Genomic DNA, 57,671 nt, shown 5'->3' on the forward strand with positions numbered 1-57,671 from the left:
TGTTCACCTCTTCCCATCCCGAACAGAGAAGTTAAGCCCGGAACCGCCGATGATACTTGGGTCAAACCTGGTAAAGTAGGTAGCCGCCACAATACTATTAATTTCAATCCCATCTTCTTAAAAGATGGGATTTTTTTGGTTCGTGGGCACCGCTTCCGAGACGCTTAGCCCCAGTAGTACCCCACCTCGGCACGAACAGAGAAGTTAATTCGGGCAGCGTAGGTATCCGCCACAATATTATTATAAATTAAAGGACCATCCCGAAAGGAGGGTCTTTTTTTGATCATGATCATCTCTTTCCTAGCTACAATCATGATTACCGCCTAGTCGTCTTAGGTCTGCGCACGGCGGTCAAATCCGGGCAGTCTGCCCGCTAAATAAGACTGGTGAACAAAAACCTGTGGAGAAGCGGAAAAAATGCCGGGATCAAAATTAAGTGTTGTGTACTAACCTGGAATAAGCATAAAAATGAGCTAGACAAAAGATGAATTCAACATTACAAAACCCTGTAAACTGACTTCTAAATGCTTTGATCTTCGCATTGAAAGATTCTGCCGAAGTATTGGTATTTCCGTTATACAAATAATTAACTACCTTTTAAAACAGTCTCGATGCACCTGAGAACGGTATAGAATGGCTCAAAACCATTTTGCAAGCCCTGTTAGTCCATAAATCTTGTCAGTCGCATTAGTAAAGATATTACTAAGTTTTTGTGCCAGATCATATGCTTTTTTTGGTCAGGGAACCGCTCAGAAATCAATTGTGCTCTTTTTTTGATTATCCGTTTAATATCTGGCTTTTGTAACGTACATATCTGCTCTGTGCCAAGAATTGTTTAAAGCTGTCTCTGTTTGGCAATCTCTCTACTAAATATTCAGTCTCCGCGGATTTAGCCTAATCAATAGTATAATTTTCTTGAGCGAGTGCTTCCCGACAAAGTTTATTCGCATTTGTGATAAGACATCGATTGCTAATTGCTGTATATGGAAACCGTCGGTTAGCACGTATCACCCATAAGAAAATAACGGTGATCATTTTCGCGGGGCCCACGCCACACTACCAGCAATATCCAGGGTGATTTCAGTCAATTTTTGCTTTGGGGTTTGGGAATTTTATGGATAATGCAATAACCGTTTTGGCTTTGGTGCATGCTACGATTGGTACTATATTTCCAATTGCCCTTTGCAGTATTAATGGTAAGAATTGTATAGAGCTCACCTCGAATAGGCTAGTTTTATAAATTGGTAAACAGGGCCCAAATTCTTGCGATAAAAAAAGCCATTATTTTGCATGTCTCGTTGATTCCAGACTTTAAATCAGCTCTGAAGATTACAGTAATGGCGTAGCAAATTCTTACCATCAACGCCATAAATGCCGCCGATACTCAAAAAATCATTAGCCCTGATATCCACCAATCGCTTCTAAAAAGCGGAAAACTCACTCGTCGTCTGCGTTCCTTTAGCTAATTAATGCCAATCTCTGTATTCTACTTTACTGCCTTGGCTTTCAGTCACCTACGGCATTTGATTTGAAGGAATACTTTGTATACTCGAAGCGGGAAGTCTTGCAGTCTAATGGTTGGAGAATATTCTCTTGAGCGTAAGCCTGCTTTTCTTGGACCGTCTTCTGAGTAATTTTTCTCTTCCAGATAGATGTGATATCGTCCCACTGACTTCCACGTCAGTCAACAAGTAATTCTCAATTATGAACTTAGATAAGATTAAATCAATAAGCGGTAAGAAACGCTCAAAAACATTTAGGTTTGATTAAAAATACAAATCTAAATAATACAACAGGATCCAGAAATTTTTATTTGATCGAAAGAAGATGCTTAGATTAATATGTGTTTGATTATTTTGAAGAACTATTCTAAATAAAAAAAACCTGTTTAATTTAATTAAACAGGTTTTTAATAATGTAATCTGCGGTCTGGACGGGACTCGAACCCGCGACCCCATGCGTGACAGGCATGTATTCTAACCAACTGAACTACCAAACCAATAGCTTCAATCTTTCAATAAACTTGGCGGTCTGGACGGGACTCGAACCCGCGACCCCATGCGTGACAGGCATGTATTCTAACCAACTGAACTACCAAACCAAGTTATTTTCCCCCGTCGTTCCGGGTTATTGTGGTGCAAAACTAGTATTATTATTCTTGAATACAATACTTGATGCAAATAAAATGTTAGTTAATTTGCAAATAAATTTTCAAAAAACCAAATTCATTCTGGCTATCAAATAGTTGTAAATAAAAAAAAATGACAAAAATAAAGCAGATCACACAACAACTTGAAAAACTAGCGCCCATTTCTTACCAGGAAAGTTATGATAATGCCGGATTAATCGTGGGAAATTCTGAAACAGAGGTTACGGGAGTCCTTTTTTCGCTCGACGTAACCGAAGCTGTAGTTGCCGAAGCCATTGAAAGAAACTGTAATCTCATTGTTGCACATCACCCAATTGTTTTTAAAGGGTTGAAAAAACTGAACGGAAGCAATTATGTAGAACGGACTGTGATCAAAGCCATAAAGAGTGATATTGCGATCTATGCAATTCACACGAACCTCGATCATGTTGTGCAGGGGGTTAACTGGAAAATTGCGGAAAAATTGGAACTGAAGAATGTTAAGATATTAGCTCCTAAAAAACAACTACTTGCTAAACTGACGTTTTTTGTCCCCGTTGCAAATTCTCAGGAAGTACTGAACGCACTTTTTGATGCAGGAGCGGGAGAGATCGGAAATTATAAAAATTGCAGTTTCAGGACGGAAGGAACGGGAACATTCCTGCCAGGTGAAACTGCAAATCCTGTGACCGGATCTCGAGGAATAAAGGAGGAAGTTTTTGAACACCGCCTTGAAGTTATGTTTCCTTCCTACCTAGAAACGCCTATCCTGGCTGCTTTAAAAGCAAATCATCCTTATGAAGAAGTAGCTTATTATCTTCAGTCACTAGAAAATGAAAATCAGGAGATTGGAGCCGGCGCTGTCGGGGAATTGCAGGAGCCAATGGAACCACAAGATTTTTTAGGTTTTGTGAAAGAGCGTATGCAAGCTTCTTTGATCAAACATACGATACCTTTAAGTAAAAAAATTCAGCGTGTAGCAGTCTGCGGAGGCGCAGGAAGTTTTCTGTTATCAGACGCAATTCGCGCCAAAGCAGACGTTTTTATAACGGCAGATTATAAATATCATGAATTTTTTGACGCCGATAATCGCATAATGATCTGTGATATCGGGCATTTTGAGAGCGAAGTATTTACGAAAGATTTATTATACAACTATTTATCAGGAATTTTTAGTAATTTCGCACTCTGTTTGTCAGAAGTCAATACGAATCCGGTGCGATATTTTGTTTAAAAACTGTTTTTTAGACAATCAAGTACAGGACAAGTAGAATGAAGAGATTCAGTTTAAGTCCCACTCATATAATACGCATTGAAACAAGTCCATTAAAGACATACATGGAAAACACAATCGCACAAAAATTAGACGCTCTCCTGAAACTTCAGGAAATTGATTCAAGCCTGGACGAAATCAGAAAAACCCGTGGCGATCTTCCTGAGGAAGTGAGAGATCTGGAAGACGAAATCATCGGTTTTGAAACGAGAATAGGAAAATTCAAAAGCGAAATCGCTGCTTTAAATAGCGAAATTGACAACTTCAAAGGCGCTCAAAAAGATGGTGAAAAACTGATCAAAAAATACAAAGATCAGCAAATGAACGTTCGCAACAACCGCGAATACGATGCCATCACAAAAGAAATCGAATTGCAGGAACTTGATATGCAATTGGCTGACAAGAAAATCAACGAAGCCAAAGCGCGTATCAGATTGATTGAAGATGATGCAAATCGTGCAGAATCTACTTTGAATGAAAGAAACGAAGATTTGAAAGCCAAAAAAGGCGAACTTTCTTTGATCACAAGCGAAAGCGAAGCTGAAGAAAAAGCACTTTTAGGCGAACGTGAAAAGCATATTAAAAAAATCGAAGAGCGTTTGTTGAAATCTTATCAGAAAATTCGTGATAACTCAATGAACGGCTTGGCAGTAGTGCATGTGTCCCGCGGTGCTTGCGGAGGATGTTTTAGCATCGTTCCACCACAAAGGCAGGCGGATATTCGTGAACGTAAAAAACTGATCGTTTGCGAACATTGCGGAAGAATTTTAGCTGACGTAGAAAGCGTTGAACCAGTTCACCAACGTCGTTAAGCTTTAAAAATATTTTTGATAAAAGGGTTGTCTTGGGTAAGGCAACCTTTTTATTTTTATTCGGATGTAGGCCTTTATTTTGTTTGAGGCAAGCTTTTAACATTTGCCCGACTCGAATTTATTTAAGCCTTCTAACCTAACCCGGAATTGAATTCCTAAAAATTCTGTGCTTAAATTTGTGGTCGCTATCCTGGACCTTCCGGTATCTGCGGTGCAATAGTATTAACCATCGGCAACTCCCATTGAAAATTTCACGCTTTTTAATAGCCATCTTACTTCTGATTACACTGCAAACCAAGGCAGATGACGCAATCAATGACGTAATTTTTACACAAAAACTACAACGTGCCTATTTTGATATTCAGAAATTAAAACTTGAATCTGCGCGTGCATTAATTGAGGAGGAAAGAAAAATAAATCCTGCCAACGGACTTATTCAGTACCTTGACAACTATGCTGATCTTCATTACCTGTTGATCAGCGAGGATAAAAAAGCATTTAAGGCCTGGAGCGAGCGGGAAGATTTAAGGCTCGCCGCACTGGCAAAACTCCCAAATACATCACCTTACAAACGTTTTTTTCAAGCTGAGATCCGGCTTCACTGGGCTTTTATCAAAATGAAGTTTGGTAATGAAGGTGGTGCATCCTGGGATGTTATAAAAGCTTATCGTATCGCTGAAGAAAACAAAAAACGTTTTCCAACTTTCAGACCGACTTTAAAAACGTTAGGTCTGCTGCATGTGCTTATTGGCTCGGTACCTGATAATTATACCTGGGTGACAAAAATTCTTGGATTAAAAGGAAATATAAAACAGGGAATCGAAGAGATTCAGCTGGTTCAGCGTGAGGAGCCATTCTTCCAGCAGGAAACCCAGCTTATTGATCTTTTGCTGCATGCCTATACTTTACAACTGAGTGATGAGCAGCGTGCTCTATTGAAACAATTACCTAAAAATCAACCGGACAATCTGTTGCTTCATTTCTTTGCGACTACGATTCTGATGAAAGAAGGCAGAAGTGAAGAAGCTCTCCATTTCCTGAATCACGGACCTAGTGGCGATGAATATATCGACTTCCCTTTTCTTGATTATTTAAGAGGAGAAATCGCACTTCAAAAAGGAAAATACGACATCGCATATTTCTTCTACAATAAGTTCCAGAAAAGATATAAGGGCTTTAATTATATCAAAGACAGTAATTTGAAACTTTTTATGAGCCGATGGCTGGCCAATCGTGATGCAGATGCGGCCCAATATATGAAGCTGGCCGCCACGACAGGTAGTACAATCATTGAAGGTGATAAATTTGCTTTAAGACTGGCGGATGAATATGAAGACGGCAGGCTTTTGCCTGAACAGAAAATTCTCTATAAAGCCCGTTATTCAACCGATGGAGGATATTTGCCGGAGGCTTGGGACTTTATTGATAACTATACGGAAAAGTCTTTCACTACCATAAGTGACAAAGCCGAACTGAACTACAGAAAAGGCAGAATTCTGCAAAAGATGGACCAAATTGAGAGATGTATACCGTATTATGACCGCGCGATCTTTTTGACGCAAAATACTTCATTTACTTTTGGGCCTTCTGCTGCGCTTCAAATGGGCTATATCATGCGTGACAAAAAACAGAATTCTGTTGCCGTAAATTATTTCAAAAAGGCGATGGCTTACAAAAAACATGAGTACAAAAATAGCATAGATAATAAAGCCAAGGCTGCATTGACTGAGTTGGGCCAGTAAAACTTCTCTCATTACTTATTTTCTTTTTAACGTCATAGGAATAAAAAGTCCTATGTCAGAAGACAATTCTTACAACCCAAGAAAAATATTAAGCTGGGCAGAGGAGGATCGCCCGCGCGAGAAACTTCTGCTGAAAGGCAGAGCTGCGTTGTCCGACGCTGAATTGATTGCTATTCTAATTGGCTCGGGCACAGTTTCACTTTCCGCTGTCGATGTTGCCAAAGGGATTATGAATTCTGTCAATAACAATATCAGCGAACTTGCGCGTCAGGGTGTTAAGGAGCTCATGAAAAATAAGGGTATCGGCGAAGCCAAGGCCATTACCATCATCGCGGCATTAGAACTCGGGCGTCGAAGAACAGATTTGATAGATAATCAAAAGAGGCATATTAAATCTTCACATGATATCTATGCCGAAATGAAGCAGCATTTAATGGACAAAGCCCATGAAGAATTTTGGATTGTACTTCTTAATCGGGCAAATGACGTAATTAAATCGATGGCGGTCAGTGTTGGTGGAATTTCAGGAACGGTTTGCGACCCTAAAATGGTTTTTAATTATGCGTTGGAATACAAAGCGAGCGGTATCGTGCTCGTTCACAATCACCCGTCAGGTCAGTTAAAAGCCAGTCTGGCCGATATCAGCCTGACCGCTCAACTGAAAGCAGCAGGGCAGGTACTGGATCTCCCTATTCTCGATCACGTTATTTTTACTGATAAAGGATTTTTAAGTTTTGTAGATGACGGTATTTTCTGATCTAAAAGATGAGCTCTTTTTTAACAATGCCTTCCAGCTCACTGTACGGAATTGTAAATGAAATATCTCCCCTTGCATAAGCAGCAATTTCGTAAGGATTGTAATAAAAAAAGATACCTTCCTTTGTAAAAGCATAGTTGGCTGGCAGGGAAAATTTATGGTTCGATAAAAAATATCCGGCACCTTCCAGATTGGTGGTGTCAGCAAGATTTTCCAGTTTTCTGAACGCTTTTTCAACCTTGTTCAGCAAGGCGACAGTATCAGACACAAATGCTTTACTATTTTTCTCCTGTCCTGTTTTCGCATCAAAAATATAGTAAGACCGGAAACTATTTGGATGCGCCCCACCCAGAAAGGCGTAGTGGTCGAACTGGTATTGGATAATTTTCGGGGAAGTCATGACTGTATCTCCCTTCAGTTCGATTTCCCAGCATCCGGGAGCCTCAGGAAAATCAGCTTTGAATTTTTTATAGTTGTTATTAAAAATTGCAAATGCAGATTCTACGGTTTTGTCCGATCCGGGTTTGGGAGGATTGCCACTTAAATCAGCATTATCGTTTATTCTGTCAATGATTTTTTTGTCAAGGAAAGAATGGATTTCAGAATAAAGCGAATCTGTGGCTACGGGCTCCCATACATTGACTTTTAAACTCACACCGCCACTTATTGTATCACATTTCCCTAAGTCAATATTGTTGAATTTTCCATCCCTTTTTATCGTAACTACCTCCTCTTTTTTCGAGGACGGTGTACAAGAAGTATAAAAAACAACGGCTAGTAATGAGAAAAAGTGAGAAACGCGCATGAGATTTGAGGTTGATGAAGTAAAAATTTAAAAAAGGCATAAGCATTAAGCCACGAATGCAGGCTTAAAACTTATGCCAATGTTATGTTAAAGACTCATTAATTCCTTGAAACGGATTGCCTGACGGCGGGAAATTTCAATTTTGTCTCCTCCCTGAAGCGTTACCAAAAGCCCTCCGCTAAACCAGGGCTCTATTTTTTCAATCCAGTGCAAATTTATGATATGCTTACGATTTGCCCTGAAATATGTTCCCGGGTCAAGTCTTTCTTCCAGATTGTTAAGCGATTTTAATACCAATGGTTTCTGATCATCGAAATGCAGACGCACATAATTTCCCATCGATTCAAACAAGCGGATTTTTCCAAGTTTCACAAACCAGCATTTTTCACCATCCTTAACAAAAACCTGATCGTTTTCGCCGAGAATTTTTTCAATACGTTCGTTATTTGCAGTCGATACTTCCGGCAGGGCCTGATTTTCCTCAATACGATGGATCGTCTCTTTCAGACGGTCGTTGTCAATTGGTTTCAATAAATAATCAAGCGCATTATATTCGAATGCTTTAATAGCATATTCATCATACGCCGTTGTAAAAATCACTTCCGGAGTTTTTCCTTCAATAGAAGATAAAAGTTCGAAACCATTTTTACCAGGCATTTGAATATCCAGAAATAGCAATTCGGGCTGCAGCTCGTCGATCATCACCAGCGCTTCCTCCGCGTTGGCAGCTTCTCCGATGATTTCAATTTTTGTATACGGTTCAAGTAATCTTTTCAGTTCATTTCTTGCTAGGCGTTCATCATCAACAATAAGCGTTCTCATGGCGGTTTTCGGGGATTATTTTATAAAATAAGATCTTGAATCGTTACTTGATTTTAACAATCGGTGACTTGCAAAGATAGTTTTCTTCTTACGTTAAAGCCAAATTAGTCGACCTGCAAAAGCTGCATTTGATCGGAAAGTGTGGGGATTCGTACTTCGGAACAAACGACACCTTCTGTCTCCTGAAATATTTTAAATGATGCGCCTTTTCCGTACAAAATTGAAAGTCGCTCAGCTGTATTTTTTAGTCCGACTCCACCAGAATCTGTTCCTTCCAGATTCCCCGTATTACGGATCTTTATAATCAAAATATCATCTTCGATATCAGATGTTACATCCAGAAATCCGCCGTGCATTTCTTTTGAGACACCATGTTTGATACCATTTTCAACAAGCGTTTGCAACATCATGGGTGGTACCTGCCAGTAAACAGCCTGCGGATTTGACTTGATCGTGTATTTTAGCCGATCTTCATACCGGACTTTTTCAAGTTCAAGATAATCTTCAACCGTTTTCAGCTCCTCCTGTAAGTCTACTGTTTTCCGGCGATCTGCCAGAAGCGAATTTCGTAAAATATTGGATAACTGCGTGATACTGATCTGAGCTTTTGAAGGGTCTTCATAAACCAGTGCCCGGATACTGTTTAAAGCATTGAATGTAAAATGCGGATTAAGCTGTGACCGCAACACCTTTGCTTCTGCCTCGCGCATCGAGGTTTTCAGCATTATTTTTTCAAAATCCGTCAAGCGGTTTTGTTCAACATAATGGTAAACGGTATAAGAAAGAATCCAGGCCGTCAAATTTTTACACCAGCCGGCATAGTAATTCCAAAAAACGAAAGGCTGGTTCATGAGATTTTCTTCCAGGATCTTTTTGTCGAGGGGAAGATTCACTACCGTCATGATAAGTCCTAAAAACAAAACGGAAAGACCAACCCGAAGCGCCAGACGAGGAAGTGGTAAAGTTGACCAGTTCCACCGACGAATAACTAATCTGTATAAATGCGTCAGCGTGATACCGAGAAGTATGTTGGCAAGGCTGCTATATAAATTGCTCAGATCAAATCCATATTCAAGCGTGTACAACACGAATTCATACATGATCAGTGTTGTCCAGCCTACAATTTGTAAGGTCCAGTAAATTTTCCTTTTGGACATGCGTTAAAGTTTACAGCAGATTGTTCACAACGATTCCACAAAAATATAGAACCGTTGCCAGCTTTCCGTTATAAATACATCAAAGGAATTGCGCCTATACAAGCGGTCTATTAAAAGGTCTGAGGTATTTCCAGCGAAAGTAAGTGGGTCGTGTCGTTTTTTACTTCGAGTTCAAAACGCTGCGTATCGTAAGAATAATTGATGCGGTACAAACAAAGATTGCTGTGTTCATAATCGTCCATATGGATCAACGGTTGTTTGAAAAGTGTTGTAAGCAAAACGCGCATCGCCCGCCCGTGCATGGCAATCAGGATATTTCTTTCGTGCGGACGAGATAGAATTGTTTCGATCACCGGGATCTGGCGATCGCGTACCTGGATCGGACTTTCTCCGCCATCGGCAGCACGATTAAAATCACCACCTTTCCAGGCCAGCACAAGGTCACGGTAATAGGAAGTATCGCCTGTGTTTGGCTCTTTGCCTTCACGCGTTCCCCAGGAAATTTCGTTCAGCCCTTCGTATTTCTCGAAAGGAATTCCCTGGTTAATAAAACCACGGACCGACTGTTGTGTCCGCTGCAAATTTGAAGTATATATTTTGTCAAACGGAACGTGTTGGTAAGCATTAAAAAAAGCAGCCGCTTGCGCTTCTCCCCATTCATTCAGCATAGAATCTACGCCGCTTCCCTGTACTACTCCCTGACGATTTAGATCAGTTTCACCGTGGCGAATGAGATATATAGACTTTCTTTTCAAAATAATTGTATTATTTAAATATTATTTTTGCAAATACCTTGTTTTTGACTAATATAGCAGGTACAAATTTATATAATTTTTAGATATGTTCACAACATCCATTTCACTTGATGCAGTTCAATCTTTTAGTAAAAATACCATTGCCAGTCATTTAGGAATTGAATTCACTGAAATTGGAACTGATTATATTGTTGCTAAAATGCCGGTGGACCATCGGACACATCAACCTTTCGGAATTTTGCATGGCGGAGCTTCTGTTGTTCTTGCAGAAACTTTGGGGAGCATTGCTTCGTTCTTATGTCTGAAAGATCCCGACAATCAGCATGCAGTCGGTTTGGAGATAAATGCAAACCATTTGAGGTCAGCCAAAGAAGGGTTTGTTTATGGAAAGGTAACGCCGATCCATGTCGGAAGAACGACACATATCTGGGATATTAAAATTACGAATGAAGAAAATAAACTGGTTTGCATCAGCCGGCTGACAGTCGCAATTGTGAGCGCAAATCGTTAATTTATTTTGTAAAATTGATATTACAAGCGGGTAGCAACCTGTAATAGATTTATTTTAATGATTTCAACACATATAAATGCTGCCCAGTCTATTTTAGAACAGTTTGAGGCAGAGGAACTTTGGTCGGCGGCAAAAGAGTTGGGGTTTCCCTGTGCGTTATGGAAACTTCCGCATACCGGTGAAATCAAATTGCTTATATCAATCCGGGATGGTATTCGGAATTGTCAGCCGGATTTGGAAAAACTTTCTTCCGGATTTATGATTAGTCCTTTTCATTGGAAGGAGCAGGACGATATTCTTTATATGGAAGGAGATATCATTGCGTTCTATTCAGAAAACGGACAACTGGATCATGTTGACAATAAGCTTGGCGAAGAGCATCCGGAAATTGTCAAGTTGATTGAAAAAGCGTCTGGTATAAAAAGAAATACCGTTGCAGAATCTTCTGTAAATGTAACAGGTTTACTCGCTTCATTACCTGATCAGGATACCAAAGCCCGGTTCGAAAGAACTGTGGAGTTGGCCGTCGCCGCTATAAAACAGAAACAATTTCATAAAGTTGTTTTATCAAGAACAAAAAAACTTGTTTATACAGACCAGTTTCAACCTGCAAAAGCGTTCCAAAAACTTGCCAAAGCTTATCCCCATGCTTTTGTCTCCCTGGTCATTTTGCCTGATCAAAAAGAATTATGGCTTGGAGCGAGTCCGGAAGTGCTGGTTCATCAAAAATCAGAAGGAATTTTCAAAACGATGTCATTGGCCGGAACTCAGAAAGCGAAAGACGATGAAGGAAATCTTATTCCCAAATTTGATATCCGCTGGGGCGAAAAAGAAATTGAAGAGCAGGCACTGGTAAGTCGTTATATCATTGAGTGTTTCAAAAAAATACGATTAAGAGAATATCTCGAGACAGGTCCGAAAACCGTGTTGGCTGGAAATCTTTATCATCTTAGGACTGATTTCGAAGTGGATACAAATGCACTGAATTTTCCTGAATTATCTTCGGTCATGCTTCGTCTGCTTCATCCTACTTCCGCGGTCTGCGGGGTTCCCAAAATTCCGAGTCTTCAATTTTTAACAGATATTGAAGGATACGACCGTTCTTTTTATAGCGGGTTCCTGGGTCCAGTTCAGGTCGAAGGCGACTCAAATCTTTTTGTAAATCTTCGTACAGTGCGCCTGAAAGATGGCATTGCTACGTTTTATGCGGGTGCAGGAATCACCGAGGACTCCATTCCTGAAAGAGAATGGGAAGAAACTGAGCTAAAATGTGAAACTCTTTTGAAAGTCATTGGAAAAGATTTTTAAAAAAATTACAATCCTCCATTAAACTTTTATAGTAGAAAACTATCTAAGGCGTATTACCTTTACATAGCATCCACCAAACGATCACGTTTTGTGGGTGTTAACTATTCCTAACGAAATAAAAATTCTAAAATACCCTGAAATAGTACTAATTTATGAATCGTAACCTTTCCAGACCAAATTTTTTTCGTAGGTCTTTTTTAGTTAATACCATTTTTTCTCCTCTCATTCTGACTTTTTTCTGCACATTTATTTTGTCGTGCGGAGAGAAAAAAGACAAGTTCAAACAAGATAAAGGTAAATCTGACGCGACCGTTGTTGATGTAATTATTGCAGCGCGTGAAAGCGTAAGTGACAAAGTTGAGGTGAACGGTACCGTCGTTGCTAATGAATTTGCGGAATTGAGACCGGAAGTCAGCGGCTTGTTAACCTATCTGAATGTGCCGGAAGGAAAAACAATTCAGAAGGGTACTGTCATTGCCCGTATCAATAATGCGGATCTGACAGCACAGCTTGAAAAATCGAAAGTGATGCTGGACATGGCCATCAAAACGGAAGAAAGGCTCGCCAAACTTATTGCTGTGAATGGAGTTAATCAGGCTGATTATGATTTGGCAATCAATACTTCCAATTCATATCGCGCTGACATTGTGTATCAGCAGGCTTTGATTGACAAAACAATTGTTCGTGCTCCGTTTACAGGAATTGTAGGATTAAGAAAAGTAAGTGAAGGCACGTATGTTTCGCCGACGACGGTTATTTCCAGCATGCAGCAGCTGAATAATCTGAGAATAGATTTTACGGTTCCCGAAGTATATCAGTCGTTTGTAACGAAAGGCGGAACGGTGGATGTTGTGATAGATCAAAAAGGAACGGTTCAAAAAGCGACGGTTATAGCAACCGAACCGCAAATAAATCAGAGTACGAGAAATATTACGGTGAGAGCAAGTTTGGGTGGGGCATCTTTCAACCCGGGTTCATTTGCAAAAGTTTACCTCAATGCGGGTGCTCAGAAAAGCAGTATTTTAATTCCGACCAACTGTATTATTCCTGAATCAAGAAATAAAAAGGCAGTTGTAGTAAAAGGAGGTAAAGCCTCTTTTGTTACGATAGAAACGGGGGTTCGCAAAGCGGACTTTGTTGAAGTTACAAAAGGTATAAATGTTGGAGATTCCGTAGTTGTTTCCGGGGTATTGTTCGCCCGTCCCGATGCGCCAGTGAAAGTGAGAGCAGTAAAAAACCTGAATACATCAGCCGAATAAAAGGCAAAAAGGTGCCCATTCTTTTGACATCAAACCTATGAATATTTCGGAATTATCGCTGAACCGGCCAGTACTTGCCGTGGTTATGAACCTCCTCATCATTCTTTTCGGTGTTGTCGGTTATAACTTTTTGTCATTACGGGATTATCCCGCCATTGACCCCCCGATCGTAAATGTACGCACGAGCTACACAGGTGCCAACGCAGATATTATTGAAAGCCAGATTACGGAACCGCTTGAAAAAAGTATCAACGGTATTCCGGGTATTAAAACGATCAGTTCTTCAAGCCAGATCGGCGCCAGTAACATTACAGTAGAATTTAACCTTGAAATCGATCTTGAAGCCGCAGCAAACGATGTGCGTGATAAAGTTAGCCAGGCGCAAAGAAATTTACCGCAGGATATTGACGCGCCGCCGGTTGTAAGCAAGGCTGATGCGAACAGTGATTTTATTCTTCTCCTGGCTGTACAAAGTCCATCAAAGGGACTTCTGGAGCTGAGTGAATATGCTGAAAACGTTTTGCAGCAAAGTCTTCAAACAATTGACGGAGTAAGTGCGATCAATATTTTTGGTCAGAAACGTTATGCAATGAGAATCTGGCTGGACCCGGATAAAATGAACGCATATAACGTTTCATTTAACGATATCAATACGACGCTGAACGCTGAAAATGTGGAATTGCCAGCCGGTAAAATCTACGGAAATCAGACCGAATTAACCATTCGTACAATGGGGCGTTTGACTTCGGAGAAAGAGTTCAGCGATCTGATCATTAAAAACGACAGTACCGGAATTGTTCGACTGAGCAATGTTGCAAAAGTTGAACTTGGGCCTGAAAATGAAGAACAAAGCTGGAAATATAACGGAGTTTATGCCGTTGGTTTAGCGGTAATTCCACAGCCGGGAGCTAACTATGTGAAAATTTCAGACACATTTAACAAACGTCTGGAAGAAATAGCAAAAACGAATAAATCGGACATTACTTTCAATGTACTGATTGACAATACTCGCTTGGTTCGGCAGTCGGTTGAAGAGGTTGAAGAAACGTTGATTATTTCCTTCGCACTGGTTGTTATTGTAATTTTATTCTTCTTCCGGAATTTCCTGGTTGCGGTTCGTCCGCTTATCGATATTCCGATTTCTCTTGTTGCAACATTTTTCGTCATGTATATGTTTGGTTTTTCAATCAACATTCTGACGCTTTTAGGAATTGTACTTGCAACCGGGCTTGTGGTGGATGATGGTATCGTAGTAACGGAAAATATTTTCCGAAAGCTTGAAGAAGGACTTCCGATCCGGGAGGCAGCACTGGAAGGTAGTAAGGAAATTTTCTTTGCCGTAATTTCTACGTCACTTACGCTTGCCGTAGTATTCCTGCCTGTAATTTTCCTTGAAGGATTCGTGGGTAGTCTTTTTCGGGAATTTGGAATCGTGGTAGCGTCTGCAGTATTGATTTCAGCATTTGTATCCTTAACGATCACACCGGTTCTGAACGTTTATCTGAACAGAAAAGATGCCGGACATGGTTGGTTTTACAACAAAACAGAACCATTTTTTACCGGAATGGAGGATGGCTATAACCGGATGCTGAAAGGTTTTATCAAAGTTCGCTGGATGGCCTGGGTTTTGGTTATTGCATGTGTGGGTTTGATCTATTTCACCTATACTCATTTACAAAGCGAATTGGCTCCAATGGAAGACCGGAACAGCGTTCGTCTGAACATGTCAGCGCCGGAAGGAACCAGCTTTGATCAGATGCAGAGTATTTCAGATGAAGTTGTTAATTATCTGAACGATTCGATTCCGGAACGTCAGTTTGTGTTCTCTTCAACACCGGGTTTTGGCGGCGGCGGTATGAACGCTTCCTCAGGACGTATCGGATTAGTTCCGGCTCAGGATCGGAAGAGAAGCCAGAATGATATTGCAATGGCAATCAACAAGAGACTTCCTAAATTTAATAATGCACGTATTTTCGCAGTTCAAGAACAAACGATTGCGGTAGGTATTGGATCTCGCGGAGCGCTGCCGGTTCAGTTTATCCTTCAAAATCTTGACTTTGCCAAGCTGACAGAAGTTATGCCGAAATTCCTGGAAGAAGCACGTAAAGATCCCGTTTTTCAAAATGTTGACGTAAATCTGAAATTCAACAAGCCAGAAGTCTCTCTGACCATTGACCGATTGAAAGCAAGAGATCTTGGACTTTCAACGACCGATGTTGCGGCAACGATTCAGGGAGCATTCAGCGGAAGACGTCTGGCTTATTTTATCAGAAATGGTCAGCAGTATCAGGTAATCGGTCAGGTGGAACGCGCTGAAAGGGATAAACCTGCCGATATTGAAAAATTATATGTGCGCAATAACCGTGGTCAGAATATTCCACTTAGTGCGGTTGTTAAAATGGAAGAACAGAGTGGTCCGCCAACTTTATATCACTACAACCGATATAAAAGTGCAACGATTTCTGCTTCACTGGTTGAAGGGAAAACGGTTGGGGACGGAGTGCTCGCGATGAGAAATATCGCGAACAGACTTCTAGACGAAACATTCCAGACTTCGTTGAGTGGCCCATCCCGAGATTATGAGGAAAGTTCTTCGAATACAAGTTTCGCCTTCGGTCTGGCTTTATTACTGGTTTATTTAGTTTTGGCAGGGCAGTTTGAAAGTTTTACAGATCCTTTTATTATCATGATCACGGTCCCTCTGGCACTGGCAGGTGCGCTTTTGAGCTTGTATATTTTCGGATTAACGATCAATATCTTCTCACAGATCGGTATGATTATGCTAATCGGACTTGTGACGAAAAATGGTATCCTGATCGTGGAATTTGCAAACCAGAAACGAGAGCATGGTATGCAAAGACTTCCGGCGGTAATAGAATCGGCCACACAACGCCTTCGTCCAATCCTGATGACCAGCCTTGCCACCGCATTTGGAGCTTTACCAATTGCATTAAGCCTTGGAGCTGCCGCAACGAGCCGGGTTCCTCTTGGAGTGGTTATCGTGGGCGGTTTAACTTTTTCATTGATTCTGACGCTATTTGTAATTCCTGCGATTTATACATTCATTTCGCCGAAAAGCAACAAGCACAGAGAGCAAACCGCAGCCGCCGAAGAGACAGCTGTTGTTGCCTAGATACTTAATCATTTAATCATCATAAGTCAATTGGTTTTGCATGAACCCGCTAACAAACCTGAACATCAGTATTAAAATAGCATTTTTTCTGTTGATGGCCGGAACGCCGGCCATCTGTCAGCAAAGTACAGATTCCCTTCATATTACCCTGGATGAAGCGATTTCCATAGCTTTAAAAAACAGTCTGGAAATTCAAATCGCAAAAAATGACGTTGAAGCAAATACGATATTGAATAACTATGGTGTTGCTGGCGGATTGCCGTTAATTGCTGCAACGGCTTCAAATACAGAACAAATTCAAAATATTAGGCAGGAACTTCAAACTGGTGGAGGAACTAGCAGAAGGGGAGCGGAAGGTAATAACACCCAGGCGGGCATAACAGCCGGAATACTTCTGTACAACGGAAGAAGGGTTGTAGCAACCAAAAAACGTTTAGCTGAATTACAATATCAAAGCAGTGAAGTCTTGAATTCGCAGATTCAAAATACTATCGCTGCGGTGATGACAAGTTATTATGATGTAGTTCGCCAGATTGGTTACATTAATACTGTGCAATTTTCAATTGATGCATCTAAGAAGAGGCTGGAAATTATTCAGGTTCGTCAGGCTGCCGGAATGGCAAATAATGCAGACTTATTTCAGGCACAAATTGATCTTAATACATTAACACAAACTTTGATAAATCAACAGCTTGCGGTTGATGTTGCCAAATCGGAATTTCTGAGATTGCTGACGCTGGATCCCAAATCACCGGTGTCAATTAAAGATACTATTCTTGTTGATCAAGGTTTACAGATTGACAATGTGCTGGATAAAATAACAGTTAACGCAGATATCAAAGCAGCCGATAACCAGATCCGTATTGCAGAGCTGATTGTGCGCGAAACAGCAGCTCTTCGTTATCCGACGGTCAGATTGAACCTTGGCTATAACTATATCAGAAATCAGAGTACAGCGGGTTTTACGCTTTTGAACAGAGTGACGGCTCCAAGTGCCGGTATCACTCTGGCTGTACCAATTTACAACGGAAGTGCTTTTAAACGTCAGCAACAAGTAGCTGAAATTAATACTTCAACTGCGAAAACGCAGAAACAAGTTTTGGTTCGCGACTATTCAGCACAGGCTGTAAAAATGTTTCAAACTTACCGCCGTTCACTTGAACAGCTTGAAAGTCAGAAGGCTAACTATAAGCTCAGCCAACAGTTACTGGATCTTACTTTGCAGCGCTTTCAATTAATACAAGCCACAATTATCGATGTAAGAGAGGCACAACGCAGTTTTGAAGAGGCGGGTTATCGGTTGATTAACCTGAATTATGCTGCAAAATCATCTGAAATCGAGCTAAAAAGATTGACAAATACTTTAATGTAGTTTCTGCTTTACAGTCAGAAAATATCCCAACCATCTAAGAAACCTAAGAGAACCTCAGAAAATGCGGGTTTTGTCAGATTTCTCAGGTGGTTGAATTGTTTTAAGCGGGACCAACTTATACGATGGTGATTCATTAAGGTGGTAAATACCGGTTTATAGACTTACCTTTGCAATAAACTTAGAGACAAAGAATGCTTTTTATAGGAAAATATAACAACCTCACAATCCTGCGTGATACCAGTGTAGGTTTCTTTTTAGGTGATGTAGAAGGGGAAGAAGTGCTGCTTCCAAACAAATATAAAACGGATGACATGCAAATTGATGATGTTATCAGGGTTTTTGTATACAACGATTCAGAGGACCGCCCGGTTGCTACAACGGAAACACCGAAAATCGTACGCAATGAGTTTGCCAATCTTGAAGTAAAGGATGTTTCCGAACACGGTGCATTTTTGAATTGGGGTTTGGAAAAAGATCTTTTTGTACCTTTCAGAGAGCAGTCCACACCAATGGAAATTGGTGAATGGTATGTAGTGTTTCTTTATCTGGATCAAAAAACTTCCCGCCTGATCGCCACTACAAAACTAGACCGATATCTTGAAAACGAGCGTTTGCTTGTCAAAGAGGGAGACGAAGTGGATTTAATTGTCTGGAAAAAAACGGATCTTGGGTACAATGTTGTCGTAAATCAATTCCATAAGGGACTTATTTATGCTAACGAAGTTTTCAAACCTATCGCTATCGGAGAATCTCTTAAAGGATACGTTAAGAAAATCCGGGACGAGAACAGACTTGATATAAGTCTTGAAAAACAAGGGTATGAAAATGTCGTGGAACCGACTGCTCAGCGTATTCTTGATGACTTAAAAAAGAACAATGGATATTTGAATTTGTCAGATAGCAGCGCTCCCGAAGATATTAACCGGCAATTGGGTATCAGTAAAAAGGTATTTAAAAAAGCAATTGGCGGACTATACAAACAGGGGCTGATTAGAATTGCAGAAGACGGAATTTATTCTCTTGGAGAAGATTGATTTTTTATGCTAAAGAGAGTTTAAAGAACTGCCGCAAGGAGCAAAAGACAGAGGGCCACAGAGATTCATTTTCTCTGCGGCCCTCTTATATACAGCACGGCGTCCGCTATGCGGGTACGCTGTGTAACTAATCCTACTTTTGACCGTATTTCTCTTTGTATTTTTCGTAAAGACGTTTTTGTTTATCGTCAAGATTAACTTTTCCTCCTTTGATGAAAGCCATCTGAACAGCATTTCCACGCATGTCGAGCATATCGCCAGTAGTTACTACAAATGAAGCTTGTTTGCCTTTTTCAAGTGTTCCTACATACTGATCGACACCCATTATCTCAGCTGGATTTTTTGTAATAAACTGTAAGGCTTCCTCAGGTGTCACATCACTGAATCCGGAAGATGTTCCTGCCAGAAATGCAATATTACGCGTTCTCCACCATTCTTCTGCATAAGTAATTGCGACCTTCACACCGGCTTTGTGTAATATACCAGGCATCTCATAAGGGAGATATACATCTTCATCCGTTCCGTTCGGAAGACGGTGAGCAGGATTTAAAACGACAGAGATATTATTGTCTTTAAGGAAACCTGTTACTTTGTTCGCCTGATCTCCGCCTACAATCACAATTTTTTTCAAGCCGAATTCCTGCGCGAATTTTACAGATTCAATAATATCCTTTGCATATTCTGCACGGATATAAAGATTTGCCGTTCCTTTAAACAGATCTTTCATCGCTTCCAAACGCACATTCACCGTTGCAGGTTTGGCGGTTTCGTAATAACCCTTTGCATCAGCAAATGTTGAACGGAAAAGATCGATGATTTCCTGGCGCTTTTCATTTCTTTTAACAGAAACCGAAAAATCTTCATAGTTGAAACTTGTTGCTAAAAACGGCGGCCAGCTTATCCAGATACCATCGTCTTTTTTCAGAACTGCATCTTCCCAGTTCCAGCCATCCGAATAAAATACAGAGGAGGAACCTGAAATAATTCCGCCTTGCGGCACAGCCTGAGATAACAAAATTCCTGTGTTACGTAATGTTGGAATTACCTCGGAATCTGTATTGTAAGCGACCAGCGCGCGAACATGTGGGTTGATATTACCAACTTCCGCATAATCAAGTGTCGCACGAACAGATGCGATTTCCTGTATACCGACTGTTGTATTCATTGAAATAATCCCGGGGAAAATATGTTTTCCTTTAAAGTCAATTATTTCTGCATTGGCACTTGAAGTGGACGAGCCAGCAGGTCCTATCTGAGTGATAATCCCTTTATCAAAAGAGATAACACCGTTTTCAATAACCTGCCCGTTTCCAATGTGAATTGTCCCGCCAGTCAATACCGTAGGTTTTGTCTGCGGTTTTGCCGGTGCCGGGTTTTGAGCCTGAACAGAAATATTAAGACAAAAAACAGCTGCCAGACTAAAAAAAGAGATGACGGGCTTTATATATTTTGTTGTTTTCATAAGACAATTTTGAATAAGTAAATGATGGAGGAGCCAAGACTTGATTGCTTATTTTCCCTCCTCATGTTCCGCATGAATGCCAATAACATCTTCGCAGTGCCACATTCTTGGCTGCGTTCCCTGTGGCTTTTGCGTAGGTTTTCCATCCGCTTTTTCGTTCAGCATTTTCTGAATCAAACGTTCACGTTCCAAAGTCATTTTTTCTTGTTTTGCAACATCTTCTTTGCGGTCAAAATAAACGGTTCCTTCAATCATCGTGAATTCCGGACGCGCATAAATGGATAATGGATGTGCATTCCAAAGAACCAGATCCGCGTCTTTTCCAGCTTTGATACTTCCCATTCGGTTATCTACGTGGAGAAGTTTTGCAGGATTCAATGTTACCATTTTCCAGGCTTCTTCTTCCGGAACACCTCCAAAAGTTACCGTTTTTGCAGCTTCCTGATTAAGTCTTCTCGCCATTTCAGCATCATCCGAATTGATTGCAACCGTAATTCCTTCGTGATACATCAAAGCCGCATTATATGGAATAGCTTCCTTTACCTCCATTTTGTAGGCCCACCAGTCTGCAAAAGTTGAGCCGCCGATATTGCGGTTCTTCATTTTGTCAGCCATTTTATAACCTTCCAAAATGTGTGTAAATGTATTGATCTTGAAATTCAAAGAATCCGCCACATGCATCAGCATGTTGATTTCGGACTGCACATAAGAGTGGCAGGTTATGAAGCGCTGGCTATCCAAAATCTCAGCCAGAGCTTCCAGTTCTAGATCTTTGCGAGGAACTTCCAAACCAGTTTTCTTACCAGCACTATTGTAGTCTTTCCAGCTTTTTGCATACGCTTTGGCTCTGATGAAATGGTCAAAATAAACCTGTTCCACACCCATTCTGGTTTGTGGGAATCTTACGCGGGCCACGTCACCCCAATTTGATTGTTTTACATTTTCTCCCAAAGCAAACTTGATCGTTTTTGCTTCTGGAATCAACATTTCCGATTGAGTTGTTCCCCATTTCAGCTTAATCAACGCACTTTGTCCGCCGATTGCATTGGCCGAGCCGTGAAGCAAGTGAGACGTGGTAACACCACCTGCCAGCTGGCGATAAATATTGACGTCATCCGGATTGATCACGTCGCTCATACGCACTTCTGCAGTGCTTGACTGCGAACCTTCATTGATTGCAAACAATGCAATGTGCGAATGTTCGTCAATAATCCCGTTTGTTAAATGTTTTCCTGTCCCATCCACCGTGCGAGCGCCCGACGGAGCTGATAATCCTTTTCCAACTTTTGCGATTTTCCCGTTTTGGATAATCACATCGGCATTTTGCAAAATCCCCTCCTTCTCATTAGTCCAGATCGTAGCATTTTTCACAAAAACAGTTTCTGATTTTGGAAGTTGCTCATTACCAAAACCAACAAAAGGGTACAAAATCGGTCCTGTTTCCTTAGTTTTTAGCGAAGCAGTATCTTTTTTAGCGATCGCTTTATAATTCTCCGTTAATGTGGCCGTCCAGATTGCTGCTTTTCCATTTGGCAGTATTCCTTCACCGGATAAATTTTTTCCGTTAATCCATCCCGTCAAGCGAACCGTTCCGGGATTTTTCTTTTCTGGCTGATAGGTAAGTGTGATCAGCTCATTGGAGAGAATTACTTTCGGTTTTATTTTAACGGTATCTTTTAAAATAATCTGATATTCCGGCTTGTCTGGTGTACCTGAAATTTCCAGTTTTCCGGTTGATTCTTTATTAATTGAAAAAGAATAATTTCCTCTGAAATCAGGAGCATTTACGGGAGCGACAATAAATTTCTTTCCCTGTATCCAGTTTTCGTAAATCACGTTTTCTTTGCTGAACAAGTCATCTGAGGTGATCAGGAAATTGGCGAGCATACCTGCCTTCAGACTTCCTACCTGTCCTTCGGCTTTTATTAATTTGGCAGGAGTTGTTGTTAAAGCTTCCAGCGCTTTATCCTTTGGTAAGCCGTATTCGATTGCCGTGCGGATTTTGTCCCAAAAGTCTGCTTTGTTTTTCAGATCAGAAGCGGTTAAAGTAAAATTCACCCCACCTTTCGCCATCGTTGAGGCATTTGACGGAGCCATTTCCCAGTGTTTCAATTGATTGATGGTGATCATTTCAGCATCCCAGGGGTCAGTCACATCATAAGCGGAAGGGAAGTTTAGCGGAAGGATCAAAGTGGCTTTTGTTCCTTTAATTTCATCAAGCCTCTGATATTCGTCCCCACCACCCTTGATAATATATTGAATACCGAATTCATCACCAATTTTGTCAGCACGAAGTGCGCTGTACTTATCGTTTGTTTCGAAAAAAGAAGGTAACGTTTTAATTTGATTGAAAGCTTCAAGTGAAAGATTGGTTTCCTTCGTTTTTCCACCTTTCGCATACCAGTCGGCGTCGTAATAATTCTGACGAAGAAGTGCAACGGAACCCATACCGGATGAAGGATATGTTTGCGTTGAAGTTCCTTTGCTGAATGAAAAATGTGCAGATGCTTTCCCGTTCAAAAGCGCTTTGTTTGCCGATTCGTCAGTCAAGGTTACGAGTACTCCATTGCCGCGAACGATACCGTCATGCTGATGCGTCAAAACAGTTCCAAAACCGATTTTTCGTAAATCCGCACCTTTTTTATTGTCGATGACGAAAGTGGCACTTGCATCATTTTCGGGCTGAATGGCCTGATTCCATCCAAAAGCACCTTTTTTATTTGATTCTAACTGAGGAGTTTGGCGTCCGGATGCGCGTGGCTCGCGTTTCACTTCCGGCATCCCATAATCAGAATCCAGATCGATCAATGAAGGATAAATGTATTTTCCTTTCAAATCAACAACAACTGCGCCGGCGGGAATTTTCACCTGTTTGCTCACTTCCCGAATTGTTCCGTTTTCGATAAGTAGTGTTCCGTTTGTAATTGTCGTTTTTGAATCGACCACGATGGTCGCGTTGGTAAAAGCATATTGGCCTTTTCTCTCATCATAGGCGCCGTTCCTCGGGAAAGTTTCCTGGGCATGACACAATGAAGTCAAGGTTAGTCCTAACACTAACGTTGATATTTGTTTCATCATAGAATAGGAGATTTATAAATATTGGACTTAGGGATTTTTGATTACTACTTGTTTGTTGAGACAATATACAATGAAAAGACCAAAATTGAGCCCAATCGCTTCCTATTGTGCTATGGTTACAATCCATACTTGGAATTTCCCTATTGGTTTGTTTTTTTGCATCCGAAATTATTTTAAAATCTACTATGACGTACGAGCAATTCACTTCAACACTTACACAGGCCGCACCTCCGCAGGATATTCCGGTACTTCTTAAAGCACTTTGGTATGACGCGAATAATGATTGGGAAGCGGCACATGATATTGCTCAGAGCAGCGAAGGCACGAAAGCTTATGACCGTCTGCATGCTTATTTGCATCGCGTTGAAGGGGATACCTGGAATGCGGGCTATTGGTACAGGCGCGCGGGAGCCGATGTTTTTAAAGGTTCGCTAAAAGAAGAATGGCAGTTTTTGGTTGAATCTCTTTTGTGAGCAAATACGGATTCGGCTACAACTCTTACCATTTCGGATACAATTGCACTCTGACAACCTTGCACCTTTGTGACAGGCTAATTCAATACAAATGAATTATCCCATTCACAATTTAAATAACGAAAGATGAAAACGATCTTGATTACGGGTGCGTCGGCCGGACTGGGAAAAGCTACGGCCAAATTGTTCAGGCAAAAGGATGGAGAGTACTTGCAACAATGCGAAATCCTGAAAAAGAAAAAGAGCTGAACCAGTTGGAAAATGTGGTTTTACTACCCCTGGATGTTACCAATATCCAGCAAATTGAAGCAACAGTAAAAGCTGCGATTGGTCTAGGAGAGATTGATGTGGTTTTTAACAATGCCGGTTACGGACTTATCGGACCCCTGGAAACATATTCAGAGGAAGATATCAGAGCGCAGTTTGAAACCAATTTCTTCGGAGTATTATGGGTGACAAAAGCTTTCATCCCTTATTTCAAAGAGAAAAGAAACGGATTGTTTATCACGACAACCTCTCTTTGCGGATTGACATCCTATCCGCTTTCGTCAATCTACAATGCCTCCAAGTGGGCTTTGCAGAGTTGGAGCGAAAGCATGTCTTATGATTTAGCGCAATTTAATATCGGCATAAAAAATGTTGCGCCGGGAGGAATCAAAAGTAATTACATGAATGTGATGAAAGTAGCCGAGGATAAAAGTTACGAGCCTTTGATGAAGCGACTTTCAGAGGGTTTTGCTGACGGCACGTTAATGGAATTTTCAGATTCTGAAATAATCGCAGAAGAAGTTTACATTGCGGCAACCGATGGAAAAGATCAACTGACGTATCCGGCCGGAAATGATGCCAACAGAATTTATGCGCAAAGACTTGCAGTCGGCCCCGAAACGCATCGAAGAACAGTAACAAAATACCTGAACCTTGTAAGCCCTTTCCAAAGCCCGGCTCTTTGAATCCATCAATTTGGTATGGGCGTTCCGTTAAGGGATACCTATACCATTATTTGAAAGTATATGAAACCTGACACAGTAAAGCCCGTCATCTTTAATTCCATTTCCGAGTTACACCGTGATCTGGGATTGCCCAAACCGTTGCATCCTTTGGTGAGCCTGGTGGATTATGGAGAAATTAAAGAGAACACGGATGAGCTTGTAAAAGGGATGATCCTTAATTTTTACAAGATATCGTATAAGAGAAATTTCCGGGGAAAGATCAGGTACGGACAGCATTATTACGACTTTGATGAAGGCGGGTTGTCTTTTATTTCACCGAATCAAGTCATAACGGGAAACGTTGCAGAGGCTGATTATGGTGGATATACTTTGCTTTTTCATCCCGATTTTATACGCAGTCATGCATTAGGTTCTGCAATTAGAAGATTTGGATTTTTCGCTTATTCGGCGTCGGAGGCATTATATCTTTCAGATAAGGAAAAGGAGATCATTATCGGGATTTTTAAAAATATCGAATATGAATTATCCCAGTCGATCGACAATTTCAGCCAGGATATCATAATTTCGCAAATCGAGCAGCTGCTGAATTATAGTAACCGGTTTTACAATCGCCAGTTTATTACCAGACAAGCAGCACATCATGATTTATTAAATCAACTGGAGAAATTATTGGATGACCATTTTAATCATGAAGATGGATTAACCAAAGGTCTGCCATCCGTTCAGGACATTTCCGGTCAGCTTAGTGTGTCGCAAAGGTATTTGAGTGATATGCTCAGGCAACTAACCGGACAGACTACGCAACAGCATATTCATGCTAGATTAATTGAAAAAGCAAAGGAAATTCTGATATCCAGTAACCTGACCATTGCAGAGATTGCTTATAAACTCGGTTTCGAACATCCGCAGTCGTTCAATAAATTATTTAAAAGTAAAACCAGCTCTTCACCCCTTGAATTCCGGCAATCTTTTAATTAATTCTGAAACGGAAAGAAATTATTATAAAGTTTAATTTTCCTGCGTCAGTTTCTTAATAATCTGTTCCCGATCTTGATCACTGATTTGTAACTGGTTTTTAATAAACAAATCAATCCCACCATATTGCGTGTCAATAACATCGAATGTGGCTGCGAGATAACGCTCATCAACGCTCATAAAATTCTCAATTACCTTTAAATTGATTTTGGGCTTGATGATTTTTCCAAGTTTAGCCTTCCGGAATATTTTCTTCAGCTTGTCGCGCCTGTAATAATTTGACATCAGATATTCGTCAAAAATCGTTTTTCTATCCACATCTAAAATTGAAAGAATCACTGCGGTCACAACACCTGTTCGGTCTTTTCCGGCAGAACAATGGTACAGAACAGGTTCGTCGGAGGCCAGTATATTTCGCAGAAGTTCCCTGAGGGATACCAGATCGCTGGTTACTATATTTTGATACAGCTCGGTAATCATCTGAAAGGACTGATCTTCTGAAATTTCTCCCTGAAGCAATTTGCCACGCAACTGCGTCAGCATGTCTCCGTTATCCTTCACAGTCGGAGCCTGGATATACCGAACATTTTTTGGCAACTGGTCTTCCTTTCCTTTTATTTCGCTTTCCGTCCGCAGATCAAAAACGGTTTGAATCTTCAGGTTATTAAATTTTTCGAAATCAGTCGGTTTTAAATCAGCCAGATTGTCGGAACGGAATATTTTACCCCATCTAACCTGGCGTCCATCCTGCGTTTTTAGACCGCCGATATCTCTGAAATTAATAACATCTTCAAAATCAACCCTGCGGTTGTATAATGTCACAGTGTCCTGGCCCGATATTGTTTTGAAATACGGTCTTTTATTGGGATCTGATAGTTTTACAGGATTTTTGTCTGCATCTAAAATAGTCTGTTTGGAACCGTCAATCACCAGTACTTTTGAAATGGAGCCTTCGTTGTAGTGAAGTACATAATCATCCTTGCTATTTTCAACATAGTTTTCTTCCGAGAGAGTTTTCTCGTAATAATGAGCCGGAAGTTTCGCACAGGATAAGACTAATGCCGGGAAAATTAAAGTTAGCAGTCTGATTTTCATTTATTAAATATATGCCCCGGAATATTCAACAAACCAACCATCCTATGAGTTCTTTTCCCTTTCAAATTGATAAAATCGTATCAATTTGAAACAGTTAAGCGTGTGCTGTTTAGATTTTTTATTTTCTAATGTCCTTATTTTGAGACTCTTATAAGGGTTATGTTTTTCCGGCGCATAATTTATGGAGCCGAAATTAGGTCTAACTATAAATCAAAAAATCATGTTATATATTCCGGATGAGGAAGAACAAGAAGATGAATCGGAGCCCGATCATTCTAAGCCAGACTGATACAAGAGTATCAATGTGAAGAAGAACACTATAATCCTTGAATTTGGATTATAGTGTTCCGTTTCAATCAGACTCTTGGTCGAGAAAGTTCAACCTTTCCAACCAGGTCAACGACGTTGTTGACCTTCATTTTTTTGTAAATATTATTTTTAATTGTGCTGATTGTTGAAACAGCAAGTTTCAACTCTTTCGCGATATCCACCGTACGGCGGCCTTTGATCAGAAATTGCATGATTTCAGATTCCCGGACCGTCAGCGAACCCACCAGATTTGGCTTCGTTATATCACTTAAAAGATATTCTGTGAGCACATCGTCCATGTACTTTTTACCACGCATGATCGAACCGTATGCTAGTAAAAATTCTTCCTGGCTGATCGATTTCATGCAAACCCCATCGACCCCTTTTCGCAAATAGGGCAGGGACCAGGCTTTCTCAGATTCTTCTCCGATCACAATAATCTTGATGTCAGGTTGTTTGCGGCGTATTCTCTCCAATGCAACCAGATTGGTGTAATTGGATAAATTGGTGTCAATAATGAGCAAGTCAAAATCTGAATTTGCCAGGGTTACCTGCATGTTCTCCCAATTGGTCTCTCTCGAAAATTGCATGTTTCCGACATTTTCGCGGATACAGGAGGTAATACCTAAGCTCAAAAGCTCGTTTTTGATCAATAGCAGTATTCTTGTCATTTTTTATTATGTTCTGGGTGGGTAAGATAATTTTCATAAAATTAAATCTGTTTCGTTGAAAAAACAGACGAAACAGAAAATAATACGGGCCTTAATAATTCATAGTGTGTGTACACGTCAGAGAAGGATATGTTTACGATATGCCAGTTGTTTATGCGTGTATAGTGTTTTTTATTTATCCAAATCTAGAATAAAGCTCTGAATAAATTTGTCGAGTATCGGCGTCTTATTTATAGAATTTATCGATCCTTTAATTAGTGATCTGTCTGCCATATGTGTCGGCCTTGTTGGCGTAACCAGCATACGAAGCTCAGAACAAAAGCAAGCAGGCCTAACGGGAAGCTCCCGAGAATCAACAGCCGGATAGTACTAAACGCAGCCTGGAAGTATAAAAAACAAACCCGCTTCCTGGACCAGGAAACGGGCTGTAAGAACCACTGGAATAAATAACGTTACTTATTTACTACAATCTTTGATGTAGAAATCAGACCATTCTGGCGAGTAACTTTTACGATGTACATTCCTTGTGGAAGGCTGGTTACATCAATCAGTCCATTACCAGCTGCGAAACTGGAAGATGCGCGGTAAACTGCGTTTCCGTTCAGATTGTTGATGACAACTTCTTTCACGGTACCATTATCACGAATGAACAGCCTGTCTGTTGATGGATTCGAATATACCGAAAGTTGCATCTCTGTCAATCATTTTCAAACGGTACAGATTTTGTCCGTGGATAGGTTTAATATGGCTGAAAGAGTAATTTTCAACACATTACTTTCGCCGCTTAAAGCAACTTCTCCCAAAACATCTTATTTTGGAATCCATATAACCTGGTTATGCACTACGCATTAGTACCGGAAGATGCTGAGGCGGGAGCTGGCGACTGGATTCCGGTGAATGACCAGGAAACGGATATCCGCTTTTCAAGCTTAAAGTCAGGGAAATACGTGCTCCTGATAAGAAAAGCTGATGGTTTCGGTACCGACCAATATACGCTAAAAAAAATATATTTAAATATTGCTCCGCTTTGGTATGAAACGTGGTGGGCCATCTTACTTTTTATACTGTTACTGTTCGCAGTGGTTTACATGTATAACTTTTTCCGGCTGAGAAATGTAATCAGGAAGAATCAGAAACTTGAAACGCTTGTCCAGCACAGGACCAACGAATTGAGTCGTGCGATGAGTCATCTGGAAGACTCGAGAGAAGAAATGAGCAAAAAAATTCATGTCTTGTCGAGGCTGTTAACCTCCATGACCCATGACATTCAATCGCCGCTGAACTTTGTTGGTATCACGTCGTCCAATATTTCACCCCTGATTGAAGCAGGAAGACTTCCCGAAGTTGAAAAAATTGGAGAAATGATTGCAGACTCGTCGAAGCGGATGAGTATTTTGCTCCGGGACATGCTGAACTATCTCCGGATCAACGTGTATGGTAACAGGTTAAAATTTGAAGATATACGGCTCAGACCGCTCGCGGAGGAAAAACTGGATATGTTTAGAAACATGATGGACGTGAATAACACAACTTTTATCAATAATATTCCCGAGGAAATTAAAGTCAACAGTGATCTGCAGATGGTCGCGATCATGATCCATAATCTTGTCGACAATGCCTCTAAATATACCAGGAACGGTACCATAGAAATTTATGCTGATATTTTTGAAGATCATAAAGTGGAGCTGGTTGTTGCAAATACCGACTTTGGTATTCCCCAGCATATCGTGGATATGATCAACGCCCCAACGATGGAAGACAAGCCAGATTCTGCCACTCCGACCAATAAAGCGGGCCTGGGATTACTGATTGTAAAGGAAGTTTCTATTATGATTGGCGTTTCCCTGCACATAACGCAAACTGACCAGACAAGATTTCATCTCGTTTTTAATTGATCTCAGGTAAAAGCAAAATTTCGCAAGCGATGACTTGCGAAACTTCACTACGCTGCAATTTGCTAATATCCTTTTAAAAGTGCTGCTTTTCTGGCCAGCTGGATTTCGTCTGAAACTTCAAGTTTATCAAAGATCCTTCTTTTGTAAGTGCTGACGGTATTTTCTTTTACCTCCATAATGGCAGCAATTTCCTTTGTCCATTTTCCTTCAATCAGCAGGTGCATTACTACCATTTCTTTTTTGGAAAGTGTGCCCAAAGGATTTTTTTGTTTTTGTCCATGCGTCCCGATATTGGTTAAAATGGTTTGCTGAACACGGAAACTTATATATTTGCCTTTGTTCATCAGCGCACGATATGCGAGAGAAAAATCTTCCGGCGGAGATGATTTCGATAAAAATCCGTCCGCACCTGCCTGCAAGTAGGGAATAGCGTAAACGTTTTCATCGTAACCTGAATGAACAAGAATTTTAATTGTCGGCTGTCTTTCGCGAATCATTTCAATCATTCTGATATTCTGTCCGCCCGGAATGTCGATATCAAGAATCAGCAGATCGAAATCTTCTTTGGCCAGCAAAGCGAGTCCTTCGGGGAAAGTACCGGCAAACTGCACCGCAGATTGGCAGTCTGCCTGAAATAAAAGTTGCTGAATACCTGACCTGATCATTGGATGATCTTCAATAATGAGTACGTTCATAATTTTGAGGAGGTTGTAATTTCTGGAAATAAAAATACATATTAATTTAATAATGCGTTTGTAGAAAAATTTTGATAGGGGCTGGAATGGTGTATCGGGTACTCATACTGGCAATAAGTAGAGGGGGTGGAGGGCATTGTTAAACTGATCAAGATCATGTGTTTACTGCGTTTGCTATCTGGCCGATTTAGCTAAAAACGAAATTAATTTGAGCTTTTAAACAAAGTTCGTTGTTTGGAAGGTGTTGATATTTGTACTGAAAAAAATAAACGTATAAACAGCAGATGGATAAGACTGGTAATGACGAAAGGCGGATTTTATTTGCGTGTTATACTGCAAAAAGTCGTTCAACTGAAAATTTTGTGCATGCACATTCAATCTGTTATGTGCAGACTGGTATACTGGAATTTCAACTACCTGATACAAAATTGTCTTTCAAGGCGGGAGAATCCTTTTTTGTGAAAAGAAATTCACTTGCGCGCACAACGAAGTATCCGGGCGAAGGAGGCGAATTCAGATCGATATCTGTTTTCTTTGGACAGGAGATGTTGCAACATTTTGGCCAGGAAAACAATCTTGTGAAAAGCAACAACTTCACAAATATCCCTGCTGTGACACAGCTAAGAAGTGATCGTTTATTAAAAAATTATTTTGACTCGCTGCCTGTTTACGAAGAGGAATCTGTTTCTCAGTCTCTTATTTCAATTAAAATGGAAGAGGGGATAACGTTACTGATTGCCCGCCATCCGGAATTGAAAAATGTACTATTAGATTTCAGTGAACCTGGAAAGGTAGACCTCGAAGAATTTATGGTCAGGAATTATAAGTTTAATGTAGACTTGAAAAAGTTCGCACATTTAACAGGCAGAAGCCTGGCAACGTTCAAGAGGGATTTTGAAAAGATTTTTCATAGCAGCCCGAACCGCTGGATTCAGCAGAAAAGACTTGAAGAAGCAAAATTTCTGATCAAAGAAAAAGGGATGAAACCTTCGGAAGTATATCTCGAAGTTGGTTTTGAAGATCTTTCACATTTTTCGTTCGCATTTAAGAAAAGTTTTGGCGTGGCACCTTCATTTATTTAAGTTGAATTTATCAGTTAATCAAATTATTTTGAAGGATCATATATAAATTCTATTTTTATGGAGTGATCAGTCAATCTAAAAATGGATAAGGAACAGGAAATACTGGCGGCGGCGTTGAAGCTTTTTGTGGAATTTGGTTTTCATGGGACGCCTACGAGCAAAATAGCGAAAGAGGCGGGTGTTGCGAATGGTACTTTATTTCATTATTTCAAAACAAAGGACGACCTGATCGTTGCACTTTATAATCGGACGAAGGAGACTTTGACAGCTCATCTTGCAGCGCAGCAGCGCGACGGGGATTCTCTGGAAGAGCGGATGAAAAGCATATACACAGCCTCGCTGGAATGGGGACTTGAAAACAGACCGCAGTTTCATTTTATTCAGCAGTTTCATTTTTCTCCGCATGCAGCCCGAATTTCTGATGAAGACAAGGAGAGACAGACACGTTTGCATGCGGGACTTATGCAACAGGCGCGGGAAGACAATATCTTTAAGCCTTTGGCTCCGGAGCTAATTGGTTCTCTTTTAGGGAGTCATGTGTATGGGACGCATCAGTATCTGGTCAACGCAGATTTGCCAAAGCAGGAAAGGCAAAAAGTCATCCACGAGACATTTGCCTTGCTTTGGACAATGATCACGAAATAACATCGGCATGGAAGAGAAAAACAATTTGAAAATTAGGGCTATAATAACGGGTGTAACCGGAATGGTTGGAGAAGGTGTGATGCACGTTTGTCTGAAAAACCCGGCCGTTGATGCTGTTTTGGTTATTAATAGAAAGCCATGCGGCGTTACACATCCGAAATTAACGGAAATAATTCATCAGGACTTTTACGACGTCTCTGCTATTGAAAAACAGCTGACAGGATACAATGCATGCTATTTTTGCCTTGGCGTGACTTCTGTCGGTATTTCAGAAGAACAATACTACAAACTGACCTATACTTTAACAATGAATATTGCTCAGACGCTAACTAAACTAAACACCGGAATGACGTTTTGTTACGTCTCCGGAGCAGGAACAGATAGCTCGGAGAAGGGACGGTTAGCGTGGGCCAGAGTAAAAGGAAAAACTGAAAACGATTTGATGAAACTATCTTTTCGGAAGGTATATGCGTTTCGTCCAGGATTTATCAAAAGTTTTAAGGGATTAAAAAACACCCACAAATTTTATAAGTATATCAGCTGGTTATTTCCTATCGGACGAGCGGTTTATCCGAATGGTTTTTGTACGCTGGAAGAATTGAGTAAGGCTATGATCCATGCGGTATCCAGAGGTTATCATAAAAATATAATCGAAGGAAAAGATATTATCATCCTGGCAAAAGAATAGACAGAAGCGGATTCGGAAAATCAAGAAAACATGACTGTAAATATACGGTTGCTATCGGACAGGATGTTTTAAAATTATCCCAATATCAATCGAATCCAAATTTTACACGGAGTCTTGATTTGTAATACTGCAAAAGAAACATCACCTGCCGGCGCAAAGGGTCAGACCCTGCTCTGGAATGCATAGTGATATTTGATAAAATTAATTTAGATTGTTTGACGAAATCAATCTGTTTAATAATGGTAATTTTCCAAGAAAGGGAGTAGGCTCTAACATCTTCGCTGTTGAATCAGAAAGTGCCAGTTCAGAAAATTGCCGTTGTTCAGGGGAAATATTTAGCTGGCCATTGTCCAGATCGGCATACGCAGGCTCAGATAAAATCATATCGTCACTGTTAAGACTGTCAGCAAGATATGTTTTGGTACGCTGCGCTTTTAAATCGCGTTCTTTTGATTCCTTTTCAACAAGGCAAAGTACAAAAAGAGTAACGGCAATCGCAGATGTAAAGAAGGATTTCATAGCTAAAATTTAATTTACAGATGTAAACTTGTGCAAATCTAATACAAAGAGTCTAAAAAATGGCAAAAGGTTGTAACCTGTTTGGAAAAAAAGCCAATAATAATTATTGAATGGTAGGCTTTTGAACAAAAATGGTACTATTACAATTTTTTAAGTAATCATGTGTATGTGGCTTCATGGTTAAAAAAGACTAGTAGCTTGCAAGCGATGACTAAACCTGACTTTTACCGGATTAACAATGGCGGTAATTCCCGGATAAGTTATAAAAAGTTCATGCCACGGAAATTACCGTTTTGTTACTATTTGCTTTTAGTTGGAAATAACTGCTTCATACAAGACATTTATTAGCTCCTGTGTTCAGAAGTGACAAATTTTTTAATCATTGATACCATAAAAATATTTTACTTCTTCATAACTCATTTGGCTAAGCGGCTTCTGGCGGGCGGCAACTCCACCGGGAATGATGATGTATCGAAACGATTGCTGGGAAACCGCATAGCTGGCGATAAGATCGATGCGGCCTACAAAAAATCTCTGATGTACAGAGTATGCAGTTCCGCCGATCGTTTGCGCGTAAGGCATGGAAATAACTCTTCCGCCTTCTGACCAGTAAACCCGGATATCTGCCTTATCAAGCATTTCCTGGGTTAATTTTGGTGCAGTTATCGATCCTGTGTAACTGGAACCGCTTCCTGAAAATGTGGTTGGGATCCAGGCAGAATAAATGACGTTCGCTGAACCGGGATCACCTTTGGGGCCGGCAGTGCCTGCTTCGCCGGCATCACCTTTCGGTCCGACTTCACCGTCTGAGCCAGCGCAGGCAATAAGCAGCATCACAGAAGCAAAAAGAACACTTGGTGTGAGAAGTTTGATAAAATTTTTCATCTGTAAATTGGAAAGTTAAGAATGGACAATGACTGGATTTGTCTGTTTTGTCGTATTCGAAACCTTTCATGGAAACAGAAATTGACAACTTTCTAAACTTATTGATCTGATATGAATGTGGACTTATTCCACACCGATGTTAAAATCGCCTCCCATGATCAATTTGGCATCGATCGGTGCGTCGCTTCCGGGAATGACAAGACCTTTTATTTTAGTTGTTTTTCCTTTGCTTAACAAGTCAAAAACATGTTTATCTGTAAGTGTTTTTCCCATTAACTCAAAAGGGATTTTAAATCCGCAGGCCTGGAAATTACTGCACCCATAAGCTGTTTTTCCTTTTTTTAACAAATGTTCCTTGCATTTTGGGCACGTAAGTGTCTCAATCGAAATCTCTTCTTTGGGCTCCTTCGGTTTTGGCTCTTTTTTTACTTTTTCTTCTTTTTCAACAGGCGGCGGATCCTGCGCAATACTGATCATACCGCCGCGATTTGAGAGCACTTCCTTGGTAAGGTCCACAACCATCTGAATAAGTTCCTGCTTGAAGGTATCCATCGAATATTCTCCCTTTTCGATCAGTCGCAGCTTGCGTTCCCAGTTTCCTGTCAGTTCAGCGCTCTTCAAAAGTTCATTTTGAATGGTATCGATCAGGTCGATTCCGGTTTGAGTTGCGAAAAGATTCTTCTTTTTCTTTTCTATATATTTTCGTTTGAAAAGCGTTTCAATAATGTTGGCGCGTGTCGATGGACGGCCAATCCCGTTATCTTTCAAAATCTCCCGCATTTCTTCGTCTTCCACCTGTTTGCCGGCTGTTTCCATGGCCCGCAATAAGGTTGCCTCCGTAAATGCTTTCGGCGGAGATGTCTTTCCATGGTGAATTCTCGGCTCGTGCGGGCCAGTTTCACCAACGACGAAATCCGGCATAATCCGTTCTTCGTCAGCCGCTTCTTTTTTTGCACTTGTGTCGTTTGCATAAACCTCACGCCAGCCCATTTCCAAAATTTGCTTTCCTGTCGCTTTAAATTCGACCTGTCCGACCTTTCCAAGCACCGTAGTATTGGCAACTTTACATTCCGGATAAAAAGCGGCAATAAACCGTCTTACGATCAGGTCATAAATTCGCTTTTCGTCGATGCTGACATGATTTGGGAAAACGCCCGTTGGGATAATAGCATGGTGATCCGTTACTTTTTTGTCGTCAAAAACAGTTTTTGATTTCGGGATCGGCTGTGTTAAAAGTGGTGCAGTCAGATTTGCATAAGGTTTCAGATCCTGTAAAATACCGGCAATTTTCGGGTGCAGATCTTCCGAAAGGTAAGTGGTATCAACACGCGGATAGGTTACGAATTTTTTCTCGTACAGGTTCTGTATGTGTTTTAAGGTATCCTCCGCTGAATACCCATATTTTTTATTGGCCTCAACCTGTAACGAGGTTAGATCAAATAATCGTGGATTTCCTTCTTTTCCTTCTTTTCTTTCAAATGCTGTAATTTCAAAAAGATGCTCATTCAGATAGATAAGGCCTTTTTCAGCTTTGTCTATCTTTTTGATCCGGTCAATGGTTGTGGTGAATTCAGTATCCCGGTAGATCGTTTTCAGCTCCCAATATTCTTCCGATACAAAAGCATTGATTTCTTTCTGGCGCTGTACGATAACTGCCAAAGTCGGTGTTTGTACTCTTCCGATAGACAAAACGACCTTGCCCTGACCGAATTTTTTCGTAAAAAGTCTGGTCGCATTCATGCCCAGAAGCCAGTCGCCAATGGCTCTTGCGCTTCCAGCGGCGTATAAATTGTTATACTGATCGCTTTCCTTTAATTTCTCAAATCCTTCGCGTATTGCCTGTTCGGTAAGTGAAGAAATCCATAACCGTTTGACAGGGACAGCGCATTTTGCTTTGAGCAAAACCCAGCGCTGAATGAGTTCTCCTTCCTGTCCCGCATCCCCGCAATTTATTACCTCTTCACAATTTTTGACAAGATTTTCGATTACTCCGAATTGTTTCAGCGCTCCGGGGTTATCGATGAGTTTTATTCCAAAACTTGACGGGATCATCGGTAAATCTTCTAGTCGCCAGGATTTCCAGCGCTCATGATAGTCATGCGGCTCTTTCAGGGTACAAAAATGCCCGAATGTCCAGGTTACCTGGTATCCATTGCCTTCGTAGTATCCATCTTTACGCTGCTTCGCTCCGAGCACTTCGGCTATATCTTTCGCTACACTCGGCTTTTCGGCTATGCAAACTTTCATAGGTATCGGATCAGATTACTTTGGGAATAACAAAGGCAGCCTGAGGAATTCAGTTTATTGCTTCAATGATTTTGGGATGCAAAGGTCAGGAAATTTTCCCGAAATATGAGTTTGGATTCTTCATTCATCCAGTTCCGCAATAGTCGTTTTAAGCTCTTCCAGATTTCTGTCGGGTATTTTTTTAAATATTTTTTTGGCCAAAAGGTAGGCCAGTATAACAGTAACGGCATTTCCAACAATGAACAGCAGCGACTTTGCCAGGCCGTATTTTTCAAAATTTCTGACCATTAAAGAGATTCCCAAAAGGAAGCCGATCACCAGGCTTATTTTCCAGATTCGCTCCATAACCGTTTTATAACTTGCATGCAACACAATGATCCGGCTAAGACTTTCCCGAAGATTATTTTGTTCCAACGTGATTTTGCTGACAGAAAAAAATTCTCTTACAACTATCTCCAGACCGGCAACAAGCAGTAATGTATAGGAAACTGCCGGAAAGTATTCATACCAATGGGTGTAATCAAAAGGGTTTCCAGCAAGAATGGCGATAAATAAAATAAATATGAAGGCAAAAAACAGTGCAAGTCTTCTTAGTCGATTCCGGATCTTGTAAACCGTACTCTTGGACTGATCTTTCAGCATCGAGCGGATCATTTTTTCGTTTAGTTTTTGAGAAACCATGATCTTTTCGTCCAAAGATTTCCAGTTTAATTTTAGTTCTTCGAGGTCCATATCAGTGAAATTTAGTAAGTGAACGATTTTAATATTTTTTCAAGTTTCCCTTTTATTCGACTGATTTTGACGCCGACGTTCGATTTTCCAATGCCGAGAATTCCTGAAATTTCCTCATAACTTTTATCTTCGAGATAAAGGAGTACAATCGCCTTTTCAACAGTGCTGAGCTGATCGATGGCTTTGTAAAGCGTAGCGGTTTCCGGTGGAATATCGTGCGTATCAGCCGGATCAGGAATCTCGGAAAGCATATTGGAGAAGGCGGTAGGCGATTGTTTTCGTTTCTCTTTCCTGTAATTTGAAATCGCTGTATTCATCCCGATCCGGTACATCCACGTGCTGACATTGGATTCTCTTTTGAAAGTTGGATAAGCCTTCCAAAGCTGTAAAACGATTTCCTGAAACAGATCCTGCCGATCATCGCTATCCTGACAATACATCCTGCAAATCTTGTAAACGATTCCCCGATGCTGATTAAGAAGGTCAATAAATTCTTTTTCCATTTTCAAATCGTAACGTGTTTGGATAGTTAGTCGCAGGTTTGTCAGGAAAATTACATTTTGAAAATGAAAATTCAGAAGTAAATAAATCAGCTTTGATGTATTGAAGGTAAGGCGCTATTTAACAATAAGGTCATGATGACAAAACGTTCAGGCAACCACGATTGACGAACTTTGGAAAAACAGTTCAAGGAATATGGAGCGTCGGAGTTTATTGAAAAATATTGGTTTGCTCGCAGGAAGTTTTTCCCTCCCGGAATTTTCGTTTGCAAACTCGAAAGCTGAAAGTCCACAAAGGGTGTTACGTATTGCCCATCTGACCGATATCCATATTCAGCCTAACCTGATTGCGGCGAATGGATTTAAGAATTGCCTGCATCATCTGCAAAATCTTGATATAAGACCTGACCTTATCGTTAATGGTGGTGACGTCGTGATGGGTTCAAAAAATGCGACACTGGAAAAGTCTGAAAAAGAATGGGCCATGTATCAAAAAGTGATCAGCAACGAGAATTCTTTACCCGTATATACATGTGTGGGAAATCACGATATACTCGTCAAAAACGAGACATTCCATGGCTTCGCTGACGGAAAACACAGGGCGGCAGATAAGTTGGAATTATCAAGAACTTATTACAGTTTCGATCAGAATGGCTGGCATTTTATAGTACTCGATAGTGTTCAGGAAAAATTTGATGGTCGCGGATATACTGCAAAATTGGGAGAGGAGCAGATGGATTGGCTGGAAAAAGATCTACGTAAAACAGCAGAAAAAATCCCTGTTATGATCATTTCTCACATTCCAATACTTTCTGCCTGTGTATTTCTGGACGGGAAAAATGTAAAAAACGAGGACTGGCATGTGCCGGGAGGATGGATGCATACCGATTGCGCGGATTTGATCGCTTTATTTTCCAAACATAAAAATATAAAATTAGCCGTGAGCGGCCACATACATTTGCAGGATCAGGTTGTTTACAATGGCATTACGTATTGCTGCAACGGTGCAGTTTGCGGGAACTATTGGTTTGGAAAAACCCAGCAAACAAAAGCGGGCTATGCAGTTATTGACTTATTTTCCGATGGTTCGTTCAATAATAATTACATCAGTTATCGAAGCCGGGACGGCAAAATTGAAGGGTAAGCGGCTAATACAGACTTGCAATGAGTGTTGTGTGGTGTAGCATTTTATAAAGTGTTTTCAGTAACGTTTGTTATGCTATAAGCCATGCGGTGAAAACTCACCAGAAAGAAAATATAATCCCTGTCCACCATTCAATGAACAGGGATTATTGAATGTTACAACAAAACTCCCAGTGCCTCTTTTGAGAAACCAACAAGCTCTTCATTTTTGTCGTCACGAATTTTTTCAACCCAGTGCGGATCAGCTAAAAGCGGACGGCCAACAGCGACAAGATCGAAATCTCCTCTTTCGAAGCGACGCACCAATTCATCCAGTGAACTTGGCTGAGAACTTTCTCCGGCAAATGCAGCCATGAATTCTCCTGTCAAACCAACAGAACCTACTGTGATCGTAGCTTTTCCAGTGATTTTTTTTGCCCATCCGGCGAAGTTTAAATCGGATCCTTCAAATTCCGCTTCCCAGAAACGACGTTGTGAACAGTGGAAAATATCAACACCAGCTTCAGACAAAGGAAGCAGCCAGGCTTCCATTTCTTCCGACGTACGAGCAAGTTTGAAATTGTAGTCAGAAGGTTTGAATTGCGACAAACGAAGAATGATCGTAAAATCTTCGCCAACTTGTTTTCTCACTTCTTTAATTACTTCAACCGCGAAACGGGTACGTTCAGCAAGCGTTTTCCCGCCATACTTATCGGTACGGTTGTTGGTAGCTTCCCAGAAAAACTGGTCGATCAGATAACCGTGCGCACCATGAATCTCTACGCAGTCAAACCCAAGTCTTTTTGCATCAGCCGCAGCACGGCCGAAGGCAAGAATTGTCTCAGCGATATCCGCCTCAGTCATAGCAACACCATTCGCCAGATTCGGATTGTTATATTCTGACGGACCTTCAAAAGGAACGGATGGAGTCCAGCCGCTGTGGTGGTTCGCCATAATTCCCATGTGCCAGATCTGAGGGCCCATGCTTCCGCCTTCTTGATGTACACCATCGATTACTTTTTTCCAGCCATCCAGCGCTTCGCCGTAGAAGTGAGGAATATTCGCGTCATTCGATGAAGACGCCCGTTCAATAACTGTACCTTCGGACAGAATCAGTCCGACGTCTCCCGCAGCCCTTCTGCTATAATAGGATGCAACATCATCTGTCGGGATACCATTCGGTGAAAACGACCGCGTCATGGGAGCCATAACAATGCGGTTTTTAATGTTAAGTGATTTCAAGCTGAAAGGCTTGAACAATGATTCAGAACTCATATATAACAGGTTAATAATAATGCTAAATTTCAGATTCAATTAATTTGCTTAATGCAGCAAAAGCTTCCTCATTTCTCTTGTAGTAGGTCCACTGACCAACTCTTGTTGCTTCGATAAGTCCGGCCTTTTTAAGCATGGTTAAATATTCCGACACGGTTGATTGCGTGAGCCCGGCTTTTTCCTGGATCATTCCCACACACACGCCATCGGCGTTGCGATGCTCAGGTGCGAAATAGATTTCAGGGTTTTTCAGCCAGGTCAAAATCTGCAACCGGGTTTTATTCGAAAGCGCTTTGAAAATCTCTATCTGGTCCATGATATCTAAATATCGGAATTTCCCGATATACCAATAAACATGTGATTCCTTTCGAAAAGTTCCGCTTCATGGATTACTTAATTTCCCAGATCGGGGAGGGGTGATCTGCGTTTAAAGAAATTTCTGATAATATAAACAGGTAGGAAAAAGCGAAAGTGTGAAGGTTATTAATCTTTCACAGCTTCTGCTGAGACGATTTTTTTAACCATTTACTCATTGAAATCAGGATTTTTGAAAATATTTTTAAAATTTTTTAAAAATATTTTTCAGGAAAGAATTTGATGAAAATGCCAACCATAGAATATTCTGTTTTTCTAATGGAAATGAGAATGTTAAATGGTTTAGAAAACAGTTAAGATCTAAGCTGGAGGGAAATTGACAGAACTCGAAATTAAGTTACATAAAAATTCTAAGATTCATCGACTTGAAATAAGTCAATTTATTAATAAAGTTCAATTTTGTATAATTCTAATGCTTCGAAAATCAGGCAGTGTTTGGCATTGTGAACGGAATATAATTTTGTTTTAATATGCACTGAACGTTTGTATTCAAAATAATGTATTATATTTGTACAAGAATTTAGAGTAAAACAAAAAGAGAAAAACAAACACAAACAACAATGAAAAATACAATAAACATTTTGGCTGGTGCTATGATAGCAATGACCATATTTACTACTGCTAACGCTAATTCAAATACAGAAGATAAAGCAATTGTTTCAACTGCGAACAAATCACTTCCTGTTTCAGTAACTGTTTTGGAAACTCCTGCTCCGCAAAAAGAAGCTGTTGCTAAAACTCAGAACTACACTGCTCCTCAAAAAGCAAATATTGTAGAGCTAAAATTGAAAAGCGATTCAAATAAATAATTTGAATGAAGGTAGCCTCCGGAGAAGGAGGCTTGATATTGGTGGGATGAAAAAAGGGGGATTTATATCTTCCTTTTTTTATTTTCCGCCCATGGTCATTTTCGGCCTGTTCAGGATATAGGTAAAAATGTATTGGATGACGGCTTTTAAACCGGATACCAAACAACGATCATCATGACCAGATATCTTACACTTTTCATCAGTACATTATTGTTTTTTGCCTGCGCGTCCATGTCGGTAAAGCGAGAGGAAGTGCTTTTTAACGGAAAGAATTTTGATGGCTGGGAAGGTGATACCCTAAAAACCTGGCGTATCGAAAATGGTACAATTGTCGGTGGATCGCTGACAGAAACAGTGGATCACAATTATTTTCTTTGTACCAGAAAAAGCTATGGAAATTTTGTCATTCGGGTAAAATTCAAATTAACCGGGACGGAAGGATTTATTAATACCGGCGTGCAGTTTCGCAGTAAGCGCGCGGAAAATCCTGATTATGAAATGATCGGATATCAGGCCGATCTTGGTGATGGATATTGGGGCAGTCTATATGATGAATCGCGAAGAAACAAGACGCTGATCAGTCCGGACTCGATGCTGATCGGGAAAATATTGAAACCTGGCGACTGGAATGACTACGAGGTAAGATGTGAAGGTCGACGCATCCGTATTTCACTGAACGGGCATCAGACCATAGATTATACTGAACCTGACAAATCCATCCCGCAAAAAGGAATAATCGGCTTGCAAATTCATGGCGGCGGCAAGGCTCAGGTCGCCTATAAGGATCTTATCTTACAGGAACTATAAAAATCAGTCTACTTTTCTCTCTTGAATTTCAGTTCAACTTTCGTCATTTGCGGATAATTGTAAGCCGTGCTTTGCGTTTTCATGCTAAAAGACGCGTCGGAAACATCTTGAGGAGCAATCGTCCATTCGCCCCCTTTTGCCGCCGCTGAATCTGCGGAGAAGACGGTAATATTTTTATCATTTGTCTTCCACTTCAAAATCATCGGTTTTGTATCTCCCACAAAATATCCTGTAAAAGAGCCATCGTCAGCGAAACTTACATTTTCCATATAACGCTCAAAGCTTACGCTGCCAAATTGCTGAATCAATTTCCCATCCTTAAAAACGGGTGTGTCATTGGCGTAGATTTCGTCAATATGCCATTTTGGATTGCCGGTCAATTTTTCAGCTGCTTCTTTTGGATCACTGGCCGAATTGTTGCAGGCCAAAAATGTCGTTAGTAAAAGAAAAAATAGAAAAGTGATTTTAAGGTTCATAGGCCGGATAAGATTTCTGGGATAAGTTTTTTCATGCTTTTCCTAACAATTTCATAATGTTTCAAAAATCGATATTGTCAATTTAAAACTAAAAATTGCCAGCTAAATTTAAATGCAAGCTTATGAAATTTATTTTCTTATCACTATTCACTGCCGGGATAATTTCCTCGGTCAGTGCCAATGCCCAGCAAAAACCCGAAGTCCAGGCGCATCGCGGAGGAATGGGATTATATCCTGAAAATACAATTACGGCCATGATCAACGCCGTTAAATTGGGAGCGAAAACGCTGGAATTAGATTGTGTGATTTCGGCGGATGGTAAAGTTGTCGTGTCTCACGACCCGTATATGTCGGCAGAATTTATGCGCAAACCGGATGGGTCGGATGTGACAAAAGAGGAAGAAAAAGGACTTGCCCTTTATAAAATGCCGTATGACAGTATCAGGAAATTCGACAGCGGTACCAAACCTCATCCAAGATTTTCCGAACAAAAGAAAATGAAAACGCACAAACCACTTCTATCTGACCTTATTGATAGTGTGGAGGTTTATGTGAAAAAGAACAATTTGAAGCCGGTATATTATAACATGGAGACAAAAATTTCGCCTCAGGGCGATGGGGCATACAATCCGGTTCCCGACGTTTTTGTTTCGAGGGTTATGGACGTGATTCGGACAAAGAAAATTGAAAACAGAACCACGATCCAGTCGTTCGATATTCGTACTTTACAGGTTTTGCATAAGGAAAATGCAAAAGTTAAACTGGCTTTGTTGATCATGAACAAAGATAGTTTCGAAGATAATATCAAGAAACTTGGTTTTACGCCTGATATATACAGCCCTTATCATACCCTTGTCAATGAGGACCTTGTGAAGAAATCGCACGATGCTAAAGTGCTGATTTTACCCTGGACGGTTGACGAGCCAGAAGAAATGGAGCGTTTGGCTGCTCTGGGGGTTGACGGAATAATTACAAACCAGCCCGACCGGATGATTAAATTGTTCGGGAGTTATCAGAATAAATAAAGTTAGAAAAAGTCAATCCGCTGCCGGTAAGCTTTAACGCCTGCCGGCTTTTTTATTTAAATCAGGCATAATTTTAATGTTATTGCAATAAAAACTGTTAGCCCATTTACAAATCCAATAACCAAATTTTATGAAAGCAATCTGGAACCATGAAGTAATAGCTGAAAGCGACGAAACAGTTGTAGTTGAAAATAACCACTATTTCCCTGTAGAATCCGTAAACAAAGCTTATCTGATCCCATCAAGTACGCATACAACCTGCCCATGGAAGGGTGAAGCTTCTTATTATACCCTTGAAGTTGACGGGCGTTCAAACCCGGATGCAGCATGGTATTATCCCGAACCTAAGGATGCTGCGAAGAATATTCAAAATTATATCGCCTTTTGGAAAGGTGTTCAAATAGAAGCCTGACCGTCTGCCGATATGGAAAAGTATGATGCAATAGTTATTGGCTCCGGCCAGGCAGGAACGCCTCTGTCGAAAAGACTTGCCGAATCAGGCTTGAAAACAGCAATTATCGAAAAAAGATGGGTAGGAGGTACCTGTGTTAATGACGGTTGTTCGCCGACAAAAACCATGATCGCCTCAGCAAAACTTGCCTGGTCGGTAGCAAATAGTGAAAAGTTAGGGGTTCATGTCGGCGGCTATACAGTAGACTTTCACGAAATCCTGGATCGGAAAAATGAGGTTGTCCAACGGATGCGTGGTAATTCTGAAAAGGGGATCAAGGAAACGAAGAATCTGGATCTTATTTACGGAACAGCTGTTTTTACAGGGCCCAAAGAAATTACAGTCACTCTGAATGACGGTAGTGAACAGGTTTTGTCGGCGGATAAATTTTTTATCAACGTAGGTGAAAAACCTGCAATCCCGGAAATTGATGGTATAGATAAGATCAATTATCTGACCTCTACTTCGATTATGGAACTGGAAGAAATTCCAGAGCATCTGGCCATTATTGGAAGCGGATATATTGCCCTGGAGTTTGGACAAATGTTTCGCCGTTTTGGAAGTAAAGTCACTATACTGGAACAATCAGAGCGTATTTTGCGTCATGAGGATGAAGACATTGCAGAAGAGATAGTAAAAATACTTTCCGAAGAGGATATCAAGATCATTACAGATTGTAAAGTTGAGCTTATCAAAAACGAGGGCCATAACATCAATTTGTTCTTAAATGTTACGGAACAAGAGGCGAATATATCCTGCACACATGTTCTCATCGGTGCAGGAAGAAAACCTCAGACTACGGATCTTGGCCTTGATTCTGCCGGTGTTGAAATTGATGAAAAAGGATATGTAAAAGTGAACGATAAACTGGAAACATCGGTCGAGGGGATTTATGCTCTGGGCGATGTGAAAGGCGGACCGGCTTTTACGCACATAGCCTACGATGATTACCGTGTGATTCGGAAAAATATTATCGAAAAAGGAAACGAATCCATCAAAGATCGCCTTGTTCCTTACTGTATGTTCATCGATCCGCAGCTTGGCCGTGTCGGTATAACTGAGCAGGAGGCGAAGGAAAGTGGAAAAGAGGTGCTGGTTGCAAAAATGCCGAATTCAAGTGTGGCTCGGTCGATTGAAACGGGTGACACACGAGGCATGATGAAAGCGGTTATCGATAAAGAAACGGGAAAAATTCTCGGCGCTTCTGTTTTAGCGGAAGAAGGCGGAGAAATTGTCACGATTCTGCAGCTTGCCATGATGGGTGGGATAACATATGAGCAATTGAAAGAAGGTGTTTTTGCGCATCCAACGTATGCTGAATCACTCAATAATTTATTCATGACGCTTGACAAATAACGAATTCTGAGGGTGTGGACTGAGGCGTGATTTATTTTTGAGATAGTAATAACAGATACTAAACCCGATGATCATTGCCAGAAATGTCAGTAAGAAATTTAATGGAATCAACGCGGTCAACGATATTTCCTTCGAAGTGAAGGAAGGGCAGACGCTGGTTTTTCTGGGGACCAGCGGCTGTGGGAAAACGACAACGCTGAAAATCCTTAACCGGTTGATAGAGCCCTCCGCAGGGGAAATTACGATTGACGGCAAAAATATTTTGTCCCTAAAACCGGAAATTTTACGACGAGGTATTGGTTATGTATCGCAAAATAACGGCCTCTTTCCGCATTACACCGTTGCTGAAAATATTGCAATTGTTCCTAACTTGTTAAAATGGGGAAAAGAAAAAACCAGCGAACGTGCCAATGCTTTGCTGACGCAATTAAAACTTCCAGTAACAGAATACGCAAATAAATATCCTGATGAATTAAGCGGTGGGCAAAAACAGCGCGTTGCTTTGGCACGAGCGCTGGTATCTGATCCGCCGGTGCTCTTGATGGACGAGCCGTTTGGCGCACTCGATCCCATCACACGGGCGAGTATAAGAAAAGAGTTCCTGGAATTACCTGAATTAAAAAGTAAGACAATCGTTCTGGTAACGCATGACGTTCAGGAGGCTTTTGAACTTGGAGATCAGATTTGCCTCATGGATAAGGGAATTATTGTGCAGACAGGAACGCCCGAAGAATTGATTTTTAAACCTGTAAATGAATTTGCCAGAAACTTTTTCAGCCACCAGCGTCTGCAGCTTGAACTTAGTGCATTGAAATTTAATAGTATATGGTCGTCACTTTCGGATGCTTCCCCGGCACCAACTGCATCATTAAACAGCAACCAAAGTCTGTGGGAGGGCATGGAAATGCTTTCTGAAAAAAATGAAGATGTGCTGATAGTAAGGAATTCGGAGGATGGTTCCTTGAAAGAAATTTCAATACAGACAATCCAGTCTGTTTATCTTGAAAACAAAAGAAACAGATGAATGAGCAACTGAATTTGGTACAGTTTATGTTGCAGCAATCAGACAAGCTGCTGGACCAGACGATCGCTCATATCGGTCTTACTTGCATATCACTGCTTATTGCCGTTACCATTGGATTACCGCTTGGAATCTGGATTGCAGATAAAAAGCGTGTTGCCTGGTTTGTTCTAGGAATTGCAGGAATTCTTCAAACCATTCCCAGTATTGCTTTGCTCGGTTTCATGATTCCAATTTTAGGGATCGGAGCTTTACCGGCTATTTCGGCACTTTTTCTTTACGCTTTACTACCCGTTATCCGAAACACTTACACTGGAATTACTGGTGTCGATCCCGCCATCACCGAGTCGGCGCGTGGTATGGGAATGAACAAATGGCAGATATTATTCAACGTGGAAATTCCCCTTGCGATGCCTGTAATTCTTGCCGGGATCCGAACTGCCACGGTGATCAATGTCGGTGTTGCAACACTCGCCGCCTATATCGCAGCCGGTGGGTTAGGCGAATTTATTTTCGGCGGGATTGCTTTGAATAATACGAATATGATTCTGGCAGGCGCGATTCCGGCCGCGTTGCTGGCAATTTTGCTTGATTTTCTGCTGTCTCTTTTCCAAAAAGCGAATCTGAAAAAGATGCGGAAAGTATCACTTATTTTGCCTGTCCTCCTCATCTTATTTTCCTCTTTTTATATCATTCCTTATACTTCTGAAAAAGTTTTGGCAGGTTTTACGCCGGAATTTATGGGTCGCGAAGATGGATATCTCGGACTTAAATCGAAGTATCAACTGGACATTCCGACTGTGGTTATCAGCGATGCGGTAATGTATAAAGCGGCGTTTGAAAAGAAGCTTGATGTGATCAGCGGATACAGTACAGATGGCCGTTTGAAAGCCTATGATCTGGTTACGCTCGAAGATGATAAAACAATTTTTCCACCTTACTATGCCGCTCCGCTTATTCGCCATGATGTTCTTGAAAAGTATCCTGAATTACAGCCGGTTCTTGAAATCTTATCCGGTGTGATCAACGATTCTATTATGACGGAATTGAATTATCGCGTTGATTATCAGAAGCAGCTCCCGGAAAAGGTCGCGCTGGATTTTATGCTGGAAAAGGGTTTATATAAAAAACCGCAGAGCGGCGCGGGCACAGAAACGGTCCGGCTGGGGTCAAAAATTTTTGCTGAACAATATATTTTGATCAACATGTATAAAATGTTGATTGAAGGAAATACCAAACTAAAAGTTGTCACCAGAACGGGTCTTGGCGGAACAAAAATTTGCTTTGATGCATTAACCAATAATGAGATTGATATGTACCCGGAATATACAGGTACAGGCCTTCTGGTCATTTTAAAACCTGACAAAATAACGCTCGACCCGATCATCGGGAACCGTGAGAAAGTTTTTGATTTTGTTCAAAAAGAATTTTCTGATCAGTATAAATTGAGCTGGCTGAAACCGATCGGGTTTAATAATGCCTATGCCTTAATGATGCGTCGAAGTCAGGCACAATCCTTGCGTATAAAGACTATTTCAGATTTAAAAAATTATTTGTCTAATGAAAACCACCAACATTAGGGAAAGATATAACCTCGTCAGAAAGTACACTGAACAGATTTGTCAACCTCTCGAGACGGAAGATTATGTGCCGCAGCCCGTTCCGTTTGTAAGTCCTCCAAAATGGCATTTAGCGCACTCCACATGGTTTTTTGAAACATTTATTCTCAAAAACCAGGTCTCAGACTATAAGGTTTTCGATGAGACTTTTAATTATTTATTCAACAGTTATTACAATAACGTCGGTGACCGCGTCCTACGGACTGATAGGGGAAATATTACGCGCCCGAAGGTTTCATATGTGTACGCATACCGCAAATATGTGGACGAGCACATGAACATTTTGCTGGCTACGCTGGGAGATGAAAAGGCTTTGACACTTATCGAGTTAGGCTTGCATCACGAGCAGCAGCATCAGGAATTACTTGTAACAGACATTAAATATATTTTAGGCCATAACCCGACTTTTCCGGTTTACGAACCCGATCATAATCTGGTCGATGATGAGAATTCAGAAACGGGTTTTGTTCAGATAAACGAAGGTATTTACGAGATCGGATACCAGGGTGACGGCTTTTGCTTTGATAATGAACAAGGCCGGCACAAAGTATATGCTCAGAACTTTGAAATCAGCAAGTCGCTGGTTACCAACGAAGAATTTATAGAATTTATTGAAGCAGGCGGTTATCAGGATTTCAATTTGTGGTTGGATGAAGGCTGGTCGTGGGTTAATGAAAACCAAATCGATTCTCCGATGTATTGGCATAAGATCAATGGAGAATGGCATTATTTCACTTTGGCAGGCCTGAAAAAACTTAATCCCAAAGCTATCTTATGTCACGTCAGCTATTTCGAAGCATGGGCTTATGCGCAGTGGAAGGAAATGAGGCTGCCGACCGAATTCGAATGGGAAATTGCTTCCTATCATTTTGCCTGGGGAAAAAGATGGGAATGGACAAACAGTGCTTATCTGGCATATCCTAATTTCACTAAAGCAAAAGGCGCGGTGGGAGAATATAACGGCAAATTCATGATCAATACCATGGTCCTTCGCGGAGCTTCGGTAGCTACTTCACCAGACCATAGCAGAAATACATACCGTAACTTTTTTCACACAAACGAACGCTGGCAATACACTGGCATTCGATTAGTAAAATAGCTTTTGGCATTTAGGAATTAGCTTTTAGTCAATCTCTGAAAGCTAACGTCTAGTCGCTGACAGCTGATCGCAAACACTTAACCATCAACCTACTTGAAAATGGAATCTACTACTTTAAGCGCTACATCAACTTTTGAACAGGACATACATGAAGGGTTAACAGCTTCCTTTAAAAATATATCATCCAAATATTTTTACGACGATCTGGGTAGCGTGATTTTTCAGGATATTATGAAAATGCCTGAATATTATCCTACGCCTTGTGAATTCGAGATATTATCCTTGCAGGGTGAGGACATACTTCGTAAACTGAATTTTGACGAGCCTTTTAATATTATTGAATTCGGTGCCGGGGACGGTATCAAAACGCGTCAGTTGTTAAAAAAACTGATGGAAAATCAGGTTGATTTTACTTACGTTCCGATCGATATTTCGCAAAAAGCAATTCAGGAACTTGAAGCAAATATGCTTGATTATTTACCGGGGTTGAAAATTAAATCGCTGATTGGTAATTACTTTTCAATGATGGAAGATTTATTTGCTTTGCAGGAACCAGGTCTTTTTCTTTTTTTGGGAAGTAATATCGGAAACTACCAGGACCCTGAGGCAAATGATCTGCTTGGACAATTCTACCAGCATATGAAAACGGGCGACAAACTGCTCATCGGGTTTGATCTTCAAAAAAATCCGGCTGTTATACGTGATGCATATGATGATAGTCAGGGAATAACGAAGGCATTTAATATGAACTTGTTACAACGGATCAATAAGGAGCTTGGTGGAAATTTCAAGAAAGAATTTTTTGATTTTTATTCTCATTATAATCCTGTCAACGGCGAAGTGAGGAGTTTTTTGGTGAGCCTTAAAGAGCAGGAAGTATACATTGCAAATCTGGACAGGACATATCCTTTTCGGCAAAACGAATTAATCTGGACCGAGTTATCTAAAAAGTACACACTTTCAGAAATTGACATTCTTGCCAGTAACAATGGTTTCGAACTGATAGAAAATTTTCTGGATTGCAAACATTATTTCACAGATAGTCTATGGACAAAGCAATAGAATTTTCTAAAAAAAATACAGGCCTTGCATTATTGTAAGGCTTTTTTTTTGTCTGCATAACGTATAATCCAAATTTACGCAGGGAGGTGTGACAGATTGTTTAACTTTGGTGTTATAACCCGAAAATGCCATCTTTAATTTTTAAGAAAATAAATCTTAAATTTCGATTGTCATGAAGGAAGTCGCCACAAAAGAAGTTACCGTTGCAGATCTGAAGGCTATTGAGGCTTTAAAGGAAGTGCCCGACGAGCAGTTGCAATGGTTTATAGACGAAAGCGAACACAGAATTTTTGAAGAAGGCGAGTATTTCGGAAGATTGAACGATCCGATCGTGTATACTCATATTATACTTCGTGGACGTGTAGAATTCTATCGAAACCAAAACAACGAAAGGCTCTCGGTCGCTGATGTCGGCGGAGGAACAATTACGGGATTACTGCCGTTTTCCAGAGCAAAAAATCTGTTTGCGAATGCCGTTTGTATTGAAGAAACGGAGGTGATTTCTTTACCGAAAGAAAAAATGCGCGATCTGATTCAGCTGAATTATGAGCTGACGCAGGTTTTTGTTCACGTCATGGCTTCCCGGATCCGGGAGTTTACCGAACGCGAGCAGCAAAGTGAAAAAATGATGGCACTCGGAAAGCTTTCGGCAGGATTGGCGCATGAACTGAATAATCCGGCTGCGGCTATTGTTCGTGGTTCAGCCTCCTTAGAAAAACATTTGCAATGTTTGCCTGATGCCTTTAAACAGTTGATTTCGATAAGATTGGATACAGCGGATATAGAAAGTGTCAATACCAAAATTCATAATGCACTGGATAATAAGGAGAGGCCGGTGCTGAGCATGATGGAACGTGCAGACAAAGAGGATGAAATCTCAGACTGGCTGGACGCACAGGACGGGATAAAAAATGTTTATGATATGGCGGAGAATTTTGTTGAATTCGGGCTGTCGATTGATGATCTGGAGGAAATAAAAACCTACATTCCGGAAGGGAAATTATCACCGTTGCTGATCTGGATTAATAATAGCTTTACCACGGAAAGGATGGTTTCAGAAATTGGTCTGGCGTCTAAAAGAATTTCGGAGCTTGTCAATTCTGTTAAAACGTTTACGCATATGGATGGCGGCGGCGATAAGGTATTCGCCGATATCCGCACGGGGATCAAGAATACCATGATCATGCTTAACCATAAAATCAAAAAGGCAAATGTGAACGTTATTGAGGATTATGACGAAAGTTTGCCACCCGTAAAAGCAATGATCGGCGAGCTAAACCAGGTATGGACGAATCTTATCGATAATGCAACCGATGCTTTGGAAGGAATAGAAAATCCTGAACTAATTATAAAAACGAGACGGGACAGAGAATTCGTATGCGTTTCGGTAATTGACAACGGCCCCGGAATTCCTGATGACAATAAAAAAAGGATATTTGATCCGTTTTTTACCACAAAAAAAATTGGTCAGGGAACCGGTTTGGGGCTTGATGTAGTTACCAGAATTGTAAAACAACACAAAGGAACAATCACAGTGGATTCCGTACCAGGAAGAACTGAATTCGTGGTCTGTTTCCCAATCAATGGATGAATTAGCTTCGAATTAAAATAAAAAGACAAGATATGGGGTTGCCGATTATTTTTTCAATTGATGATGATGCGCAGGTTTTAAGGGCCATCACCCGCGACCTAAAGGCCAAGTATCGGGATACTTACCGGGTACTGAGCACTGCGTCTGTGAAGGAGGCGCTGGAAAGCTTGATTGATCTGCAAAACAAGGGGGAAGAAGTCGCCATTTTTATATCAGATCAGCGTATGCCTGAAATGCAGGGCGTTGATTTTTTACAAAAGGCAAAAAAGATATTTCCTGATGCAAAACGTGTTTTACTTACTGCTTATTCAGATACCGATGCGGCAATAAAAGCGATTAACGACGTGCAGCTGGATTATTACCTCATGAAACCGTGGGATCCTCCGGAAGAAAAATTGTATCCGGCGATCGACGATTTGTTGAATGACTGGCAGGCTGATTATCGTCCTGACTTTAAGGGTTTGAAAGTGCTTGGCTACCAGTTTTCGCCAAAATCTCATCAGATTAAAGATTTCCTTTACGGGAACCTGATCCCTTATTCCTGGATGGATATCGAGTCCAGCGATCAGGGAAAACAGATTTGTTCTACTAATAACTTTGAAACAGCGGATTTTCCGGTCGTTATTTTTGAGGATGGCTCGCTGATGAAAAATCCGTCAGTATTGGAAATTGCATCAAGAATCGGGCTGAATGCTTCTGTTAAACAACAAATTTATGATGTGATCATCATCGGTGCAGGACCAGCAGGCCTGGCAGCCTCCGTATATGGTGCGTCGGAAGGTTTGAGTACCTTGTTAATTGAAAGGCGGGCGCCCGGTGGACAGGCAGGTACAAGTTCGAGAATCGAGAATTATCTTGGTTTCCCATCAGGACTGAGCGGGGCAGATCTGGCGCGGCGGGCGGTTACCCAGGCGACTAGATTTGGGACTGAAATTCTTTCTCCTCAGTCTGTAAAAGAGATTAAGGTTAAGGATAAGTATAAGACCATTGTATTGGAAGACGGCACGGAGATCAACGGCAAAGCAGTCGTCATCACAACAGGCGTTGATTACCGTAAATTAGAAACGCAGGGTATTGAGGAGTTTACCGGGAAGGGAATTTATTATGGTGCTGCGAACACCGAAGCAACTTCATGCGGAAATAAGGAAGTCTATATTCTGGGAGGAGGAAATTCGGCGGGACAAGCGGCAATGTATCTGTCCAAATTTGCCAGACATGTTTATATTCTGGTGCGTAAAAATGATCTGAGTTCTTCCATGTCGTCATATTTGATCGATCAGTTGTCGACGACAGAAAATGTTAAAGTTTTGGGTTGCACTGAAATTGTGGAAGCTTGTGGAAATGACCATTTGCAAGGCTTGAAACTTATTGATTTAAACACCAGGGAACAAACGTCAGTTTCTGCGGACGCGTTATTTATTTTTATTGGCGCGAAACCCTATACTGATTGGATCGGGCTGGAAATTATCAAAAATAAAAAAGGATTTATTGAAACCGGGCGTGATATGAATTCATACGGTGAGTTCAGGAAAGTCTGGAAAGCGGACCGCGATCCTTATACTTTGGAAACAAGTTCTCCGGGAATTTTTGCAGCTGGCGACGTTCGCGCAGGAGCAATGAATCGTGTGACTTCCGCGGTTGGGGAAGGTTCTATGTCAATTAGTTTGGTTCATCAATATTTAAGCGAAATATAATGGCAGATCAGATTTGTAGTCATATCAGTGCGATCACTGAAATAAAAACCGCCAAAAAGCGAGAATGTGAAGAATGTGTAAAAGCGGGCGGACGATGGGTGCACTTACGTACATGTCAGACTTGCGGCGTGACGCTCTGCTGTGACGATTCACCTTCTAAGCACATGACAAAACATAACCATGCTACTGGCCATCCGGTTATAAGTTCTGCTGAACCCGGCGAAAAATGGTTGTGGTGTTACGAAGATGAGTCTTTTGTTGAATATGACTAAATATCATTGAATAAAGATGATCTGAATCACATTTGGTTCAGATCGTTTTTTGTTCGCTCATTAAGAACCCCGAAACAGATGAAAGCATTAGAGAAAAAAGTATGTGCGGCGAAATTGAAGTAGATACTCCAATAATTTTAAGACTTTATAACAATCCTGAAAATTGGGACAGGACACCATTCTGACTTGTAACAACGCTACAATAATCCAAGCAAATCTCCTTTGCTCAGCGATTTCAAAATAGAAGCATCAGTCTTTACGATATCATTCGCCAGATCCCTTTTTGATTCCTGCATTTTCATGATTTTTTCTTCAACCGTATCCGGACATATCAAACGAACGGCGACCACATTTTTCTTCTGACCAATCCGGTAACTCCTGTCAATGGCCTGGTTTTCGACAGCAGGATTCCACCAGGGGTCAATAAGGTAAACGTAGTCCGCTTCTGTTAAATTAAGGCCCACACCTCCGGCTTTTAAACTGATTAGAAACACGCGCACATCGGCATTATTCTGGAAGGAGTTTACTTTTTCAGAACGATTTTTTGTTTGTCCGGTGAGATACTCAAAAGATATATTCCTTGCAACCAGCTCCCTTTTTACCAGGTCCAGCATTTTTACAAATTGAGAAAAAACCAGGATTTTGTGTTGCGGCGCTTTGGATTCAATCTGTTCGATCAAAACTTCGATCTTGGCCGACGAATCGCCATAATATTCTTCATCATTGATCAAAGACGGGGAGTTGCAGATTTGTCTTAGTTTAGTCAGTCCGGCCAGAATGTTCATGCTATCACGCGATAAATCTCCTTCCTGTTTTGTCAGGAGGAAATTTCTGAATTCGTTCGCGTATGAATCGTATACCTTGCGCTGCTCCGCGCCCATTTCGCAATAAATAACCATCTCGGTTTTCTCCGGTAATTCTGTTGCAACCTGTTGTTTTGTTCTTCTTAAAATGAAAGGATTGACTTTTTTTTGCAATTCCCGGGCGCGTTTACTGTCCTCAAATCGATCAATCGGAATCGCGTAATGATTTTTAAATTGAATTTTACTACCTAGCAAACCAGGGCACGCAAAAGAAAGCTGCCCATACAGATCAAAAGTATTATTCTCAATCGGCGTTCCGGTAAGGACAATTTTATTTCTGGAATGAAGTAATCTCGCTGCTTTATAACGCTGCGATTCAGGATTTTTTATTGCCTGCGACTCATCAAGAAATATATAATTAAAACGGTATTCTTTCAGAAATTTCACGTCTGAAAGCAACGTTCCATAAGAAGTTAAAACGATTTCGAACTGGTCAAATTCCTTATGATCTTTTACCCGGTTTGATCCATAAACGGTGTGGATTTTTATGGAGGGAGCAAACTTTTGAACCTCAGCCTGCCAGTTGAAAATCAGCGAAGTAGGGACAATAATTAAGTTCGTATTCTGATAACCTTTGTTTCTCTGAGATAAAATAAATGCAATAATCTGGATGGTTTTTCCCAAACCCATATCATCTGCAAGGCAGCCTCCAAAACCGAATTCATCCAGGAAATTTAGCCAGTTTAACCCCTCTTTCTGATATTCGCGCAGGGAAGCATGCAAATCTTTTGGTACTTCGACTGGCTTGATCGATTCAAAATCTGTGAACTTAGAAACATACAACATCAACTCATTTTTCACAGGCTGGCTTAAAACTTCATCCTCATATAATTCGAGAATATCGGAAAAATTAATCTTGGGCGTACGAATTTCTTCACCTACAATTTCGCCCGTTTCAAAATATTTAGCAAATTTTTCAATCCACTCACCAGGCAAAATACCCAGCGAACCGTCGCCAAGCTGGACAAATTTATTTTTATTACGAATTGATTTATGCAGATGTTTCAATGATACCGCCTCCTTGCCGAATTTAACCTGAATCCGGGTATTAAACCAATCCGTTCCGCTGTTTATGCTCAATGAAACTGTTGCCTTATTCTGATTTAATCTGTTGTCTTTTAATTCATTGAATCCAAGAATGGTTATGTTTTGATTTTGCCATTCTTCAAATGCATCGAGAAACCAGCCTTCATCTAAAAATCTTGTTTTGCTTAAATAAAAATGGTCTGCACCAAGCTGATCGTAAAAATCAGGATGTTGCCGCAGCAAAGTTGCCGTAAACTGAACTTCCAGATCTTCATCACGTTCTACTGTGAACGGTCGCCCTTTACTGTCAGTTGAATAAATCTGCTTTTTTGAAAGAACAGGAATTTCAACATTCCCATATCGCATGACAGGCGTTATCAGAATGTAATTATCCAGATCAGAAAGATAGATCAACTGCTCATTTTCTCTTTCGAAGCCATTTTCCTGACGTTGTTTTTGGGTTGCTGGTTTTAGGTAAGCATATGTGACCCGAATTTTGTCCTCTACCTTTGAGAGAATGGAGTTTTGAAACTCCTCAAACTTGCTGTCATGGACAAGGATTTTATTATTATTCTGTTTGAAAAACTCAATCACACGCAAAATATCAGGATTTTCCACCAGATGCATCGTGTCATTGATCATCACAAAATAACTATATCTTATTTTAAGAATTTCAAGCGCAAAGGGCTTGCCATCTACAATCAGCTGTCCGGAAACTTCATGAAATTTATCTTTGACATCAACCAGTAAATGCAGATCAACAGGTAAAGTTCGCATTTGGACCGGAATTAATGAGGCTGCGGAAATACTTTCCGAAACTTTGATGTCGTGGTAATATACCGGCAGTTTAAGTGGATTTTTTACAAGCGATTTCAATCCGTCAATATCAGAGTCAGATTTGCCGGAACGGTATTGATTTTGAAATTTCGAAACGCCGGTGTAAAATTTCAATTCCTCCGCGTTGTCCAGCTTCCATATAAAATCAAGTGGATTAATAGACGTCAGCGGATTCTTTAACTTTCCGTCTCTTGTTGTTTGTGCTTCAAATAGTCCGACATAAAAATGATCATAATATTTATGCTGCCCGAAAACGATAATCATTTTCAAAATCTCTTTTGAAACTGGCTTCTTTGGTAGGAGCGGATTTGGTTTTGGAACCAGATTATCCTTTAAATACGTCTTAGTTGCTTCATTAACCGCAAAAAGCTGTTTCAGTTTTGGTTTTATTTCAACCGATTTATTTGCATGCTCCAACCGGAAATAATCATCAAGATTACTTTCTTTTTCCAGACCATAATCGATTGCAATAAATTTAATTTGGGCGAGACGAAGGTTGTCATCAAAGAAGATACGAAGGTCCTTACGATCCATCACATTATATAACACTTGGATCTGATGCTCACACGGCGTTTTTTTCTCCGCGCTGCACGGACAGGAAAGTGTAACAGAGTTTTCGGATTGTTTGATCGAAACAATCAGGTCCATTGTCACCGAAGGAATAGAAAAAGTAGCAAAATTAACTTCGATAACCTTTGGTAATATGTCAAAAAAACCTCGCCTACCTGTTTCTGTCAGAGAAGAGCTGTATTTCAGCAGGAAAGCATGATCCAATGCAGTAATGTTAAAATTCTCGAATATATAGTCGTTCCTATGATATTTTAACTCCTTGATCCGCTCGATTATACCTGGTTTTTTCAGCATTCTTTTTTAATTCCTTTGGTTAAATACAACTGGAATGTTGTCTCCAATGGTTGAAATTAACTTTATTTGAAGAAAATATAAGCACCCGAAACGTGTTAATGTAATAAATGAGCAATCGAAACGACCACAGATTCCTGCCTATAAGATCTGGTTTTTTGGCAGCCCGGCCGTTGGCATCACAGTAAAATTCCGTTATGAGAAAGTTTAATCGTACCCGTTTTTCCTATTTATCCGCATTTTTTCTTCTTATTATTT

50 protein-coding genes, 2 tRNA genes and 1 rRNA gene (1 of these 53 running past the window's edge) are annotated in these 57,671 nt (G+C 40.7%); 32 read left to right on the forward strand and 21 right to left on the reverse strand.

The genetic code is table 11. The annotated features are described in order from the left end of the window. A 5S ribosomal RNA gene (gene rrf, locus BMY70_RS28505) occupies positions 1-92 on the forward strand; the annotation flags it as partial. A 1,833-nt stretch (positions 93-1,925) separates the two neighbouring features. Here rrf and BMY70_RS28510 read toward each other — a convergent pair. Both BMY70_RS28510 and BMY70_RS28515 read right to left on the reverse strand, forming a co-directional pair. Next, positions 1,926-1,999 (reverse strand) — tRNA-Asp (locus BMY70_RS28510). A 25-nt stretch (positions 2,000-2,024) separates the two neighbouring features. Continuing rightward, a tRNA-Asp gene (locus BMY70_RS28515) sits at positions 2,025-2,101 on the reverse strand. 160 nt (positions 2,102-2,261) lie between these two features. On the opposite strand from BMY70_RS28515, the gene BMY70_RS28520 reads away from it, so the two are divergent. The 4 genes from BMY70_RS28520 to radC all read left to right on the forward strand — a co-directional run bounded on the left by BMY70_RS28520 (position 2,262) and on the right by radC (position 6,712). Next, on the forward strand, positions 2,262-3,362 hold the full coding sequence (locus BMY70_RS28520) for a Nif3-like dinuclear metal center hexameric protein (RefSeq protein ID WP_090341514.1): 1,101 nt from the start codon (positions 2,262-2,264) through the stop codon (positions 3,360-3,362). Between the two features lie 104 nt (positions 3,363-3,466). After that, a complete protein-coding gene (locus BMY70_RS28525; RefSeq protein ID WP_090341516.1) occupies positions 3,467-4,213 on the forward strand; it encodes a zinc ribbon domain-containing protein in 747 nt (248 codons plus the stop codon). Positions 4,214-4,455: 242 nt separating this feature from the next. Next, positions 4,456-5,955 carry a tetratricopeptide repeat protein gene (locus BMY70_RS28530; protein WP_229209815.1) on the forward strand — a complete coding sequence of 500 codons (1,500 nt, stop codon included), beginning with the start codon at positions 4,456-4,458 and terminating at the stop codon, positions 5,953-5,955. Positions 5,956-6,007: 52 nt separating this feature from the next. Next, the gene (gene radC / locus BMY70_RS28535; RefSeq protein WP_090341518.1) at positions 6,008-6,712 is read left to right on the forward strand and encodes a RadC family protein; all 705 of its coding nucleotides are present in this window, start codon (positions 6,008-6,010) and stop codon (positions 6,710-6,712) included. Between the two features lies 1 nt (position 6,713). Here radC and BMY70_RS28540 read toward each other — a convergent pair whose 3' ends face one another. The 4 genes from BMY70_RS28540 to BMY70_RS28555 form a co-directional block, all read right to left on the reverse strand. Continuing rightward, complete coding sequence (locus BMY70_RS28540; RefSeq protein WP_090341520.1) at positions 6,714-7,517, reverse strand: PdaC/RsiV family protein; 804 nt, start codon at positions 7,515-7,517, stop codon at positions 6,714-6,716. Between the two features lie 87 nt (positions 7,518-7,604). Further along, positions 7,605-8,339 (reverse strand): LytR/AlgR family response regulator transcription factor, encoded by a 735-nt coding sequence (locus BMY70_RS28545; RefSeq protein WP_090341522.1) that lies wholly within the window; start codon positions 8,337-8,339, stop codon positions 7,605-7,607. 104 nt (positions 8,340-8,443) lie between these two features. Next, a complete protein-coding gene (locus BMY70_RS28550) occupies positions 8,444-9,496 on the reverse strand; it encodes a sensor histidine kinase (RefSeq protein WP_090341524.1) in 1,053 nt (350 codons plus the stop codon). Positions 9,497-9,606: 110 nt separating this feature from the next. Then, positions 9,607-10,251 carry a histidine phosphatase family protein gene (locus tag BMY70_RS28555; RefSeq protein ID WP_090341526.1) on the reverse strand — a complete coding sequence of 215 codons (645 nt, stop codon included), beginning with the start codon at positions 10,249-10,251 and terminating at the stop codon, positions 9,607-9,609. Between the two features lie 85 nt (positions 10,252-10,336). On the opposite strand from BMY70_RS28555, the gene BMY70_RS28560 reads away from it, so the two are divergent. From BMY70_RS28560 to BMY70_RS28585, 6 genes are all read left to right on the forward strand, one after another. Next, positions 10,337-10,762, forward strand: a complete 426-nt coding sequence (locus tag BMY70_RS28560) for a hotdog fold thioesterase (protein WP_090341528.1) — start codon at positions 10,337-10,339, stop codon at positions 10,760-10,762. Between the two features lie 57 nt (positions 10,763-10,819). Then, entirely contained in the window at positions 10,820-12,070 is a 1,251-nt protein-coding gene (locus BMY70_RS28565) for a chorismate-binding protein (protein WP_090341530.1), read from the forward strand. Between the two features lie 152 nt (positions 12,071-12,222). Continuing rightward, positions 12,223-13,329, forward strand: a complete 1,107-nt coding sequence (locus BMY70_RS28570) for an efflux RND transporter periplasmic adaptor subunit (protein ID WP_090341533.1) — start codon at positions 12,223-12,225, stop codon at positions 13,327-13,329. A 37-nt stretch (positions 13,330-13,366) separates the two neighbouring features. Next, positions 13,367-16,462, forward strand: coding sequence for an efflux RND transporter permease subunit (locus BMY70_RS28575; protein WP_090341535.1), 3,096 nt, complete (start codon positions 13,367-13,369; stop codon positions 16,460-16,462). A 40-nt stretch (positions 16,463-16,502) separates the two neighbouring features. Further along, complete coding sequence (locus tag BMY70_RS28580) at positions 16,503-17,834, forward strand: TolC family protein (protein ID WP_090341537.1); 1,332 nt, start codon at positions 16,503-16,505, stop codon at positions 17,832-17,834. 191 nt (positions 17,835-18,025) lie between these two features. Next, positions 18,026-18,868, forward strand: a complete 843-nt coding sequence (locus BMY70_RS28585) for a CvfB family protein (RefSeq protein ID WP_090341539.1) — start codon at positions 18,026-18,028, stop codon at positions 18,866-18,868. A 133-nt stretch (positions 18,869-19,001) separates the two neighbouring features. Here BMY70_RS28585 and BMY70_RS28590 read toward each other — a convergent pair whose 3' ends face one another. Both BMY70_RS28590 and BMY70_RS28595 read right to left on the reverse strand, forming a co-directional pair. Then, on the reverse strand, positions 19,002-20,330 hold the full coding sequence (locus BMY70_RS28590) for an amidohydrolase family protein (protein ID WP_090341541.1): 1,329 nt from the start codon (positions 20,328-20,330) through the stop codon (positions 19,002-19,004). A gap of 48 nt (positions 20,331-20,378) precedes the next feature. Beyond that, entirely contained in the window at positions 20,379-23,408 is a 3,030-nt protein-coding gene (locus BMY70_RS28595) for an amidohydrolase family protein (RefSeq protein ID WP_090341544.1), read from the reverse strand. A gap of 185 nt (positions 23,409-23,593) precedes the next feature. Here BMY70_RS28595 and BMY70_RS28600 point away from each other — a divergent pair, with 185 nt between their 5' ends. The 3 genes from BMY70_RS28600 (at position 23,594) to BMY70_RS28610 (ending at position 25,812) form a co-directional block, all read left to right on the forward strand. After that, the gene (locus BMY70_RS28600; protein ID WP_090341546.1) at positions 23,594-23,881 is read left to right on the forward strand and encodes a hypothetical protein; all 288 of its coding nucleotides are present in this window, start codon (positions 23,594-23,596) and stop codon (positions 23,879-23,881) included. A 182-nt stretch (positions 23,882-24,063) separates the two neighbouring features. After that, complete coding sequence (locus BMY70_RS28605) at positions 24,064-24,834, forward strand: SDR family NAD(P)-dependent oxidoreductase (RefSeq protein ID WP_229209826.1); 771 nt, start codon at positions 24,064-24,066, stop codon at positions 24,832-24,834. A 60-nt stretch (positions 24,835-24,894) separates the two neighbouring features. Beyond that, positions 24,895-25,812, forward strand: a complete 918-nt coding sequence (locus BMY70_RS28610; RefSeq protein ID WP_090341548.1) for a helix-turn-helix domain-containing protein — start codon at positions 24,895-24,897, stop codon at positions 25,810-25,812. Between the two features lie 30 nt (positions 25,813-25,842). Here the strand turns inward: BMY70_RS28610 and BMY70_RS28615 are convergent, their stop codons facing one another. The 3 genes from BMY70_RS28615 to BMY70_RS28625 all read right to left on the reverse strand — a co-directional run bounded on the left by BMY70_RS28615 (position 25,843) and on the right by BMY70_RS28625 (position 28,576). Beyond that, positions 25,843-26,904, reverse strand: coding sequence for a tyrosine-protein phosphatase (locus tag BMY70_RS28615; protein ID WP_090341550.1), 1,062 nt, complete (start codon positions 26,902-26,904; stop codon positions 25,843-25,845). Between the two features lie 356 nt (positions 26,905-27,260). Beyond that, positions 27,261-27,884: a LuxR C-terminal-related transcriptional regulator gene (locus BMY70_RS28620; RefSeq protein ID WP_090341552.1), complete on the reverse strand. Its 624-nt coding sequence runs from the start codon at positions 27,882-27,884 to the stop codon at positions 27,261-27,263. A 452-nt stretch (positions 27,885-28,336) separates the two neighbouring features. Continuing rightward, entirely contained in the window at positions 28,337-28,576 is a 240-nt protein-coding gene (locus tag BMY70_RS28625) for a T9SS type A sorting domain-containing protein (protein WP_090341554.1), read from the reverse strand. 144 nt (positions 28,577-28,720) lie between these two features. On the opposite strand from BMY70_RS28625, the gene BMY70_RS28630 reads away from it, so the two are divergent. Next, positions 28,721-29,779 carry a sensor histidine kinase gene (locus BMY70_RS28630; protein ID WP_090341556.1) on the forward strand — a complete coding sequence of 353 codons (1,059 nt, stop codon included), beginning with the start codon at positions 28,721-28,723 and terminating at the stop codon, positions 29,777-29,779. A gap of 62 nt (positions 29,780-29,841) precedes the next feature. Here the strand turns inward: BMY70_RS28630 and BMY70_RS28635 are convergent, their stop codons facing one another. Beyond that, entirely contained in the window at positions 29,842-30,474 is a 633-nt protein-coding gene (locus tag BMY70_RS28635; RefSeq protein WP_090341558.1) for a response regulator transcription factor, read from the reverse strand. 284 nt (positions 30,475-30,758) lie between these two features. Here BMY70_RS28635 and BMY70_RS28640 point away from each other — a divergent pair, with 284 nt between their 5' ends. The 3 genes from BMY70_RS28640 (at position 30,759) to BMY70_RS28650 (ending at position 32,889) form a co-directional block, all read left to right on the forward strand. Beyond that, entirely contained in the window at positions 30,759-31,556 is a 798-nt protein-coding gene (locus tag BMY70_RS28640; protein WP_090341561.1) for a helix-turn-helix domain-containing protein, read from the forward strand. 81 nt (positions 31,557-31,637) lie between these two features. Continuing rightward, positions 31,638-32,201 carry a TetR/AcrR family transcriptional regulator gene (locus tag BMY70_RS28645; RefSeq protein WP_090341563.1) on the forward strand — a complete coding sequence of 188 codons (564 nt, stop codon included), beginning with the start codon at positions 31,638-31,640 and terminating at the stop codon, positions 32,199-32,201. A gap of 25 nt (positions 32,202-32,226) precedes the next feature. Continuing rightward, positions 32,227-32,889 carry an NAD-dependent epimerase/dehydratase family protein gene (locus tag BMY70_RS28650; RefSeq protein ID WP_090342007.1) on the forward strand — a complete coding sequence of 221 codons (663 nt, stop codon included), beginning with the start codon at positions 32,227-32,229 and terminating at the stop codon, positions 32,887-32,889. A 201-nt stretch (positions 32,890-33,090) separates the two neighbouring features. On the opposite strand, the gene BMY70_RS28655 is transcribed toward BMY70_RS28650, so the two are convergent. The 5 genes from BMY70_RS28655 to BMY70_RS28675 all read right to left on the reverse strand — a co-directional run bounded on the left by BMY70_RS28655 (position 33,091) and on the right by BMY70_RS28675 (position 37,775). Next, the gene (locus tag BMY70_RS28655; RefSeq protein WP_090341566.1) at positions 33,091-33,408 is read right to left on the reverse strand and encodes a hypothetical protein; all 318 of its coding nucleotides are present in this window, start codon (positions 33,406-33,408) and stop codon (positions 33,091-33,093) included. A gap of 375 nt (positions 33,409-33,783) precedes the next feature. Further along, positions 33,784-34,293, reverse strand: a complete 510-nt coding sequence (locus BMY70_RS28660) for a collagen-like triple helix repeat-containing protein (protein ID WP_090341568.1) — start codon at positions 34,291-34,293, stop codon at positions 33,784-33,786. A gap of 123 nt (positions 34,294-34,416) precedes the next feature. Continuing rightward, on the reverse strand, positions 34,417-36,540 hold the full coding sequence (locus BMY70_RS28665; protein WP_090341570.1) for a type IA DNA topoisomerase: 2,124 nt from the start codon (positions 36,538-36,540) through the stop codon (positions 34,417-34,419). A gap of 120 nt (positions 36,541-36,660) precedes the next feature. Next, positions 36,661-37,272, reverse strand: coding sequence for a hypothetical protein (locus BMY70_RS28670; RefSeq protein WP_090341572.1), 612 nt, complete (start codon positions 37,270-37,272; stop codon positions 36,661-36,663). Between the two features lie 11 nt (positions 37,273-37,283). Next, a complete protein-coding gene (locus BMY70_RS28675) occupies positions 37,284-37,775 on the reverse strand; it encodes an RNA polymerase sigma factor (RefSeq protein WP_090341574.1) in 492 nt (163 codons plus the stop codon). A gap of 193 nt (positions 37,776-37,968) precedes the next feature. Between BMY70_RS28675 and BMY70_RS28680 the strand changes: the two genes are divergently transcribed. Beyond that, positions 37,969-38,916: a metallophosphoesterase family protein gene (locus BMY70_RS28680; RefSeq protein ID WP_090341576.1), complete on the forward strand. Its 948-nt coding sequence runs from the start codon at positions 37,969-37,971 to the stop codon at positions 38,914-38,916. Between the two features lie 155 nt (positions 38,917-39,071). Here the strand turns inward: BMY70_RS28680 and BMY70_RS28685 are convergent, their stop codons facing one another. After that, a complete protein-coding gene (locus BMY70_RS28685) occupies positions 39,072-40,169 on the reverse strand; it encodes an NADH:flavin oxidoreductase (RefSeq protein WP_090341578.1) in 1,098 nt (365 codons plus the stop codon). Between the two features lie 22 nt (positions 40,170-40,191). Beyond that, entirely contained in the window at positions 40,192-40,485 is a 294-nt protein-coding gene (locus BMY70_RS28690; protein WP_090341580.1) for an ArsR/SmtB family transcription factor, read from the reverse strand. Positions 40,486-41,104: 619 nt separating this feature from the next. Between BMY70_RS28690 and BMY70_RS28695 the strand changes: the two genes are divergently transcribed. Both BMY70_RS28695 and BMY70_RS28700 read left to right on the forward strand, forming a co-directional pair. Continuing rightward, on the forward strand, positions 41,105-41,353 hold the full coding sequence (locus BMY70_RS28695) for a hypothetical protein (protein WP_090341582.1): 249 nt from the start codon (positions 41,105-41,107) through the stop codon (positions 41,351-41,353). Positions 41,354-41,527: 174 nt separating this feature from the next. Next, positions 41,528-42,160 (forward strand): 3-keto-disaccharide hydrolase, encoded by a 633-nt coding sequence (locus tag BMY70_RS28700; RefSeq protein WP_090341584.1) that lies wholly within the window; start codon positions 41,528-41,530, stop codon positions 42,158-42,160. A gap of 8 nt (positions 42,161-42,168) precedes the next feature. Here BMY70_RS28700 and BMY70_RS28705 read toward each other — a convergent pair whose 3' ends face one another. Further along, the gene (locus BMY70_RS28705; protein WP_090341586.1) at positions 42,169-42,636 is read right to left on the reverse strand and encodes a hypothetical protein; all 468 of its coding nucleotides are present in this window, start codon (positions 42,634-42,636) and stop codon (positions 42,169-42,171) included. A 122-nt stretch (positions 42,637-42,758) separates the two neighbouring features. Between BMY70_RS28705 and BMY70_RS28710 the strand changes: the two genes are divergently transcribed. From BMY70_RS28710 to BMY70_RS28755, 10 genes are all read left to right on the forward strand, one after another. After that, positions 42,759-43,661 (forward strand): glycerophosphodiester phosphodiesterase family protein, encoded by a 903-nt coding sequence (locus tag BMY70_RS28710; protein ID WP_090341588.1) that lies wholly within the window; start codon positions 42,759-42,761, stop codon positions 43,659-43,661. A gap of 130 nt (positions 43,662-43,791) precedes the next feature. Then, complete coding sequence (locus BMY70_RS28715; protein ID WP_090341590.1) at positions 43,792-44,073, forward strand: DUF427 domain-containing protein; 282 nt, start codon at positions 43,792-43,794, stop codon at positions 44,071-44,073. 12 nt (positions 44,074-44,085) lie between these two features. Next, on the forward strand, positions 44,086-45,468 hold the full coding sequence (locus BMY70_RS28720; protein ID WP_090341592.1) for a mercuric reductase: 1,383 nt from the start codon (positions 44,086-44,088) through the stop codon (positions 45,466-45,468). A 67-nt stretch (positions 45,469-45,535) separates the two neighbouring features. Beyond that, complete coding sequence (locus BMY70_RS28725) at positions 45,536-46,492, forward strand: ABC transporter ATP-binding protein (RefSeq protein ID WP_090341594.1); 957 nt, start codon at positions 45,536-45,538, stop codon at positions 46,490-46,492. After that, entirely contained in the window at positions 46,489-48,069 is a 1,581-nt protein-coding gene (locus tag BMY70_RS28730; RefSeq protein WP_090341597.1) for an ABC transporter permease/substrate-binding protein, read from the forward strand. Before BMY70_RS28725 ends, BMY70_RS28730 begins: the two co-directional genes overlap by 4 nt. Beyond that, complete coding sequence (gene egtB / locus BMY70_RS28735; RefSeq protein WP_090341599.1) at positions 48,050-49,207, forward strand: ergothioneine biosynthesis protein EgtB; 1,158 nt, start codon at positions 48,050-48,052, stop codon at positions 49,205-49,207. Before BMY70_RS28730 ends, egtB begins: the two co-directional genes overlap by 20 nt. A gap of 99 nt (positions 49,208-49,306) precedes the next feature. Then, on the forward strand, positions 49,307-50,269 hold the full coding sequence (locus tag BMY70_RS28740) for an L-histidine N(alpha)-methyltransferase (protein WP_090341601.1): 963 nt from the start codon (positions 49,307-49,309) through the stop codon (positions 50,267-50,269). 172 nt (positions 50,270-50,441) lie between these two features. Beyond that, positions 50,442-51,860 (forward strand): sensor histidine kinase, encoded by a 1,419-nt coding sequence (locus BMY70_RS28745; protein WP_090341603.1) that lies wholly within the window; start codon positions 50,442-50,444, stop codon positions 51,858-51,860. A 32-nt stretch (positions 51,861-51,892) separates the two neighbouring features. Further along, positions 51,893-53,554 carry a response regulator gene (locus BMY70_RS28750; RefSeq protein ID WP_090341605.1) on the forward strand — a complete coding sequence of 554 codons (1,662 nt, stop codon included), beginning with the start codon at positions 51,893-51,895 and terminating at the stop codon, positions 53,552-53,554. Continuing rightward, complete coding sequence (locus BMY70_RS28755) at positions 53,554-53,826, forward strand: UBP-type zinc finger domain-containing protein (protein WP_090341607.1); 273 nt, start codon at positions 53,554-53,556, stop codon at positions 53,824-53,826. The genes BMY70_RS28750 and BMY70_RS28755 overlap by 1 nt, the downstream gene beginning before the upstream one ends. A gap of 197 nt (positions 53,827-54,023) precedes the next feature. Here the strand turns inward: BMY70_RS28755 and BMY70_RS28760 are convergent, their stop codons facing one another. Further along, positions 54,024-57,416, reverse strand: coding sequence for a DEAD/DEAH box helicase (locus tag BMY70_RS28760; protein WP_090341609.1), 3,393 nt, complete (start codon positions 57,414-57,416; stop codon positions 54,024-54,026). 194 nt (positions 57,417-57,610) lie between these two features. Between BMY70_RS28760 and BMY70_RS28765 the strand changes: the two genes are divergently transcribed. After that, a protein-coding gene (locus BMY70_RS28765; protein WP_090341611.1) for a DUF481 domain-containing protein crosses the window boundary here: on the forward strand, positions 57,611-57,671 show its 5' end (the start). The gene runs 773 nt beyond the window's last position; the window shows 61 of its 834 coding nt (coding positions 1-61); the start codon lies at positions 57,611-57,613; its stop codon lies beyond the right edge, outside the window.

Source organism: Dyadobacter koreensis (assembly GCF_900108855.1).
Classification (GTDB): Bacteria; Bacteroidota; Bacteroidia; order Cytophagales; family Spirosomataceae; genus Dyadobacter; species Dyadobacter koreensis.

Coding starts and splice junctions, on each gene's coding strand:
- BMY70_RS28730 (WP_090341597.1), top strand. CDS start 46,489: ATGAATGAGCAACTGAATTTGGTACAGTTTATGTTGCAGCAATCAGAC.
- BMY70_RS28715 (WP_090341590.1), top strand. CDS start 43,792: ATGAAAGCAATCTGGAACCATGAAGTAATAGCTGAAAGCGACGAAACA.
- BMY70_RS28760 (WP_090341609.1), bottom strand. CDS start 57,416: ATGCTGAAAAAACCAGGTATAATCGAGCGGATCAAGGAGTTAAAATAT.
- BMY70_RS28575 (WP_090341535.1), top strand. CDS start 13,367: ATGAATATTTCGGAATTATCGCTGAACCGGCCAGTACTTGCCGTGGTT.
- BMY70_RS28710 (WP_090341588.1), top strand. CDS start 42,759: ATGAAATTTATTTTCTTATCACTATTCACTGCCGGGATAATTTCCTCG.
- BMY70_RS28625 (WP_090341554.1), bottom strand. CDS start 28,576: ATGCAACTTTCGGTATATTCGAATCCATCAACAGACAGGCTGTTCATT.
- BMY70_RS28620 (WP_090341552.1), bottom strand. CDS start 27,884: ATGACAAGAATACTGCTATTGATCAAAAACGAGCTTTTGAGCTTAGGT.
- BMY70_RS28600 (WP_090341546.1), top strand. CDS start 23,594: ATGACGTACGAGCAATTCACTTCAACACTTACACAGGCCGCACCTCCG.
- BMY70_RS28585 (WP_090341539.1), top strand. CDS start 18,026: ATGCTTTTTATAGGAAAATATAACAACCTCACAATCCTGCGTGATACC.
- BMY70_RS28640 (WP_090341561.1), top strand. CDS start 30,759: ATGGATAAGACTGGTAATGACGAAAGGCGGATTTTATTTGCGTGTTAT.
- BMY70_RS28740 (WP_090341601.1), top strand. CDS start 49,307: ATGGAATCTACTACTTTAAGCGCTACATCAACTTTTGAACAGGACATA.
- BMY70_RS28610 (WP_090341548.1), top strand. CDS start 24,895: ATGAAACCTGACACAGTAAAGCCCGTCATCTTTAATTCCATTTCCGAG.
- BMY70_RS28690 (WP_090341580.1), bottom strand. CDS start 40,485: ATGGACCAGATAGAGATTTTCAAAGCGCTTTCGAATAAAACCCGGTTG.
- BMY70_RS28540 (WP_090341520.1), bottom strand. CDS start 7,517: ATGCGCGTTTCTCACTTTTTCTCATTACTAGCCGTTGTTTTTTATACT.
- BMY70_RS28675 (WP_090341574.1), bottom strand. CDS start 37,775: ATGGAAAAAGAATTTATTGACCTTCTTAATCAGCATCGGGGAATCGTT.
- BMY70_RS28565 (WP_090341530.1), top strand. CDS start 10,820: ATGATTTCAACACATATAAATGCTGCCCAGTCTATTTTAGAACAGTTT.
- radC (WP_090341518.1), top strand. CDS start 6,008: ATGTCAGAAGACAATTCTTACAACCCAAGAAAAATATTAAGCTGGGCA.
- BMY70_RS28670 (WP_090341572.1), bottom strand. CDS start 37,272: ATGGACCTCGAAGAACTAAAATTAAACTGGAAATCTTTGGACGAAAAG.
- BMY70_RS28630 (WP_090341556.1), top strand. CDS start 28,721: ATGCACTACGCATTAGTACCGGAAGATGCTGAGGCGGGAGCTGGCGAC.
- BMY70_RS28570 (WP_090341533.1), top strand. CDS start 12,223: ATGAATCGTAACCTTTCCAGACCAAATTTTTTTCGTAGGTCTTTTTTA.
- BMY70_RS28580 (WP_090341537.1), top strand. CDS start 16,503: ATGAACCCGCTAACAAACCTGAACATCAGTATTAAAATAGCATTTTTT.
- BMY70_RS28725 (WP_090341594.1), top strand. CDS start 45,536: ATGATCATTGCCAGAAATGTCAGTAAGAAATTTAATGGAATCAACGCG.
- BMY70_RS28665 (WP_090341570.1), bottom strand. CDS start 36,540: ATGAAAGTTTGCATAGCCGAAAAGCCGAGTGTAGCGAAAGATATAGCC.
- BMY70_RS28550 (WP_090341524.1), bottom strand. CDS start 9,496: ATGTCCAAAAGGAAAATTTACTGGACCTTACAAATTGTAGGCTGGACA.
- BMY70_RS28655 (WP_090341566.1), bottom strand. CDS start 33,408: ATGAAATCCTTCTTTACATCTGCGATTGCCGTTACTCTTTTTGTACTT.
- BMY70_RS28525 (WP_090341516.1), top strand. CDS start 3,467: ATGGAAAACACAATCGCACAAAAATTAGACGCTCTCCTGAAACTTCAG.
- BMY70_RS28615 (WP_090341550.1), bottom strand. CDS start 26,904: ATGAAAATCAGACTGCTAACTTTAATTTTCCCGGCATTAGTCTTATCC.
- BMY70_RS28680 (WP_090341576.1), top strand. CDS start 37,969: ATGGAGCGTCGGAGTTTATTGAAAAATATTGGTTTGCTCGCAGGAAGT.
- BMY70_RS28660 (WP_090341568.1), bottom strand. CDS start 34,293: ATGAAAAATTTTATCAAACTTCTCACACCAAGTGTTCTTTTTGCTTCT.
- BMY70_RS28520 (WP_090341514.1), top strand. CDS start 2,262: ATGACAAAAATAAAGCAGATCACACAACAACTTGAAAAACTAGCGCCC.
- BMY70_RS28545 (WP_090341522.1), bottom strand. CDS start 8,339: ATGAGAACGCTTATTGTTGATGATGAACGCCTAGCAAGAAATGAACTG.
- BMY70_RS28700 (WP_090341584.1), top strand. CDS start 41,528: ATGACCAGATATCTTACACTTTTCATCAGTACATTATTGTTTTTTGCC.
- BMY70_RS28645 (WP_090341563.1), top strand. CDS start 31,638: ATGGATAAGGAACAGGAAATACTGGCGGCGGCGTTGAAGCTTTTTGTG.
- BMY70_RS28590 (WP_090341541.1), bottom strand. CDS start 20,330: ATGAAAACAACAAAATATATAAAGCCCGTCATCTCTTTTTTTAGTCTG.
- BMY70_RS28635 (WP_090341558.1), bottom strand. CDS start 30,474: ATGAACGTACTCATTATTGAAGATCATCCAATGATCAGGTCAGGTATT.
- egtB (WP_090341599.1), top strand. CDS start 48,050: ATGAAAACCACCAACATTAGGGAAAGATATAACCTCGTCAGAAAGTAC.
- BMY70_RS28705 (WP_090341586.1), bottom strand. CDS start 42,636: ATGAACCTTAAAATCACTTTTCTATTTTTTCTTTTACTAACGACATTT.
- BMY70_RS28560 (WP_090341528.1), top strand. CDS start 10,337: ATGTTCACAACATCCATTTCACTTGATGCAGTTCAATCTTTTAGTAAA.
- BMY70_RS28750 (WP_090341605.1), top strand. CDS start 51,893: ATGGGGTTGCCGATTATTTTTTCAATTGATGATGATGCGCAGGTTTTA.
- BMY70_RS28695 (WP_090341582.1), top strand. CDS start 41,105: ATGAAAAATACAATAAACATTTTGGCTGGTGCTATGATAGCAATGACC.
- BMY70_RS28755 (WP_090341607.1), top strand. CDS start 53,554: ATGGCAGATCAGATTTGTAGTCATATCAGTGCGATCACTGAAATAAAA.
- BMY70_RS28685 (WP_090341578.1), bottom strand. CDS start 40,169: ATGAGTTCTGAATCATTGTTCAAGCCTTTCAGCTTGAAATCACTTAAC.
- BMY70_RS28595 (WP_090341544.1), bottom strand. CDS start 23,408: ATGATGAAACAAATATCAACGTTAGTGTTAGGACTAACCTTGACTTCA.
- BMY70_RS28720 (WP_090341592.1), top strand. CDS start 44,086: ATGGAAAAGTATGATGCAATAGTTATTGGCTCCGGCCAGGCAGGAACG.
- BMY70_RS28745 (WP_090341603.1), top strand. CDS start 50,442: ATGAAGGAAGTCGCCACAAAAGAAGTTACCGTTGCAGATCTGAAGGCT.